Origin of the sequence: Rhizobium sp. M10 (assembly GCF_002531955.1) — a bacterium.
GTDB lineage: Bacteria > Pseudomonadota > Alphaproteobacteria > Rhizobiales > Rhizobiaceae > Rhizobium > Rhizobium etli_C.
This window is the reverse complement of sequence record NZ_NWTA01000012.1, coordinates 111849-168055: the sequence shown is the minus strand read 5'-3', so window position 1 is coordinate 168055 and position 56207 is coordinate 111849. Positions and strand designations below refer to the sequence as shown.

The window sequence follows — 56207 nt, the reverse complement described above, 5'->3', positions numbered from 1 at the left end:
CAAGGCCGAATTCGCTATCATTGGCCATCGCGATGACGTCGTCCTCGTCCTTGAACGAAATGATTGGCGCCAGCGGCGCAAAGGTTTCCTCCTTTGCCACCTTCATTGCCTGCGTCACGCCGGTGACGACCGTCGGCTCGAAGAACGTGCCCCCGAGCGCGCTGCGTTTGCCGCCGGAAAGCACGACCCCGCCTCTTGCGACCACATCGGCGACATGCTCTTCCATTTTCGCCACAGCCTTCTCATCGATCAGCGGCCCTTGGCTGACGCCGGCTTCGGTACCGCGACCGAGCGAAAGTCCCGAAACCTTGGCAAGAAGCTTTTCGGTGAAAGCCGCAGCGACGCTCTCCTGTACGTAGATGCGGTTGGCGCAGACGCAGGTCTGGCCGGCATTGCGGAACTTGGAGATCATCGCGCCTTCGACGGCGGCATCGAGGTCCGCGTCGTCGAATACGATGAAGGGCGCGTTGCCCCCCAGCTCCAGCGACAGGCGCTTGATGCCGTCGGCCGCCTCCTTCATCAGCCAGCGGCCGACTCCGGTCGAACCGGTAAAGGTGATTTTGGCAATTTTCGGATTGTGGCAGAACTCAAGACCGATTGGCTTGGCCTCCCCTGTCACGACCGAGAACACCCCCTTCGGCACGCCGGCGCGCTCGGCCAGAAGGGCAAGTGCCAGCGCCGATAGCGGCGTCTGCGAAGCGGGCTTCAGGATCATGCTGCAGCCGGCAGCAAGGGCCGGGCCTGCCTTGCGGGTGATCATGCCGTTCGGAAAATTCCACGGCGTGATCGCCGCGCAGACGCCGACCGGTTGCTTCAGGACCATGATGCGCTGACCGGCATTGGGACCGGGAATGATATCGCCGTCGATGCGCTTTGCCTCCTCCGCGAACCATTCGAGATAGGCGGCATTGGAGACGACCTCGCCCTTCGCCTCCGCCAGCGGCTTGCCCTGCTCGGTCGTCAGGATCAGCGCCAGATCGTCGGCATTTTCGATGATGAGATCGTACCAGCGCTTGAGCACCTGCGCCCGTTCCTTGGCCGTCCGCCTTGCCCAGAGCTTCTGGGCGGCGGCAGCGGCATCGATCGCTTCGGCGACAACCGCCTGGCCGAGATCCGGCACATTGGCAATCAGCGCCCCGTCGAAGGGGTCGGTGACCGCAATCGACCTGCCGTCGGGTGCGGCGATCCACGCGCCGTCGACAAAAGCCTTATCTATGAGAAGCGTGGGGTCCTTGAGGGCAAGCGTGCGATGCTCGGTCATGATGCATGATCTCCTATGATCTTCAAAAGAGCGGGAACGGCCAGCGACAGGCCGGACAAGAAAAGCAGGCCGAAGGCGATGTGGCGAATGGACAGGACGGACAGGGGCGGCGGCCACCTTTTCGCAACCGAGGTCATGATCATCACGGCCGGAATGCAGAGCAGCCCCCACCAGAAGCCGCTGTGCGGTATCTCGCTGGCAGCCGCGACCATGGACAGCCGAATGACGGCATTGACGGCAAAGACCGCTACCAGCGTTTCGCGGATGCTGACGGCCGGCAGCGGCTGCCGGTAGAGATGATAGACCAGCGGCGGGCCGGCGGTGGAAAACAGGCCGCCCATCAGGCCGGCAATCGCACCGAATAACGCGAAAGATACCGTCGATGACCGCGCCGCCAGCGGCTGGGGCTTCAGCGCAAGCTGCAGGCTGGAGGCAATGATGACGATACCGAGCACAAGTTTCAGCCAATCGATGGACCTCGAAACCATCAAGCCCAGCAGCCAGTATCCGGCGGCAAGGGCGGCAAGGCTGGAGATGACGACCGGCCAGAATTCCGCCCAGGCGATGTCGCGCCAGCCGCGTGCCAGGACCTGCGCCGCATTGACGAGCACCATGCAGCCGACGAGCACCGCGGCCTCCGGCAGCGGCATCAGCCCGGAAAGCCCGATGCCGCCCATCATGATCAGGCCGAGGGCAAAACCCGTCAGGGTCTGCATGTAGGCGGCAAGGCCCGCCAGTACCAGAAGCCCCGCAAGACCGGCAACACTCACGGTCACAGGCCTCGAAGACCGGAAAACAGCGCTTCATTGGCGCAACCGGCGCGATAGAAGACGGGCGGCTGGCCCAGCGGCGCGGCGATCTGCACCTTCTCGCCGCCGGCAAAGGTTTCACCGGTCCAGGCGTGAACCCACCGCTCGCCCTGCGGCAGATAGACGACACGATCTGCCTGCGCCGCCTCCCAGATCGGCGCGACCAGCATGTCAGGGCCGTAGAGGTAGCTGTCCTGGATCGCGTAGGTCTCGCGATCGTCCTGGTAATGCAGGAAGAGCGGCCGCTGCACCGGCAGCCCCCGCGCAACCGCCTCACCGGACAGGGATTTGAGATAGGGCGCAAGATGCCTGTAGATCCGCGTCATCCGGGCGAAATGCGACAGCACCTGCGGATCCTGATCGATCTGGACGTTTTCGCGCGGACGATTTCCCTCGTGGCTGCGCATGACGGGCGTGAATGCGGCCATTTCGGCCCAGCGCATCAAAAGCTCCGGCGTGCGGACATTGCCGAAGAGACTGGTGTAGCCGCCGATGTCGGAGTGGTGATAGGCATTGCCGAGCAGGCCGGAAGACAGTGCCGCACAGATAACCGTGACCAACCCGTCGTGACGGGAGAAATCGACCGACTGGTCGCCGCCCCACAGCAACGGGCAATGTTTCTGGACGCCGGTGAAGCCGGCGCGCATGAAGAACAGCGCCTCGCAGGTCTGGCTGCGGCTGGAAACCGCCTTGGCGTTGACCTCGGCCCAGAGCGTCGGCCACTGATTGTGCATCAGCTTGGCATCGATGCCGTTTGAGAGGTGGACATCGATCGGCAGATATTCGCCAAAATCGGCCATCCAGCCGGAGAGGCCGTAGTCGAGCATCTTCTTGCCGATGATGTCCTCGGCAAACCATTCCGCCGCGGCCGGATTGGTGAAATCCACGACGCCGCAATCGAACTCGCCGAAATCAACGAGCGCGGTCGTGCCGGCTGCATCCGTAGCAAAATAGCCGGCTTTTTCGGCGATCTCGAACAAGGGTCCATCGACACAGAGATAGGGGTTGACGTAGCCCAGGAACCGGATGCCGTCATCCTTGAGTTCGGCGATCCTCCGGCGCAGGCCCGGATAACGCTCCTCGTTGACTTGCCAGTCCCAGAAAAGACGCGCGCCGAAAGAGGTTTTACGCAGGCCGACCCAGTCCTCGCACCACAGAGCGGACACCTCGACACCCGCGTCGCGCATCGACTGCAGGCGCCGGAAAGAATTTTCCCCGTCCTTCAGACCGATGATCGCGCCGTTATACACCCATTCGGGAAGCGGCGGTTGGCGGCCGAAGCGGTCCGACAGCAGCTCGACCAGTTCGACGAATGTCGGAGCGGCAAAGAACTCGATCCGCTCCGGGATCGCCCAGACCTCGATCTCGTGAAAGGCCTTGCGGCGGAAATCGAAGACGGAATAGGCTGACGTCTCCACATGCATGGCGTAAAGCGCCGAGGAAACATAGGTCGGCTGCGGGTAGTTGGTGTTGAAATAGTCACCGCCTGCCCTGTCCTTGACGTTCGATTTGAACGTGATCTCGCTGGTCTGGTCACGGCCAACGCCGGGCTCGGACGTCCAGAGTGGAAAGCGGCGGCCGCGCATATCGAAATAGGACATCTGCTCGCCCCCGCCCCAGACATGTTCATCGTGATCGGCGGGAATTCGGATCCAGAGGCGATTGATGAGGGGATCGGACGCTTCAAATTCGATCGCTCCGTTCTCGATCGTCAACACCAGCCGTGGCTTCTGGCCCGACCGTTCCGATAGGGCGATCCGGTTTCCGTCAATCTCGGCATGCGCCAGTCGGCCGCGCTCAATGACATAGTCCTCGATCTCGAAGTTGCCGCGATACATATCCATGCGCTCCTCGCCGATGCCGGCAAAGATGCAAGGCGCACTCGTGCTGTGATCGAGGATCGTCCGGCCATTGATGGACACGGTAAATCCGGTTTCCGTCTTTTCGAGTTTCATCGCCATGTCTTTCAGATCTTGCATCGTCTTGGTCTGTTGTCGGTCAGTTCTGGGTCAGGCCGGCATCGACGACGAAATTGGCGCCCGTACAGCCGCCGCTTTCGTCGGAGCCGAGAAACAGCGCCATGCGCGCCACATGGCTTGCATCCAGCCTGAATTTCAGCGCCTGCAGTTCGATGAACTGCTGGTTCTGCTCCGGCGAGGTCCACAGCTTCAGCTGCCGCTCGGTGACAACAGCGCCGGGCACGATGCAATTGACGCGGATTCCGGAAGGGCCGAGTTCGCGGGCAAGCGTCTTTGTCATGCCGTTGATCGCGGCCTTCGCGGTCGTATAGCCGACCATGCCCGGACGCCCGCGCATCCAGGAAATCGAGCCGAGCATGATGATCGATCCCGCCCCCTTTTCCGCCATGCGCGAGCTGACCGCCTGGGTGGCGAAGAACTGGTGATCGAGATTGAGCGACAGCGCCCTGCGCCAGCTATCCGGCTCGACATCGCTCATCGCATGACGATCATCCTTGCCGGCATTGTTGACCAGGGTAGCGATGCCGCCACACGCCTGCTCGATCTCGGCGATGGCAACCCGCAGTGCCGCGATATCGGCGATATCGCATAGGGAAAAGGCAGCACCTGTTTCGGCGGCGAGCTTTGTCCCTTCGACCGCGTCGATATCGATGAAGGAGACATTTGCGCCCTGCGCCGCAAAAGCCCTGACCATTTCCGCGCCGATCCCCGACGCGCCGCCGGTGATCAGCACCGCGCGGCCTTCAAGAGATGCATAACGAACGCTGTCATAGGTGGATGGCATGGATCAGACTTCCGGATTGAAGAGAGGTTTTTGCAGCCCGGCGACATCGGCGCGCATGGCAAAGAGGCCGCCGGACAGCGGGAATGCTTCAAGCTCTGCCTCGGAGCGGCCGACGCTGGCGCTGGTGCAAAAGAGGGTGCGCATGTCCGCACCGCCGAAGCTGACCATTGTCGGGCATCTGACGGGAACAGGATATTCGGCCAGCAGCGCGCCGTCCGGGCTGTAGCGCTGCACCCGGCCGCCCTCGAACAGGGCCGTCCAGTAGCAGCCTTCGAGATCGACCGCGCCGCCATCCGGGCGGCCCTTGTCCGTTTCGCTGCCGAACCGGCTAAAGACCTGACGGTTGGATGCGGTGCCGGTTTCCGGGGCGTAATCATAGGCGTAGAGCGTGTAGCGCAGCGTATCGGCGTGATAGAGCCGGCGTCCGTCCGGTGAGAAAGCGACGCCGTTCGAGGTCAGGAGACCATCGGCCAGTCGCGCCAATCCGTTACGGTCGTACCGGTAAAGTCCGGCAATTCCCTTTTCGCGGCTTTCATCCACCGTTCCGGCAACGAACCGGCCCATCGGATCGACCGTGCCGTCATTGAAGCGGCTGATCGTCTGGTCCTCAGGATTGTCGGCGAGCCGGCGAACCGGCCTGCCGTCCGCATCCAGCAGCCAGATTCCCGACCGCAACCCCGCCACGAAACCGCCCCCTGCCGCGAGGCCGATGCAGCCGACTTCTTCCGAAAGCTCAAGCGTCGTCAGGCCGCCCGTCGGCGGGTCGAAGCGATGGATGCGGCAGCGCTTGATATCGACAAAATAGAGCACCTGCTCGGCAACCGACCACAGAGGGCATTCGCCGAGCGACGCTTTTGCATCGAGAACGAGGTCGAAGCCTGTGCGCACGAAACGATCCTCAATAGGCAGCGGCTGGTGCCGCGACAGGAGCCGCCTGCCCTTTCAGGCTGCCGAGCCAGTCATTGGCGCGGCCGGTCATCATCGCGATATCGGAAGCAATTGCCGCGAAGTCGTAGCCGTAGCCAAGGAAGCGCTTCACCATATCGGGATTGGGGCCGACGATGCCGACCGGTTTGCCGGCGGCATGGGCGTCCTTGGCCGCCTTCTCGATCAGCCTCTGGACCTCCGGATGGGCGATATTGCCGATATGGCCCATGGCGGCCGAAAGATCGCCCGGACCAACGAACAGCGCGTCGATACCATCGACGGCGGAGATCTGCGGCAGCCGCTCGATCGCCTCCGGGGTTTCGAGCTGTACGATGGTGCAGACTTCACCATTCGCCCGCTTCAGATAGTCCGGGATCGTGCCGAATTCCGAGCCACGATGAACGGCGGCGACGCCGCGAATGCCCTGTGGCGGATAGCGGGTGTAGGACGCCGCCGCGCGGGCCTCCTCGGCGGTCTGCACGAAGGGCAGCATGACCGTGCGCGCGCCAGCATCGAGCACGCGCTTGACCAGCACCTGATCGTTCCAGGCAAGGCGCACCACGGCCTCGGCCGGCGTGCAGCCGATGGCGCGTAAGATGCCCGCGACGTCCGAAACCTCGACCGGCACATGCTCCATATCGACGACGAGAAAATCGAAGCCGGCATAGCCGAGCGCCTCGGCCGTTGCCGGAGCCGCGGCCATCAGCCAGGTGCCGAGCGGTGCTGGCCGGTCCTTTTCGGCAAGCCATGCCTTGAAGCGATTGGTCAGGCTCATGGTCGTCTCCTCAATAGATCGCCGGATCGGGCACCACGGCCGTTCCGCTTAAGAAATCGAAATCACAGCCCTGGTCGGCCTGGCTGACATGCTGCTGGTAAAGGGCTGCGAAGGATCGCTGGTAGGTCGGCGGGGCCGGTCTCCATGCGGCGCGGCGGCGGACGATTTCCGCCTCATCGACCCGCATGTTGATGGTCCCGGCGGTAACGTCGAGTTCGACGACGTCGCCGGTCTTCAGGAGCGCCAGCGGTCCGCCGACGGCGGCCTCGGGAGAGACGTGCAGGATGCAGGTGCCGTAATGCGTACCGCTCATCCGGCCGTCGCAGATGCGCACCATGTCGCGCACACCCTGCTTCAGAAGCTTTTTGGGGATCGGCAGATTGCCCCATTCCGGCATGCCCGGTGCACCCACCGGGCCGGCATTGCGCAGCACGATCACCGTGTCTTCGGTGATATCGAGATCGGGATCGTCGAGCGTCGTGTTCATGACACCCGGATTGTCGAAGACGATGGCCGGGCCGACATGCTTCAGGAATTTCGGGCTGGCCGCGGAAGACTTCATGACGGCGCCGTTCGGAGCCAGATTGCCGCGCAGAACTTCCAACGTCTTGCCGCGCGACAGCGGCACCACCGGATTGTCCTCGCCACGAATGACGTCGTCGTTCCAACAGTCCGCCGCGGCGATATTGTCGCCAAGCGTTTGGCCGTTGACGGTCGGTCGCGTCAGATCGAGGTGACGCGAAAACTTGTTGAGAAGCGCCAGAAGACCGCCGGCGAAATAGAAGTCCTCCATCAAGTACTCGCCCGATGGAAAGACGTTGACCGCCACCGGCACCTGGCCGGCCATCGCCGCCATATCGTCGAGCGATAGATCGACACCGGCGCGGCGCGCCATGGCGACCAGATGGACGGCCGCATTGGTGGAGCCGCCGAGCGCCATATAGGCAACCAGGCCGTTGAGAAAGCTCGCCTTGTCCAGGATATCGGAGGGTTTCAGGTCTTCCCAGACCATCTCCACGATCCGGACACCACAGGCCGATGCCATGCGCGGATGACCGGAATCGGTGGCGGGGATGGAAGAGGCGCCCGGCAGCGTCAGTCCCATGGCGTCGACGATCGATGTCATCGTCGATGCGGTGCCGATGGTGTTGCAGGTGCCGGCCGATCGCGTCATGCGGCTTTCGAGGTCGATCCAGTCCGACTGGGTGATATTGCCGGCGCGCAGTTCGTCCCAATATTTCTTGGTATGCGTGCCGGCGCCCGTCTTCATGCCACGCCATTGCCCGTTCGACATCGGGCCTGCCGGGCAGTAGATCGCCGGAATATCCATCGAAATCGCGCCCATAAGCAGGGCCGGTGTAGACTTGTCGCAACCGCCGAGCAGCACGGCCCCATCGACCGGATGCGAGCGCAGCAGTTCCTCGCATTCCATGGCGAGAAAATTGCGGTAGAGCATGGTGGTCGGCTTCACCATGACCTCTCCGACCGAGAGCGCCGGCATTTCGACCGGATAGCCGCCCGCCTGCCAGACGCCGCGCTTCACCGCCTCGGCACGATCGCGCAAATGTGCATGGCAGGGGCTCATCTCGCTCCAGGTGTTGATGATGCCGATCACCGGCCGGCCCATGAACTCGTCGCGGCGCATGCCCATCTGCTGCGTGCGCTGCCGGTGGGCAAAACCGCGCATATCGTCCGAGGCGAACCAGCGCTGGCTGCGCAGTTCCGAAAGATCGCGTTTCTTCTTCACCTCGTTCATCCCTTGATGCCCCCCGCCGTCAGGCCGGAGACGACGCGCTCCTGGAAGATGACGATGAGGATGGCGACCGGCACGATGCCGGCGACCAGCGCTGCCGAGATCACCGGCCAGGGAAAGGCGAATTCGCCCTGATAGAGCTGGATGCCGACCGGCAGCGTGCGCAAGGACGGGTTGGAGTTGAACGACAGGGCGAGCAGGAATTCATCCCAGGCATTGACGAAGGCGAGGATGCCGGCGGTGAAGACACCAGGCGCACAGAGCGGCACCACGACCTTGAACAGTGCGCCCATGCGCGTGCAGCCGTCGATCATCGCGGCATTTTCCAGATCGCGGGGAATGCCTTCGAAGAAGGAGACCAGCATCAGGGTGCAGACCGGCAGGCTCAGCACCGTGTAGGGCAGGATCAGCGCCGTCCAGCTGTTGAGGAGATTGAGCGCCCGCATGATTTCGAATAACGGCACCAGCAGCGTCACCAGCGGGAATGTCGAGACGGCGATGATCAGCGACAGGATCAGCCCGCGATAGGTCAGATTGAGCCGGGCGAGCGCATAGGCCGCCAGCACCGCGACGAACAGCGTTAGCGCGGTCGACAGCAGCGCCACCATGAAGCTGTTGAACAGGAAGATGTGCAGCGGCTGGTCGGAGAAGGCCTGCACATAGTTCTGAACGGTCGGCGCATGCGGGATCCAGGTAATGGGCTTTGCCGTCAGCTCGGCTTCGGTCTTCAGCGATGTAAACAGGATCCAGAGCGCCGGGAACATGCCGTTTACCAGAAGGATGCCGGCAGCGATGACACGCAGAGGCTTGCCGGACAGGAAGGACGCCGAACCGGGGGCTGTCGTCGTGCTCATGAATGTTACTCCTTGGTCCGGATCATGCGGAGATAGACGGCCGTAACGCACATCGACAGCGCGAACATCACGACGGCGAGCGCCGACCCATAGCCGAGATCGAGGAAGGACACGGTGTTCTGGTGGATGTACATGGCGAGCGTCGCGGTGGATGTGCCCGGCCCGCCGCCCGTCATCATGTAGGGGATGTCGAAGGTCTGCAGCGCGGTGATGGTGCGGAAGATCAGCGCCACGACGATCGAAGGCTTCAGCAGCGGCAGGGTGATTTCGAAGAACTGGCGCAACCGTCCGGCGCCGTCCACGTCCGCCGCCTCGTAAAGCGAGCGCGGAATAGTCTGCAGACCGGCCAGGATGATCAGCGCCATGAAGGACGACGTCTTCCAGATGATCGTCAGGCAGATGGCGGCGAAGGCCCAGTCCGGCGAGTTGAACCAGATGATCCCCTCGAACCCGAGGCGGTTCAGCACGTCGTTGACGACGCCATATTCCGAGTGGAAAAACCACGCAAAGATCAAACCGGCAAAGGAAAGCGGCAACGCCCAGGGAATAAGCAGCGACAGCCGGACGGGCCACTGCGTCCGGAAGGGGAGGTTGGCGAGCAACGCAAGTGCAAGCCCCAGCAAAAGCGCGCCCGGCACGGTGATCAGTGTGATCAAGATCGTATTCCAGGTGGTTTCCCAGAATACCGGATCGTCGATCATCAGGCGGTAGTTTTCCAGCCCGGCGAATTCCGCCGGCAGGCCCGAGGTGAGCGATAGGTTGAGGAAGCTCGTATAGATGAGCCGACAGACCGGATAGACGATGATCAATGCCAGAAGAAGGCCGGCCGGCGCGAGGAGCAAAACGGCAAGGGCACGGTCGCTGAGATCGAGCCACCGAGTCCAGACCGCTGGCTGATGCTCACGCGTATCCGTCGCCTTGAGTGTGGTTGTCGTCGCCATGGTCTCGTTCCGAAACGTTGAGGGGTTTGAAGCGCAAGGCCGATGCCTCGTCCGTTGCAACCGGATGCTGCTCGTCCGCCTTGAGGAGGTTTCCCCTCCCCGGAGGAAAGGGAGGGGATTGCGCAAGGAGTTACGGGCTCCTCACCGCAGAATGCGTTTCAAGCGTGCGCCGATCTGATCGGCACCATCTTCCGGCGTGGTCACGCCGGCGAGAACGGCGTTGACCGTGGTGCGGATGACTTCACTCACTTCGTTGTAGCGCGGCGTCACCGGGCGCGGCTTGGCGGTCTCGACCACCTGCAGCGCATCGGCAAACCACGGCGCACTCTTCGTCACCTCGGCGTCCTGGTAGAGACCGGCATAGGTCGGCAGCAGCGAGCCGTTGATTGCCATGAACTTCGAAACTTCTTCAGATGACAGGTACTCGACCAGCTTCTTCGCTTCGTCCTGATGCTGCGAATAGGCGGAAACGCCCCATTCCCAGCCGCCGAGGCAGGTGGCCTGCTCGCCGCCGGTCATGGCCGGCAGACGGGCAACGCCGACCTTGCCGGCAACCGCGGAGTCCTTGCCCTGCGCCTGCGCCCAGGCATAGGACCAGTTGACGGCGAAGATGACGTTGCCAGCCTGGAATTCCTTCCGCGTGTCGTCGGTGCCGACTTCGGCAATGTTCTTCTTGGCAACGCCCTCGTCGGCAAAAGCCTTCCAGAGACTGAGCGATTTGATGGCCGCGTCGCGATCGAAGGTCAGGCGACCGTTATCGGTCAGCGTCTTGCCCTGACTCCAGTACGGCAGCAGGAAGGTGCAGACCGCGCCTTCGATCGCCTTGCCCTGGAAGGACAGACCCTGGAGATCGGCATTTCCTTCGCCTTCGGCGATCTTCTTGGCGGCGACTTTCAGCTCATCCCAGGTCTTGGGCGGCTCGATGCCGTATTTTTCTAGAAGGTCCTTGCGATAGTAGAGGAACTGCGAATCCGCGAAGGCCGGCAGCGCGATCACCTTGCCATCGACGGTGTTGGCGCCCGCATAGGCCGGCAGATAGGAGGACATGTCCTTGCCGGGGAAATCGCTGGTCCAGCCGGCAGCTGCAAATTGCGCCGGGCGGATGACGTCGAGGATCAGAACGTCGAGAGAGGTGTCCTTGGCCGACATCACGGTGTTCAGATACTGCGCCTGGGCTTCGGACGTGTTGCCGCCGGTCTCGATCTTGACCTTCACATCCGGATTGGCGGCTTCATACTTGTCGAGCGCCTTGCGCCAGACGTCCGGTTGGTGCTGGCTGGAGATGTAGATGTTCAGCGCCGTCTCGGCCGAAGCCGGCATCGCGACGGCCAGCATGGCACCGCAGAACAATGCACCGGTTAATTTCGAAAAAGTCATGATTTCCTCCCGTTTGATGTTTGGTCGCGCGATGTTGGCATCCTCCCCCGCGCAGGGTCGTCAATGGACGGCGCGTTCCGTCGCGGCGTCAAAAAGATGGATTTTCGCGGGATCGACGCCGATCTTCAGCGTTTCGCCGGCCTTGACCCGCGTCTCCGGCGGCATCCGGGCCGTCAGGGTTTCGTTGCCGACGGCGAAGTGGACGAGAGTGTCGGAGCCGAGCGGCTCGACGACCTGAACGTGACAGGTCAGGGCGACCTCCGACGCGTTTGCCGTGAAATGCTCCGGACGGATCCCGACGACGAATTCGCGGCCATCGACCGCGGGGACCTGGGTTGCCGACAGCGGCAGGCGGTCTCCGTTGGCAAAGACCAGATGGCCGCCATCGGCCCTTGCCTTGGCAAAATTCATCGCGGGCGATCCGACAAAGCCGCCGACAAAGACGCTGGCCGGGCGGTTGTAGACCTCGTCCGGCGTTCCGACCTGCTCGATCTCGCCGCCGCGCAGGATGACGATCCGGTCGGCCAGCGTCATCGCCTCGACCTGGTCATGGGTGACGTAGATGATTGTCGTGCCGATTGCCTGATGCAGCTTCTTGATTTCGGTGCGGACCTGTCCGCGCAATTTTGCATCCAGATTGGACAGCGGCTCATCGAAGAGAAAGACCTGCGGACGGCGGACGATGGCGCGGCCCATGGCGACGCGCTGGCGCTGGCCGCCGGACAACTGGCCAGGCCGGCGATCGAGCAGATGGGAAATGCCGAGCATGTTGGCGGCCTCATCCACCCGCACCGCAGCTTCTCCGGCGCTGATCCCGCGCACCTTCAGGCTGAAACCCATATTCTCCCGAATCGTCTTGTGCGGATAGAGCGCATAGTCCTGGAAGACCATGGCGATATCCCGTTCACGCGGCGCCAGCCGGTTGACCACACGGTCGCCGATCCTGACCTCGCCGCCGGTGATCGCCTCCAGCCCGGCAACCATGCGCAGGGTCGTGGATTTGCCGCAGCCCGACGGACCAACGAAGACCACGAACTCACCGTCGGCAATCTCAAGATCGATGCCCTTGACGATCCGAAGGGCACCATAACTCTTATCCAGCGCCCGCAGGCTCACTCCCGCCATTCAAACCTCCCGGAGACCGAACCGTGTCCCGTGCCCATCTTCATTTCCCGCAGCAATAATAGCGCTACGATTTTCTTTTGCAAGCCTCCCCGTTGAAAATTGCCGCGGGTGAATTCAGACAAGCCAGACCCGGCAGGGCAAATTTGCCGACTTATTGAGTTTTATCAGGCAAATGGGCGCAATTCCCGTCAATGGGAATTGTTCAACGCAAGCCTATGGGTTATTATGCAATGAAATAATAGCGCTACTATACCGACGGGATAAATGGTGGATACTCAACGCTCCGCGAAGCCGACCCGAAAACGCCGCAAGATGCAGCGGGTGACGATGATGGATGTCGCGGCTCGGGCCGAGGTCTCGCCGTCGACCGTCTCGCTCTATCTGCGCAAACCGGACGCCGTATCGGCGTCGGCCAGCGAGGCGATCGCAAAATCGATCGAGGCTCTCAACTATGTCCCGAACCTGATGGCCGGAGGGCTCGCCGCCGCCTCTTCGCGCGCCGTCAGCATCATCGTGCCATCGGTACGCAATGCCTTCTTTGCCGAAACAGTTGCAACCATGCAGGCCGAACTGGGCAAGGAGCGGCTGCAGGTGCTGCTCGGCCACACCGAATACAGCGAGCGCGAGGAGGAGAACCTCGTGCGAATGGCCTTGTCCTGGGCGCCGGCGGCGATCGTGCTGACGGGGCTTAGCCACAGCAATGCGACCAGGAGGCTCCTGCGCGAAAGCAGTGTGCCGGTGGTCGAAATCTGGGAACTCGGCTCAGAGCCTATCGAGATGGCCGTCGGTTTCCACCACCAACAGGTCGGCCACTCGATGGCCGCGCACCTTATTCAACGAAATCGCCGCAATCTCGTCTTTCTCGGCGCCCGACTGCAGGAAGACAAAAGAGCGGCGCACCGCGCCGAGGGATTTGTAGAGGAAGCCCGCAAAACCTCGGGTGCTACCGTCGAAATCATCCAGCATCCGGCACCGTCGAGCGCCGAAGTAGGCGCCATGCTGCTTGGCGAAACCATGCGGAAATTTCCACAGGTGGATGGCATTGCCTGCTCCAACGATCATATGGCGCTCGGCGTAATCTTCGAATGCCAGCGGCTCGGAATCAACATCCCCGGACAGCTTTCGGTGATCGGCTTCGGCGATCTCAGCTTCAGCGCCGCCTCAAATCCCTCGCTCACCACCATCCGTCCGCCGGGAGATCTGATCGGCACGGAGGCTGCGCGCCTGATCCTTGAGCGCATAGCCGATAGTGGCGAAAGAAAGCCTACGGTAATCGATACTCGTTTCACGCTGCTTCATCGGCAAAGCAGTTGACGAACACAATCTGCCGCACGCGCAACCCCGCTTCGAAAATTGATCTACGAAACAGGAAACGGATAAAGGCGCCGTTCCTTCCTTCGACAGGCAAGGGCTGCTACCAGAACACTGGCGCCAGAAACCGGGCCGATAGAGAACCGCCGCGCGAGATCGCGCCGACGAGACGGGAGACACCCACATATGACCACCGCCTGCGAAGTCAGCTGGTTTTCCGCTCTGTGCGACGACGACTACGAATTCCTCGGCTCTCCCGATCCACGGCTGCTATCGAGTTTCGAACACTGTCGCGATATCGTCCTGCAGGCCGAAAGCGGCGGCTTCGACAATATTCTGCTTCCGTCCGGCTATGCGCTCGGCATTGATACGACAGCCTTTGCTTCGGCCATGGCGACGCTCACGCGCCGGATCAAACTCCTGATGGCAGTTCGCATTGGCGAAAACTGGCCGGCGCAGCTGGCCCGCCAGATCGCCACCATCGACCGCATCGCCCATGGCCGCCTCTCGGTCAACATCATCTCCAGCGAGATGCCGGGAGAAACCCTTGCGAGCGGCCCGCGCTATGCCCGCACCATTGAGGCCATGTCGATCCTGCGCACGCTGCTTGACGGAAAGCCGCTCGATCACGACGGCACCTTCTGGAAGCTGAAGGTCGATCCGCCGCGGATCGCTCCGCTGTCGGGACGCTGCCCGCAATTCTATTTCGGCGGTCTATCCGAGGATGCTCGCGAAGCAGCGGCAGAAGGTGCCGACATCTATCTGATGTGGCCGGACCGGATGGAGGCCGTCCGTGAGACGATCGCCGATCTTCGCAGCCGGGCACAGGCGCGTGGCCGCGCGCTCCGCTTCGGCTACCGCGTGCATGTCGTCGTCCGCGAAACCGAATCTGAGGCACGACTTGCCGCCGACCGGCTGCTGTCGAAACTCGATGACGCCACGGGTGCAGCCATCCGGGCGAAATCGCTCGACAGCCAATCCGTCGGCGTCAGGCGCCAAACCGAACTGCGCGACCAGGCCGGCAGCGAGGGTTATGTCGAAGACAACCTCTGGACCGGTATCGGCCGCGCCCGCTCCGGCTGCGGTGCTGCGATCGTCGGCGATCCCGACCAGGTTCTGGCCAAACTGCAGGCGTATCGCGCGGAAGGAATCGAAGCTTTCATTCTCTCGGGCTACCCGCACACAACCGAGGCCGACCTTTTCGCGCGTCTTGTTTTGCCACGGCTGGATCATGGGCCGCTTTGACAGAAGCGCTGCTTGCTCGCCTTGGACGGGTCCGAACCCCAACCACGTGCTTGAAAGCCATGTGCCTGTTAATGCTTATCTTCTTTGTTCGCCTGCCGGGCCGGTTCCGTTCGAACATTATGCGATTTTCTTCGCCCAGAACGTGAGCACCAATCCGGAGAGGGGCATGGTGTCCTCCGCTCGAAAGCCGGCGCGCTTCAACGAATAACGGAATCTTGATCGGACGCAACAGTTTACCAACTGCCGCATCGGCCTATCTGACCGTAATCACACTGAAAACGCTGGCTCTCAGCCGGCGATTGGGAGGGTGGGATGCGCCAGATTCGCAAATCATTGGCAGCCGTAGCAGCCGTCATCGCGGTTGCCGTCTCGTTGCCTTCCTGCACGACGAGCTCAACCGACTCGGTGCAAACCGGCTCGGTTGGATTTAGCAGCGTCGACTATGGGCTCAGACCTGCCTGCCGCGACGGCTTTGGCAACGATCGTCCCTGCAGTTATTAGTAGCAAGCGCTGCTTGGTAGTGCATCGGGACCTATCGTGAAGATCCAGGAGCCATCCGGATTGAGTTGGCATTCACTCCAAAGCACTATCTGCCAAGCCCGGGTTGCCGGGGCTTTTTGTGCCTAATCCGTCGAAGCGATCTCGGCAAACCTTAGCCGACTGGCATTCGTAATGCCTCACTCGCCGTAGAGGCCAATTCCGATGACGGCGGTCATGACAAACACGCAGAATCCAACGGCAATGCCGGCGAAAACTCCAGCAGCCAATCCGGTCATCTTAGCAATGAAAACGGTAGCAGCCGGAGGCACCACCAGCAGAAGCAGCGCTTGCACAACACCGAAAGCGCTATGCTGGATACCTTCAGCAACCCATTGGAGCGCAATGACCCACAAAAATATGCCGCCGAAAACAATCGAGCCAGCGCAGACACCTAGAGTCCAGCCGTAGCGTCTGCCCACATTCGCCAGCTCCCAGAGAGCGGGAGGCAAGGCGAGCATCCACGTGATAAAATCGATCAACGTCCGCATCCGCGGACCTTCACGTAGAAATGTTTCGAGCCGGTAAAGCTGACCAGTCAAAGTCGAGACATCGAACACTACACGTAACGGCCTGCCATGCCGTGGGCCTCCAGGGCATCCATGACTCAGCGTTGGCTTCGAGCAATTGAACCCGCTGGTTACGCGGGTCGAGTAGAAAACTATTACGAACACCTGCAAGCGTGATACACAACCGGATAGTGCTCTAGGAAAGACGGTCATGCGGTATCTTCGGTCAGGGCCGCGTCGGCTTCACACCCAGGAGATGGGCGGTCCGCGCGCCAAAACGGTGGGTCTGAGGTCGGGCGAGATCGCCGACCGGAACATTCGCGTCATCCTGGAAGCGATCCGCCGGCATGGGCCGCTGACGCGCACCGAGCTCGGGCGGCATAGCGGGCTGACCGGGCCCGGCATCACCAATATTCTGCGGCGGCTGGCGGAGGAGAAGCTCGTCACCTCGAACCGGCGCAACGGGCTCGGCGGCGGTGCGACGGCGACGGAATTTGCGCTGCGGCCGGAAGGCGCTTTTTCGGTCGGGGTCAAGCTTCGCAAGAAGCGCGGCGAGATCGTGCTCGTCGATCTGAGCGGCCAGGTGCATGAGCGGGCCTATTTCGACGTGGAGCCGGCGGACAAGGTCCAGCTGGTGCATGCGGCCGCCCGCGATATGGTCGATCGGCATGCCGCTCTGCCGGTCATCGGGCTCGGCATCGCCGCCAACGACTGGACGGAGGATGAGAGCGACGCCATCGCCGCGCTGTCGACGATCGCGCGTCCCTATGTTGAGAACGAATGCACTGCGAGCCTGCTTGCCGAACGCACGATCGGCAGCACGCTGCCGGATGGCGGGCTTGCGATGATCATCATCGACGACGACGTGCAGGCGGGCTTCCTCATCCGCGGCGTTCCCTATTCCGGCGTGCATGGACGGGCGGGCAGCATTGGCGAAATGCTGACCGGGCCGGACAATGTCCAGCTCAATACCGTCGTCGGCTTCGGATCGCTGCGCGCGCGCATCGGCGAGGAGGATTTCGCCCGGCTTCTGAACGGCGAGGAATTCTCCTGTCCCTTGCTGTCGCAGTGGATCCGCGAGGCGGCGGGCCATCTGCTCGATCCGATCATCGCCATGGCCGGTTTCTTCGCCCCGAGCACCGTCATGATCGGCGGAGATCTGCCGCAGGGCGTGATCGAGGCGCTGATCCACCAGCTTTCCATCGAGCGGCGCGATACCTCCACACGCCCGATCATCACGCCATGGATTTCGCCGATGCGGCCGGCAAGCTTCAGCGGCGGCGGCGTGGCGCTCGGTGCGGCGCTGCTGCCCTTCCTCAACACGCTGCTGCTGCCGCCGGCTTCGGCCTAAAGCAATTCCAGGAAAAGTGCGAAGCGGTTTCCCAGGCAAAGCGCAAAGCGCTTTTGCCGGGAATCGCGCCAAAGCAAAAGGTTAGGACAGACCTGCTTTTCCGTGGAAAGCTGAACCGCCCTAGCCAAGCGCCTCGTCCTTGTGACTGAGATCGGAGGCCAGCGCCTTGTCGAGCACCTTCTGGATATTGGCGGCACGGCGGAAGGACGGTTCCTGGGTCTTGCCCGCCCGCACCGCCTGGACGAAACGCTGGTAGTTGGTTTCGACGGGATCGAAGGGCACGTCGCGCCAGGTCGCCGTGTGCACGTCTTCGCCGAGGCAAGCGCGCAGCGTCGAATTGCCGGTGTCGTAGATCATCTCGACCGAGCCGGTTTCGCCGTAGACCCTGAGGCGCAGTTGGTCCATCTGGCCGGCGGCGGTGCGTGTTGCCTGGATCGTGCCGATCGCGCCATTGGTGAAATCGACATTCATGGTGAAACTGTCATTGGCGTCGAGATCGTACTCGCCGATCTTATGGCCCGGCGCCTTGTCGAAGGTCTTCAGCCGGGCAAAGACATGGGCGACGTCGAGGCCGGAGCCGTAGGAAGCGAAATCGACGATGTGGATGCCGATATCGCCGAGCGCGCCGTTCGAGCCGTGCTTCTTGCTCAGCCGCCACAGCCATTTGCTTTCGCTTTTCCAATCGCCCCAGTGGCGGCCGACCAGCCAGCTTTGCAGATGCGACGCCTCGACATGGCGCACTGCGCCGATCTCGCCGGCGAGCACCATCTGCCGGCCTTTCTGCAGCGCCGGCGAGTTGCGGTAGGTGAAGTTGACCATGCCGACCTTGCCCGCCCGCTCGATCGCCTCGGTCATTTCCATGGCCTTGACCGCATCGGTGGCGAGCGGCTTCTCGCAAAAGACATGCTTGCCGGCGGCAATCGCCTGCAGCGTCGTCGGGTGGTGGATGCTGTCAGGCGTGACATTGGCGACCGCATCGAACTCGCCCCAGGCAAGCGCATCCTCGAGCGAAAGGAAATGATTGGCGATGCCGTGTTCGGTGCAGAAGGCCGCGAGCCTCTCCGGAACGACATCGACGCCGCCGACGACGCTGACGCCTTCGATCGCCTTGAAGCGTGCGGCGTGCTGATTGGCCATGCCGCCGGTGCCGAGAATGAGTAAACGCATCTTCTCCTCCACAGAGTTGGGTTTCCGGCTGCCGCCGGGCAAAAACCGCCGCTTGCGGTCACGGCCATGCGCGATCGCTCGGGCTCTTCCTCGGGAAAATTGCGGGGTGGATGCGCCGCGCGTCCAGGATAGACGCTTCGACGTGGCGGACCGGCGCATGACCTCGCGAAGTCGACTCGATTTTCGCCGGCGGCGCGCTAGCTGGTGTTGAATGTCGCCAGCATCTCGATCCTCCCAAAGCTCTGGCTTGACATCAAATCAAAGTAACTTAATCTAATTAATGCAGCACGGAAATGAGGAGAGGTCAACTGACCGCCAGGCTGTAATCGTTCAAAATGGGGAGGAGACCCATCATGAAGAGCGCGACCGTCAGCGCATTGGCGCTGAGCACTATCTTATTTTCAGCATCCGCCATTTTTGCCCAGGAACTAGCTAGCAAAGACCGGATCGGCCTCGCCGATGCCGCCAAAACCCTCGTCGTCCGCCTGACCAACGACAGCCCGAACAATTCCGACCCCGCCATTGCGGAGGGCTATCAGAAGCTGTTCGTCGAATTCATCAAGAAGCATCCCGAGTGGAAACTGCAGATGCAGTTCATGTCCTCCGACATCGGCACCGAACAGGCCAAGATGTTGGAGCAGGCCAAGGCCGGCAATGCGCCGGATTGCGCCGCCGTCGACTCCTTCGTGCTGTCGCAGTTCATGGTCAACAAAGTGCTGGCCGACTTCACGCCCTATTTCTCGAAGGAAGAGGTGGACGATCTCTTCCCCTTCATCCGGACCGGCATCACCGACAAGGACCAGACGGTGCGCGCCTGGTGGTGGGATACGGACCTTCGCGTGCTCTACCGCAACAAGTCGATTGTAGCAGATGCGCCTGAGACCTGGGACGACCTGAAAACGGCCGCCCTTGCCTCCACCAAGGAAGGCATGGAAGGCGTGCTCTTCAACGGCGGGCGCTGGGAAGGCACCACCTTCGACTGGCTCGCCAATTACTGGGCGCTCGGCGGCAAACTCGTCGACGACAGCGGCAAGCCGGTGTTCGGCGAAGGCGAGAACAAGGAAAAATTCCTGAAGGCGCTCAACTATTTCAAGGATCTCGTCGATTCCGGCGCGGCTCCCAAACGCGTCAGCACCATCGCCAACTACGACGACATGAACGCGGCGGCAGCAGCCGGCACGACCGCCCTCTTCATCGGCGGCAACTGGCAATATGCGCAGCTGAAGACGACGCTGGAGGAAGACGAGTTCGCCAACTGGACCTTCTCGCCCATCCCCGGCCCGACGGCCGATCAACGCTCGACCGGCACCGGCGGCTGGACCATCGCCTCCTTCAGCAAGGACAAGGACAAGGTCGAGATGTGCGCCAACCTCGCCCGCGAGGTCTATATGGGCCCGGCCAATGCGCTGCAGCAGCAGCTGCCGACGCGCAAATCGCTGTTCGACAAGTACGAGGTCTTCTCCACCGAAGCCAACAAGACCTTCGCCCAGGCTCTGGTCAACGGCCAGGCCCGCCCCGGCGTGCCGATCTATCCTGAAATATCCAATCAGATCCAGATCATGATGGGCGACGTGCTGTCTGGCACGAAGAAACCGGAAGAGGCTCTGGATGCCGCATTCAGCGCGGCGATGGAGGCCTACAAGCGGCTGTGATGCTGCGGCGTTCGTGGCCAGCCCCTCATCCGGCTGCCGCCACCTTCTCCCCGTTCTGACGGGGAGAAGGGACAAGCCGCAAGCTCTCCGTCCCTTACCAGCGCCTCGCGGGGCACGTCCCCTCTCCCCGTCAGAACGGGGAGAGGGTTAGGGTGAGGGGCAGCGGCGATCTCCAACGCTTCAGACAGCGGCGGCGCCTGCCCGCGGGCGTCGCCGGCTTTGCCAAACCCGGACAGAGAAGCCAATGAGCCCTATTGCCATCGAGGCCGACAGCCCGCCTCAAAGCAGAACGTTCATGCGCCGGTTCGCCGGTGCGCCCCTGCCCTGGATCATGCCCGTGATCATCGTCATCGGCATATTCTATCTCTACCCCGTCATCGATGTTTTCCGGCTTTCCTTCACCAATGCGACGCTGATCGGCGACAATCAGGACTACACGCTGGGCTCGATCACCAATGCGCTGAGCTCGCCGCAGCTGCCCGACATCTTATGGGCGACGCTGATCTTCGTCGGCGGCAGCGTGATCGGCCAGCAGATCCTCGGCCTTGCCGTCGCCGTCACCGTCATCCGCGGCGAAAAGCGCGGCCTGTTCGGCACGACGATCCTGAGAACGACGGCGCTCGTCGCCTGGGTCGTGCCCGGCATTGCCGGCGGCATCATCTGGCAGATGCTGTTTTCCGAAGCGCCCTACGGCGCGCTGAACAGCATTCTGAGGCTGATGCACATGCCGACCGTTGCCTGGCTTTCGGATCCCGCCATCGCGCCATGGTCGACGCTGATCTCCAATATCTGGCGCGGCACCGCCTTTTCCATGGTGGTCATGTATGCGGCGCTGAAGGCGATCGATCCCTCGCTTTATGAAGCCGCCGAAGTCGACGGCGCCACCGCCTCGCAACAGTTCTTCTTCGTCACGTTGCCGCAGCTGCGCGCCGCCATCCTCGTCAACATGATCCTCATCACCATCCAGACGGTGAACACCTTCGATGCGATCATCACGCTGACCGGCGGCGGTCCCGGACGCGCGACCGAGGTCATCTCGCTCTATGTCTTCAACATCGTCTTCCGGAACTACGATCTCTCCGGCGGCAGCGTGCTCTCCGTGTTGATGCTGATCATCAGCCTCGGGCTCGCATTCATCTACGCCTCGTTCCTGCCGAAGGAGGAAGAGCAATGAGCCAACGCACCGGAACACGGCTCGGCGATGCCGTGAGCTATCTCTTCATGCTGGCGATGTTCATCTTCTTCGCCGGCCCCCTCACCTATCTCCTGTCGATGGCGATGCGCGACAAGCGCGAGATCTATCGCGGCGCGGCGCGTTATATCCCCAACAATCCGACCGTCGACAATTTCATCACCGTTCTCAACAACAGCTATTTCCCGATCTATCTCTGGAACGGCCTCAAGCTCGCGGCGCTCAGCGGCTTCGGCGTGCTGATCGTGGCGCTGCCCGCGGCCTACGCCTTTTCCCGCTTCAATTTCCGCGGCAAGGGCCTGTCGATGATGGGGCTGCTGCTTTTCCAGATGATCTCGCCGCTCGTCATCATGGTGCCGCTCTACCGCTACATGAACCGGCTCGGAATGCTGGATACGCATTTTGCCGTCGTCATGGTCTATATCGCGCTCGGTGTTCCCCTTGCGACCTGGCTCTTGAAGAGCACGGTCGACGGCATTCCGCGCAGCCTCGATGAGGCGGCGATGATCGACGGCTGCAACCGGTTCTCGGTCTTCTGGCGGATCATTCTGCCGCTGTCGGCGCCGGGCATCGCCTCGGTCTTCATCATCACCGTCATTGCCGGCTGGTCGCAATTCCTGGTGCCTTTCCTGCTGCTCACCAAAAATGACCTGATGCCGATCGGTGTTGGAATCTTTAACTTCCGCGGCATGCAGACCGACTCGTCCATCCAGCTGCTTGCCGCCGCCTGCCTGATCTCGGTCGTTCCGGCGATCGTGGCCTTCCTGTCGCTGCAGAGGCTGATCCTCGGCGCGATGACCAGCGGCGCGGTGAAGGGATGAGACGGTCTGCTTCATTCTTGACGCGTGAGGAAGGATCGAACGCATGAACCAGACGCTCAGCGCCAGGCTCTCCCCGGATCTGACGGGGGCCAATGTCGAAGATGCGGGCGAGCACAACAGGGCCGTCGTCCTGCGCTGCATCCATCGCCAGGCGCCGATCTCGCGCGCCGAAATCGCCAGGCGGACCGGCTTCACCAAACCGGCCATCGCCCGCATCGTCGACCGGCTGCTCGACGAGGGCCTGATCATGGAAGCCCGCCGTCGCCACGGGCTGCGGGGCCAGCCGGCGATCGAGCTGGAGATCAATCCGGATGCCTCTTACGCCATCGGCATCAATATCGATCGCGACCATCTGACGATCCTCGCCGTCGATGCCGTCGGCAATGTCCGCGCCCGGGTCCATCACGAAAAGCGCTTCATCCTGCCTGGCGAATTCATGCAGCTCACATCGGATGCGATCTCGCATTTCCAGCGCAGCCGGCTGATCGACGATGCGCGCCTTTGCGGCATCGGGCTGGCGGTGCCGGATTGGCTTGGCGAAATTTCGCTGCTCGGCAAGCCGGATGCCTATCAGGAATGGACGGAATTCGATGTGCGCGCCGCCCTCGAGAACCTGACGCAGCACCCCGTCTTCATCGAGAACGAGGCCAATGCCGCAGCCCTTGCCGAACTTGATTACGGCCTCGGCGCCGAAAGCAGCAGCTTCTTCTATATCGCCGTCAATGCCTGCCCGGGCGGCGGCCTGGTGCTTGACGGCAACGGCCATCGCGGCGCCATGGGCCTCAGCGGCGAGATCGGCTGGCTGCCGATCGCCGACGGCCGCGACGGCAAAGGCCAGAAGGTCCAGCTTCTCGGCGAGATCTTCTCGCTGTTCTTCCTCTATGATTTCCTGGCCAAACACGGCATCGAAGTGAGCGTTCCCCAGGACCTGCTGACGCTCGACGCGCATGGAAGGCGGCTCGTTTCGCAGTGGCTCAAGGAAATGAGCGCCCATCTGGCGGTCGCCGTCAAACATATCGCCATGATCGTCGATCCCGACGCCGTGCTCGTCGGCGGCAGGCTGCCGATCCGCATCGTCGATGAATTGCTGCGTTATGTGCACGAGCATCTCGACGCCGAGGATACCAACCTGCCCTCGCTGCATCGCGCCTCGATCGGCGAGGACGCCTCGGCGATCGGCGCGGCGGCGATGCCGATGGCGGCTGCCCTGATGCTCGCATCGGCGGATGTGGCGCAACGCACGCGCTCGCCGCTCAAATTCATGGACCGGCTGAACAGTTGAAACGGCCGCAAGGCCCGGGAGGATATGGTGAAGATCGGCTTCTATACCTCGACATTCAATGACCGCCCGCTGGAGGAAGTGGCGGATTTCGCCGCCTCGGCCGGTTTCGACGCCATCGAGATCGATGTCGGCGGCCACATCAAGACGCCGAACCGGGTGGCGGACGCCGTCGCGCTTGCGAGGCACCGCGGCCTCTTCGTCTCATCGATCACCTATTTCGGCAACCAGCTCGATGCCGACCGCGACAAGCGCCGGGAACTCAGGGCGAGGACGGCGGAATTCGCCCAGGCGATCGGCGAGACCGGCGTGCCGATCTTCGTGATCTTCCCGGGCCGGGACGAGAGCGCGAGCGATGAGGCCAATTATGACGATTTCGCCGACTTCGCGAACGGTCTGATCGCCGAGACGCAATCCTCCGGCCTCACCTTCGCGATCGAAAACTGGCCGGGACCGAAAGACAATTTCATCGGCACCACGCCGAAGGGCTGGCAGGAGCTTTTCGCCAGAATCCCGGATCGCCGCTTCGGGCTCGAATTCGATCCCTCGCACCTCATCCGCATCGGCGTCGATCCCTATCACGCGATGGAGGCGGTGAAGGATCGCATCGCCATTTTGCATGCCAAGGATACCGCGATCGACAAGCAGGCGCTGCAGGCGATCGGCTATCACGGCAGGGGCTGGTGGCAATACAAGCTGCCGGGGCTCGGCCTTCTCGACTGGCCGCGTTTCCTCAGCCAGGCGCGCGGACATGGTTTCGATGGCACGCTCTCAATCGAGCATGAGGATGCCGCCTATGGCTGGCCGGGCAAGGATCTCTCTGCGCGCAAGGAGGGCGAACGCCTCGGCCTCGATTATCTCAAGAGTGTCTTGAACGCACTTTGACGGCGAATCCTGGAGGAGTTTCATGGCTCATGTTTCGGTCAACAATGCGCGCAAGGATTACGGCGCGTTCAAAGCCATCAAAGGCGTGTCGGTCGATATCGGCGACGGCGAGTTCGTCGTGCTGGTCGGCCCCTCCGGCTGCGGGAAATCGACCCTGCTCCGGATGATCGCCGGACTGGAAGGCATCACCTCGGGCCAGATCCAGATCGGCAAGCACATCGTCAACGAGCTGGCGCCGAAGGATCGCGACATCGCCATGGTGTTCCAGAACTACGCGCTCTATCCGCATATGACGGTCGCCAAGAACATGGGTTTCTCGCTGCGGCTGAAGCGCATGCCGAAATCGGAGATCGACCATCGGGTCGGCAATGCCGCCAAGATCCTCGGCCTCGAAAATCTCTTGGAGCGCTATCCGAAGCAGCTTTCGGGCGGCCAGCGGCAGCGCGTCGCCATGGGCCGTGCGATCGTGCGCGATCCCGCCGTCTTCCTCTTCGACGAGCCCTTGTCGAACCTCGACGCCAAGCTGCGCGTGCAGATGCGCTCGGAGATCAAGGAGCTGCATCAGCGGCTGCAGACGACCACCATCTACGTCACCCACGACCAGATCGAAGCCATGACCATGGCCGACAAGATCGTCGTCATGAAGGACGGGCTGATCGAGCAGTCCGGCTCGCCGCTCGAACTTTACGACCGGCCGAGCAATCTCTTCGTCGCCGGCTTCATCGGCTCGCCCGCGATGAATTTCATCGAGGGCAGCATGACGGAGAACGGCTTCCGCACTGAGGATGGCCTGCTGCTGCCGAGCGAGCGCCGCCCGGCAAACGCCGTCATCTACGGCATCCGTCCCGAACATATCAGGCTCGACCCCGACGGCATCGAGGTGACAACGATCGTCGTCGAACCGACGGGCTCGGAGACCCTTGTCCTCGTCCGGCTGGGAGCGCAGACGATCACCTGCGTCTTCCGTGAGCGGATCAGGGCCACCCCCGGCGATATACTGAAGATCGCGCCGATCCACGATGCCGTGCACCTCTTCGCCGCGGACGAACAACGGATCACTACAGGCGAAGCGCCGTTGAGTTAAGCCCGCCGAATGCCCCCTCCCCTTCGGCCGGGCGCCGCCGGGGGCGCGTTTTCCGCGCCCCCGGCCCCAAATGGCTCAGGCCCTTCAGACATCGATGCAGTACTGCCCAAGTGCTTGAACGCGCAATTAAAAGGTTAATATCCGTTAACCTTAAAATTCTTGGCCGGTATCGGAGAATCGCGGATAATAACGGTTAGAGGGGCTTTTGATCCCGAAAATCGTTATCCGAGAGATTGCCGCCGATGAACGCTAATTTGAATGCCTTGAAGGCAGCACCACTGCATTTCGAGGATCAGATTCTCGAACATGGCGACGTGATTTCGAAGAAGCTGCATCTGCTCAGCGTGCAGCGTTTTCCGCCCAATGCGAAGAAGACGCTGCGCAGCTTCTCGCTGGCGGAGGTCGCGAATTATGTCGGGGCGTCGCAAAGCACGCTGAAGAAACTGCACCTCGAAGGCAAAGGCCCCTGCCCCAGGACCTCGCCTTCCGGACGCCGCTCCTACAGCGCCGAGCAGATGCTGGAGCTCCGGCGCTATCTCGACGCGCATGGCCGCTCCGAGAGCCGCATGTATGTGCCCCATCGCCGCGACAATGAGAAGCTGCAGGTCATCGCCGTCGTCAACTTCAAGGGCGGCTCGGGCAAGACGACGACGGCCGCCCATCTCGCCCAGCATCTGGCGCTGACCGGCCATCGGGTGCTCGCCGTCGATCTCGATCCGCAGGCTTCGCTCTCTTCCCTGCACGGTTTCCAGCCGGAATTCGACCAGGCCTCCTCGCTTTATGAGGCGATCCGCTATGACGGCGAGAAGAAGAAGCTCTCGGAGATCATCCACAGCACCAATTTTCCCGGCCTCGATATCGTGCCGGCCAATCTGGATCTGCAGGAATACGAATACGACACGCCGCTCGCCATGGCCGACAAATCGAGCAATGACGGCAAGACCTTCTTCACGCGCATCTCGCGGGCGCTTGCCGAAGTCGACGACCGCTACGACGTCGTCGTCATCGATTGTCCGCCGCAGCTCGGCTATCTCACGCTGACGGCGCTGACGGCGGCGACCAGCGTCTTGATCACCATCCATCCGCAGATGCTCGACGTCATGTCGATGGGCCAGTTCCTGCTGATGCTCGGCGGCATCCTGAAGCCCATCCGCGCGGCCGGCGCCGAGGTGAACCTTTCCTGGTACCGCTATCTCATCACCCGCTACGAACCAACAGATGTGCCGCAGGCGCAGATGGTCGGCTTCATGTCGACCATGTTCCACGAATTCATGCTGAAGCACCAGATGGTCAAATCGACGGCGATCTCGGATGCCGGCATCACCAAGCAGACGCTTTACGAGGTCGAGCGATCCTCGATGAACCGGGGAACCTATGATCGCGCGATCGAGGCGATGGACGCCGTCAATGCCGAAATCGCCGGCCTCATTCACCAGGCATGGGGACGGTGAATTTGTCGGCTGACAAATTCACGGTTTCCTTCAACCGAATCAGTTGTTTGACCGCAATCGGAGAAAGTCATGGCACGAAAGAATCTCCTTGAGGGGCTGGCCGAAATGCCTGACGAGGGCGCCGGCGCGCCGAACTATCCGATGCGCGGGGCAGGCCGCTCGCTCGTGCGCTCGCTGGACGAACTGGCCAAGCAGGCGGAGAAATTCCTCGAGGGCGAGGCGGTGGTCGATCTCGACCCTGACACCATCGAGGCCTCATTCGTCAAGGACCGGCTGTCGGAAGACGACGAGGCGTTCCGCGCGCTGGTCGAGGCGATCCGCACGCGTGGACAGGACACGCCCATCCTGGTGCGCCCCCATGGCAAGATCGACGGGCGCTATCAGGTGGTCTTCGGCCACCGGCGCCTGCGCGCTGCCCGCGAACTCGGCCGCAATGTCCGCGCCGTCGTCAAGGCGATCGACGACCGCACCCATGTCATCGCCCAGGGCCAGGAAAATTCGGCCCGCGCCGACCTCACCTTCATCGAGCGGGCGCTCTTCGCCAAGCGCCTGGAAGAGCTCGGCCATGACAGGGAGGTAATCTCGACGGCGCTCGCCGCCAATGCGGCCTCGGTCTCGAAGATGATGTCGGTCATGGAGCGGCTGCCGCAGGAGGTCGTCCATGCAATCGGCCCGGCCCCCGGCATCGGGCGCGAACGCTGGGTGGAGCTGTCGCTGCTCGCCGGCAAATCGGCCAATGCGGCGGATGTCGCCAAGGTCCTCGAAGGCGACGACTTTCATCGGTTACCTTCCGACAAACGTTTCGAAGCGCTCTACGCGGCGCTCAACAAAAGCGCGCGGCCGGTGAGGAAGACCACCGCCGCCAGGAAGGTGACATGGCAGCCGCTGGACAAGGCGGTCCAGGCGGAAATGAAGAATGACGGCAAGGCGTTCTCGCTCTCGATGAAGGCGAAAAATGCCGGCCGCTTCGGGGAATTTCTCTCCGGCAGACTGGATGCGCTCTACGAGCAATTCCTCGCCGAGGAGGGCAAACAAGGAGACTGAAACCGCAAAAGAAAAAGGCCCCCAAACGAACGAGTCGTGGAAGCCCTTCTCACATCCTTAAGCAAGACAGAGAATCGCATTTTCACGAATCCCAGTCAAGAGTCCTGAAGCGCCCGCCCGCGTCTTTTCAGATGCGGCAATGACGCTGCAGTGCCCTCAACCCTCGCATCGTTTCGGTGAGCGGATTTCTTTTGCCTGAATAGAGGTGAAGGAAATGGAGAGTGAATCTGTGACGACGCCCTTCGGGCGGCGGCCGATGTCGCTTGCCTTGCTGCTGAAACAGCGGCGCGGCGAAGCGATGGCGGCCGGAACGACGCGCAACAAATGGAAATTGTTCAGATCGGTCTGCGAGGCCCGGGCAGGGCTCGGCGTGACCGACCGGGCGCTCACCGTGCTCGATGCGCTGCTGAGCTTTTATCCCGAGGACGAGCTCTCCAGCGAAAAAGGGCTGGTGGTCTTTCCCTCGAATACGCAGCTCTCGCTGAGAGCACGCGGCATGGCCGCCGCAACACTGCGCCGGCATCTCGCCGTGCTCGTCGAGGCGGGCCTGATCTCCCGCAAGGACAGCCCGAACGGCAAGCGCTACGTCCGCCGCGGCAGGGCAGGCGGCATCGACGAGGCCTATGGCTTCAGTCTCGCACCGCTTCTTGCCCGCGCCATCGAGATCGAAGCGATGGCAGCCAGCATCGCCGTCGACCGGCAGATGCTGCGGGCAATGAAAGAGCGGCTGACGATCTGCCGGCGCGACATCGCCAAGCTCATCGCCGCAGCCGCCGAGGAAGCCGTTCCCGGCGAGTGGGAGCGTGTCGCTTCGCTGTTTCATGCACTGCTGCAGCGCATCCCGAAGGCGGCAACACTCGAAAATCTCCCGCCGCTGCTCGAAGAGCTGGAAACGATCCGCCTCGGTATCATCAACACATTGGAATCACATGAGAAAACACAAATTGCGAGCAGCAATGAATCCCAGAGTGAGCGCCACATACAGAATTCGAATCCCGAATCCTTATCTGAATCTGAACCAGCCTTGGAAAGAACGCAGGAGGCCAGGCGAGATCAGCCGGCGGTCGGGCAGGAAAGTCACAAGCAGGGCAGGCGAGGGGATGGTCGGCAGGAAGTCCGAGCTGATGCCCGGTTAGATTCCGCGAGATTGAAATCCTTCTCTCTCGCCACGGTCCTGCGAGCCTGCCCTGATATCGCCGGCTACGGACCGGGCGGCACGGTCGCCAACGGGCGTGATCTGATGGCGGCGGCCATGGTCGTGCGCACAATGCTTGGCGTCAGCGCTTCGGCCTATGAGGAGGCGATGGCGATGATGGGACCAGAAAATACCGCCATTGTCATGGCGTGCATCCTGGAGAGGGCTGAGCAGATCAACTCCCCGGGTGGCTACCTGCGGGACCTGACGCGGCGGGCCAGAATGGGCGAATTCGCACTCGGGCCGATGTTAATGGCGCTGCTCCGCCTCAAAGGCCGGTCGTCCGGCGGGATCGACGCATGAGTGTGAAGCTCGCCTCGCACTCGGCTCAGGTTTGTCAGCGCGGCGCGGCCTATCTGCTTATGGACACCATCTCTATTTCTGCGATCGCGCGTTATCCCACTCGGGCCGAAGCGTTCTTCTTGCTGAGCAGGGCTGCGCGGATCTGTTCGTTCTTGCTCAGAAGCGGAGGCGGGACAGGGGCGGGCTGTTCAGGCGCCTCAGCCTTGGCGGTGCCCTGCTTGAGGCTCAGAAAACGCTTTTGCGCGACAAGCCGGTCTTCCGACGACAGTGGTTCCACCGGATCGCCGTCGAGGCCGTGGCGCATGGAATCGGGCTGGGCGCTGGCGAAGTAATAGCGCCGGCAGTGGACATAGGCGGCGGTCGCACGCCTCAGGGTCGTGACGCCGGCATCGGGTTTCAGGAGCGGGCGGAGTTCGTTGAAAAGACCGACGGCAAAGGGGAGGATCGGATCTCCCGCTTTGGCAGGAAGAACTCCCACCGGCCGGATCAACAGCATGTTGATCGCGTTTGCCTTCTCCACGTCGAGCTCGCTTGCCGCAATCGGTCCGCGGCTGACCTTCCAGGGCTTATCCATGTGTCCTCCATGCGACGTCCATAACGACCGACTGTGATGGTATCTTGACGACAGCGCGAGTAACGGAAGTCGCACGTCGTCGGTTCCGCTGCAAGCGTCTAAGAGGCGGGAGGCGAACCGCCCGGCGAAAACCCTTTCCGGGAGGGATATAGCCCGGTGTTATCGCCGGCGTGTGATCTAATCGTTTTTTTGAGAAATGTAGGATTGACCTGCCGCATCGATTACACTTCTTATCCGCGGCCAAGATCAAGCGACCGGCCGCAGGGAGGATATATGCGGGTTTTCTCGAGCATTGACGAGCTGCGCCACACGCTCGATGCGCTGAGGCGGCAGGGAAGGACCGTCGGTCTCGTTCCGACGATGGGTTACCTCCATGCCGGTCATATGCAGCTTGTCGCACGCGCTCGCGCCGAGAACGACATCGTCGTCGTCTCGATTTTTGTCAATCCGCTGCAGTTCGGCCCGGCAGAAGATCTCAGCCAATATCCGCGCGATCTGGAGCGCGACGCAGCCATGCTGAGACAGGCCGGGGTCAATTTCCTTTTTTCACCCGGCGTCGAAGACATGTATCCCCGCCCGATGCAGACCGTCGTCGACCTTCCCGATCTCGGCCGCGAGCTGGAAGGCGCGGTGCGGCCCGGGCATTTTGCCGGTGTTGCGACAGTCGTCTGCAAACTTTTCAACATCGTGCAGCCCCAAACCGCTTATTTCGGAGAGAAGGATTATCAGCAGGTCATCATCATCAAGCGCATGGTGGATGATCTGGCCGTGCCGGTGCGTGTCATTGCGGTGCCGACCGTCAGGGACAGCGACGGCTTGGCTTTGTCGTCGCGCAATGTCTATCTCAGCGAGGCGGAGCGGCATGCCGCGGTGATCATCCCTCAGACCCTCGACGAGGCGGAGCGTCTCGTCGCCGATGGTCTTGCGGATGCCGCGGAGCTCGAAGAAAAGCTGACGGCGTTTCTTGGACGCGAACCTCTGGCAAAGCCCGAGGTCGTTGCGGTCAGGGACGCCTCGACGCTACAGCCGGTCAATTCCATCACCGCGCCGGTCGTCGTCGCGCTCTTCGTGCGGATCGGTTCGACACGGCTTCTCGACAACAGGGTCATCGGGGGCAACAGGCCTATCGGCGAGCGGAGCTTGCCGGGAAAGGGAGTAAGCAGATGAGTGCGGTCGGATCCCACAAGCGTCTTACGCCAGCCCGCATCTCGGCCATGAAGGGCGGCAAACCGATCGTCTGCCTGACCGCCTATACCACGCCGATGGCGCGTCTGCTCGATGAGCATTGCGACCTGCTGCTGGTCGGGGATTCGCTCGGCATGGTGCTCTATGGCATGGAGACCACGATCGGCGTCACGCTCGATATGATGATCGCACATGGCAAAGCGGTCATGCGCGGCGTCGCCAAGGCCTGCGTCGTCGTTGACATGCCATTCGGCAGTTATCAGGAATCAAAGGAGACCGCCTTCCGCAACGCCGTCCGCATTCTACAGGAAACCGGCTGCGACGCCGTCAAGCTGGAAGGCGGCGAGGAGATGGCCGAGACCATCGCCTTCCTGACGAAGCGCGGAATTCCGGTCATGGGGCATATCGGCCTGATGCCGCAACAGGTCCAGACCGCCGGCGGCTATCGATCCGTCGGGCACTCCGAACACGAGACCTCGAAGATCCGGCGCGACGCGCATGCCATCGGCGGTTCGGGAGCCTTCGCCGTCGTCATCGAAGGCACGGTGGAACCGCTCGCTCGCGAGGTGACTTCAGCCATGCACATACCGACCATCGGCATCGGCGCCTCCGCCGCCTGCGACGGCCAGGTTCTGGTCTCTGACGACATTCTGGGGCTCTTCAACGATTTCACCCCACGTTTCGTCAAGCGTTACGACGAGCTCGGCAAAAGAGTTGCGGATGCCGCCGCCGCCTATGCTGGCGAGGTGCGCACGCGGAAATTCCCGGCAGCCGAACACACGTTCAAACGCCGCTCGTAAGGCGAGGGCGCCCGCCCTTCAAACGCGCGGGATATCCACAATCAGAGCCGGTTGTACGATTCGCGTCGGAAAATGTCCCCTGCCGCCCCCGCGCGACGGGGCGTTTCCATGTCGTTAAGGTTGCCGCCATAGCGCTGCTCGAAACCAAAGAGAGATCTGAATTTCGAGCCGATGCCTATGCCCCCTCGTTTGTCCTTCCTTTCCCGCCTGATCGATGATCGCGACGGGGCCGTCGCGATCATCGTCATCCTGGTCGCCGTACCCATGCTTCTCGCGGTCGGCGCATCCATCGACTACATCAGAGCCTATAATGGCCGGACGGAGCTGCAGGCGGCCGCGGATTCGGCCGTGCTCGCGGCCGCCGCCAAATACAAGTCCGGCATGCCGGAAGCGACGATAGCGAAGACGATCAACGCCTTCCTGTCGGCGAATGGCGAGTTCGAGACCGCCGTCGCCGGCAAGCCGGAGGTGGCGAGCGACGAGTCGGAACTGTGCCTCGACGTGGCGGACGCCGTGCCCACCACCTTCATGAAACTGGCCAATATCCAGTCCGTTCCGATCAGCATCCGGTCCTGTGCGGCTTTGCCGGGAGTAAAGCAGTTGGAGATCGCGCTGGTGCTCGACGTGTCGAGCTCGATGATCGAGGAGAACCGCTTCACGCCGATGCAGACCGCGGTCGCCGGCTTTCTCCAGGCCTTTTCCTCCAACACATCGCTCGTCGACAAAACCAAGATATCGATCGTGCCCTTTTCCAGCCGCGTCAATTTCGGCCTGGCAAACACGGCATGGCTCAAATCCTACAATGGAACGGCTGCGGTTCCCAAGCGCTGGACCGACCCCAAATCGGTCTACACCTCCTCCAGCTACAAGCTCTCTTACTGGATCGACGGCGTCACGCCTGTCATGTCCACCTCGAAGAATTACTACTGGATGGGCTGCATCGAGCCACGTGCCGACGTCGAGGTCAGGGATACCGGTGCGATCGGTGACGGCATGGGCGACGCGCCGCCCGGTACCGCCGCCTTCGTCGCCATGGACGCCAATCCCAAATCGGGAACGAGTTTTTGCCCGCCACCGGTCACGCCGCTGACCGGCGACTTCGCCTATCTTAAAAGCGTCGTGAAGAACCTGACATCCGAAGGCTCCACCCGGCTGGATGCAGGCGTGGTCGCGGGATGGTATACGCTCTCGCCGAAGTGGCAGGGCGTGTGGGGAGACCAATCCTCACCCGCACCCGTCTCCGATTCCGTGCATAAGGTCATGGTGTTCATGACCGATGGCGAAATGAACACCAAATACGACCCCAACGACAAGTTCGACTGGATCTGCTCGCAAACTCAATCGTCGGCGTGCAACGCATTCGCCACCGCCGCGATGCAGACCGCGTGCACGGCGATGAAGAAGAGCGGCATCGAAATCTATACGCTTTCCTACAGTGCCGATGCCGATGTGGTGAACATCCGCAACTGCGCCACCAACACCGCGCATTTCTTCACCGCATCACCGGCGACGATCAAGACCGTCTATGAAACGATCGCGGCGGCCATTCGCGGAGATACATTGCGGCTCACGCAGTAATCGCGAACGCTGCCGCCCCACCGGCATACTGCTCGCGCATCGTCTCCGCCGACCGGCGCACCGCCTCGGCGACCTCCTGCAGCTGCTTGGCCATCGGCGTGGAGTTGCGCCAGACCATGCCGATGGTTCGCGATGGCTGCGGTGACGGGAAGCGGGAGATCGAGACGTGGGCCGAGCGCGTTTCGACGGGAACGGCCATCTCCGGGATCAGGGTGACGCCGATGCCGGCGCCGACCATCTGGACGAGGGTAGAAAGCGAGCTGCCTTCCATGATTTCCCGCGGGCGGGCCGGCCCGACCTTGCAGAACGACAGGGCCTGGTCGCGGAAGCAGTGGCCCTCTTCGAGCAGCAGCAGCCGCATTTCGCGCAACACCTCGCGTTCGGGCACCGGCTTGCCGCCATCCTCGTGCCGCCTGACCAGAACGAATTCTTCCTTGAACAGCTCGAGCTCGGTCAGCGAGGGTTCCGACACCGGCAGCGCGACGATCGCCATATCCAGCTGGCCCTGCGCCAGCTCCTGAACCAGCTTGGCCGTCTGCGTCTCGCGCACCTCGATCTGAATCCCCGCGAAGCTTTTGTTGAGATCGTTTATAATCGCCGGCAGCAGATAGGGTGCGATCGTCGGGATGATGCCAATGCGCAGGCGCGTCAGGAAGCTGTCGCGGGAGGCGCGGGCAAACTCGCCGAGCTCGTCCACGGCGCGCAGGATATCGCGGACGCGCAGCGCAAAGGTCTGGCCGAAGGGGGTGAGCTTCACCTCACGGGCGCTGCGCTCGAAGAGTTCGCTGCCCAACTCCTGCTCAAGTTCTTTGATCTGCATGGAGAGCGCCGGCTGGGAGATGGCGCAGGCATCGGCGGCACGGCGAAAGCGGCCATCCCTTGCCAGGGCTTCAAAATAACGTAGCTGTTTCAGGGTAAGATTTTTCATAAGCTCAGCTTATCGCAGCAATCAGTAAATCCAACTTAAAATTATTGAACGCTTCCGATATGAAGACTGCAAGGGAGAGAGTGGGGCGCCAGCTCGGCTCATCTTTTTGAACCGCAGACAGATCAAGCAATGAAGGAGACGATCATGGACAACCCCACTGACACCGCAGGCAAATGTCCTGTGGCCCATGGCAATACGCCGCGCGGCCGAGCCAATCGTGACTGGTGGCCGAGCCAGCTGAACGTGCAGATTCTTCATCACAATTCCGGCCGCGCCGATCCGATGGGCAAGGATTTCGACTATGCCGAGGAGTTCAAGAAGCTCGATCTCGACGCGCTGAAGAAGGATCTTCACGCGCTGATGACCGATTCGCAGGATTGGTGGCCGGCCGACTTCGGCCATTACGGCGGCCTGTTCATCCGCATGGCCTGGCACAGCGCCGGCACCTATCGCATCACCGACGGCCGCGGCGGCGCCGGGCAGGGTCAGCAGCGTTTTGCGCCGCTGAACAGCTGGCCGGACAATGCCAACCTCGACAAGGCCCGCCGCCTGCTCTGGCCGATCAAGCAGAAATACGGCAACCGCATCTCCTGGGCCGACCTGCTGATCCTCACCGGCAACGTCGCGCTCGAATCCATGGGCTTCAAGACCTTCGGCTTCGCCGGCGGCCGCGCCGACGTCTGGGAACCGGAAGAGCTCTACTGGGGTCCTGAAGGCACCTGGCTCGGCGACGAGCGCTATAGCGGCGAACGCCAGCTGGCCGAACCGCTCGGCGCCGTGCAGATGGGCCTCATCTACGTCAATCCCGAAGGTCCGAACGGCAATCCTGACCCGGTCGCTGCAGCGCGCGACATTCGCGAAACCTTCGCCCGCATGGCGATGAACGACGAGGAAACCGTGGCACTGATCGCCGGCGGTCATACCTTCGGCAAGACGCATGGCGCCGGCGATCCGTCCTTCATCGGCGCCGAGCCGGAAGGCGGCGCGATCGAGGACCAGGGCCTCGGCTGGAAGAGCTCGTTCGGCACGGGCGTCGGCAAGGACGCCATTACCGCCGGCCTCGAGGTTACCTGGTCGCAGACGCCGACCAGGTGGAGCAACTACTTCTTCGAAAACCTCTTTGCTTACGAGTGGGAGCTGACGAAGAGCCCGGCCGGCGCGCATCAGTGGCGGGCGAAGAACGCCGAAGCTTCAATCCCGGATGCCTATGAGCCGGGGAAGAAGCATGTCCCGACGATGCTGACCACGGATCTTTCGCTCCGCTTCGATCCGATCTACGAAAAAATCTCGCGCCGCTTCCTGGAGAATCCGGATCAGTTCGCCGACGCTTTCGCCCGCGCCTGGTTCAAGCTGACCCACCGCGACATGGGCCCGAAGGTGCGTTACCTCGGCCCTGAGGTTCCGGCCGAAGACCTGATCTGGCAGGACGTGATCCCGGCCGTCGACCATCCCCTCGTCGACGACAAGGACATTGCCGAGCTGAAGGCGAAGGTTCTCGCCACCGGCCTTTCCGTGCAGGAGCTGGTTTCGACCGCCTGGGCCTCGGCCTCGACCTTCCGCGGCTCCGACAAGCGCGGCGGCGCCAATGGCGCGCGCATCCGCCTTGCTCCGCAGAAGGACTGGGACGCCAACCAGCCGGCCCAGCTCGCCAAGGTGCTCGGCGTCCTCGAAGGCCTCCAGAAGGACTTCAACGCCGCCCAGACCGGCGGCAAGAAGGTCTCGCTCGCCGACCTGATCGTGCTTGCCGGTGCTGCCGGCGTCGAAAAGGCTGCGGCAGCCGGCGGCACCGCCGTCAGCGTGCCCTTCACGCCGGGCCGCATGGATGCTTCCGAAGCCCAGACGGACGCGCATTCCTTCGCAGCGCTCGAGCCGCGCATCGACGGCTTCCGCAACTATGTGAACGGCCAGCGCCTGCAGTTCATGAAGCCGGAAGAAGCACTGGTCGACCGCGCCCAGCTGTTGACGCTGACCGGTCCCGAGATGACCGTCCTCGTCGGCGGCCTGCGCGTGCTGAAGGCAGGCAACCCCGAGCACGGCGTCTTCACCTCTCGTCCCGAGACGCTGACGAACGACTTCTTCGTCAACCTGCTCGACATGGCCACGCAGTGGGTTCCCGCCGGCAAGGAAGGCGTCTATGAAGGCCGCGACCGTCAGACGGGTGCCGCCAAGTGGACCGGCACCCGCGTCGACCTGATCTTCGGTTCGCACTCGCAGCTGCGCGCCTTCGCCGAAGTCTACGGCCAGGCCGACACCAAGGAGAAGTTCGTCAAGGACTTCGTCGCCGCCTGGACCAAGGTGATGAACGCCGACCGCTTCGATCTCGTCTGATCGGTTTAGCAAACTTTGCCCGGGCGCGGTTTCGGCTGCGCCCGGGCTTTTTTATGCGAGTGCCTTGGGTGGCCGCGACCGCCCGGCCTTTCAACTCTCCACGCGCGTGATGGTGGTGCGGTGCGGGCACTACTTTTCCTTTCCTCATCCCTGTGCTCGTCACAGGGATCCAACGCGCCCAAGTCCTTGGGCGCAGGAGACTCAATTGTTTTCAAAAGAGTCATTCACCGCGCCGACGCGCGGTGGCTGGATTCCTGTGACAGGCACAGGAATGACGGAGGAGAGGTGGTGCCTATGTCCACATGAACTGACTTGGTCAGGAGCATGGGTAGCCTCCAGCCATTCTCTCCGCAGCCGTCTCATTTCCACTCGACGTCATCCTCGGCCTTGTGCCGAGGATCTGCTGCCCTGTCGACCGGAGGCAGATACTCGGGACAAGCCCGAGTATGACGGAAGAGGGGTCAACCGAGCCATTCTTTCCCGGATCGTTTTCCGCACCCCCGAGCATCCGGTCCTTTACGCTCAGACCGCTCCCCCAGGCCGCGAACTTCTAGCCATGGCGGACCTCACATGCGATAGAAGATCGACATATTTGGAGGAGTGGACATGAACGGTTTGCAAGGTAAAGTCGCGGCCATCACCGGAGCTGCCTCGGGTATTGGATTGGCGTCGACCGAAGCGATCATCTCGGCCGGCGGTACGGTGGTAATGATCGATCGGGACGAGGCGGCGCTGAGTGCTGCCTGCGGCAGGCTGGGAGAGAAGGCGATCGCGCTGCCGCTCGACCTGCTCAATCCCGAGGATTGCGCCGGCCTGCTTGACGGCATTCTCTCGAAGGTCGGTCAGCTCGACATCTTCCATGCCAATGCCGGCACCTATATCGGCGGAGATCTGGTGGATGCAAATCTCGACGCGATCGACCGCATGCTCAATCTGAACGTGAACGTGGTCATCAAGAACGTCCGGACGGTTATGCCCCACATGATCGAGCGAGGGACGGGAGATATCATCGTCACCAGTTCGGTCGCGGGCCAAGCCGCGGTTCCATGGGAGCCGGTCTATTCGCCGTCGAAGTGGGCGATGCACTGCTTCGTCCAGACCATGCGGCGGCAGCTCCTGAAGAACGGAATCCGCGTCGGATCCGTCTCGCCGGGCCCTGTCAGCAGCGCTCTGCTGAAAGACTGGCCGGAGGAAAACCTGCGCAAGGCAAAAGAGGCGGGCGCGCTGATCGAACCTCGCGACGTCGCGGAAGCCGTGCTCTTCATGCTGACCCGGCCGCGCAACGTGACGATCCGCGACGTGGTGATCCTGCCGAGCTCCTTCGACATCTGACACGAGGCCGTATGTCCGGGGAGGGCACGCCTCCTCTCCGCACAGGCTGACTGCGCGGGAGGCGGAGCCGGCTTCCCAGCGCGATCGTCAGGCCGTCCAATCCTCGACATCAAGGCCATCCACGCGCCGGAACTCCCCGACATTGTTCGTGATGAGAACGAGATCCCGGGTCTTCGCCTGGGCGGCGATCAGCACCTCATAGGGACCGATCGGCGTTCCCTTTGCCGCCAATGCAGCGCGGATCTCTCCTGATGCCAGCGCATCCTCGCGCTCGAAACCGACGGCGGGGAAATCCGCCATGAACAGCCGCAGGGTTTCGAGATTGTAGGAGATTTTCGCGCTCTTATAGGCGCCATAATAGAGTTCATGCATGACGATTGTGGAAAGCCCGATCGATCCTTCGTCGCTGTCGACCACGCGCTTCAGCAGCGCCTCGGATTTCCTGCCGATCAGCGCGATCACCGCATTGGTGTCGATAAGATGCGTGATCACTCGAAGAGGTCCTGAAGACCCGGCCTCTCCTGATCCTCCGGCTGCTCCCGTCCTTGCGCCAGAAAATCGTCACTCAGGCCGCGTTCGAGAGCGCTCTTCAGCGACGCCCAGCGCATGCCGGGATCGGCGCGCGGCCGCAGAATGACCGCATCGCCTTCACGCGTTACCTCCACCTGGTCGACATCGAAGCGGAATTCCTTCGGCAGCCGGACGGCCTGCGAATTGCCGGATTGAAAGACGCGCGCATATTGCGGCATGGGAAGGCCTCCGCGATTTTGTATATACTTCTCAGTATATACGTGATCGACCGCATTCGCGCAAGAAATCTCTGCGGTTTGCGCTAGCGCGGCACGACACCGAAAGGCGATAGCGACAGCAGATCGGGATCTTTCGTCGCCGACGCCTTCGCCACCTCGGCATGGCCCATGCTGTAGCCGTAGGACAGGACGCGGACGCCGTCGATCATGAAGAACTGCGCCTGATCGAGGCCGGGCCGCAGGGTGCCCGTCACGGTGACGGTCTCATAGATTTTTTCAAGGTGCAGAGGCTCCTGCGGAACCACGCGAACCAGCTGGTTGGGCGGCGGCGTGGGCATGTGGCTGCAGGCCCCGGCCCAGGGTACCAGCAGGAATTCATAAACGAGATCGCCGTCCCGATCGATCGGCAGGACGAAGCCCGTCAGTTCGACCGGTTGGCCCTCGTCACGCCAGACGAGGGTTTCGCCCTGCGGGCCGCTGACCGCTTTCGGCGACAGCGGAACTGTCGCCCTGGCCTGATCGGCCGGCCGCAAGGCGCTCCAGAAAATCGGCTGCGCCGCAGCGAGGGCGCCGGACATCGGCCATGCCGAGCCAAATGCCAGCACCGTGAACATCAGGAATCTGTGCTTTTTCATCGCATCTCCCGGGCCGCTTTAACAGCATTGCCGCTTGCCCGAGGATGCTAGCCGATCCCGCCCGTCCGTCAAAGCTCTCGTGGGTGTCGCATCCAACTTACCCCACGTGATCCTCGGCCTTGTGCCGAGCAAATGCCCAATATCAAGAGATCCCGTGTGGGGTGGACACGGGATCTCCCTGCCGGATCGGTCGGACCTTTACTTCTCCGGCATCATCGAGGAGTGGTGCGAGGTGATCAGCCAGTTCCCGCCCTTGAACTCATAGGTATAGGTGTAGCGGGCCGGGACCTTGGAGCCGTCCTTCATGGTGAAGGTGTAGGTGCCGGTGTCGACGGCCCAGTTGCAGCCGGTCTTGATGGTGCGGCTGTCGATGTGGCCCTGGGGGCTTTTTTCCAGGAAGTGCTTGAAATAGTCGATCCGCTCTTCCTGGGTGAGGCGCGGCTTGTTTGCCAGCGTCGCGAGCAGCACGGAGTCCGCGCTGTAGTTCTTGGCTACCTCCTGGGGATTGAGCGTCGCCAGCGAGGCGTTCCAGCGGTCGAAGAGCTTGGCGACCTGTTCTTCGCTCACCGGCGCACAGGTCGCCGTTTCGGCCGCGTTGGCGGACTGGACCTGGACGAAACCGATGACAAGGGCGGCAGCAATGATCGTACGCATGTTTGAGTTCCTTTGTGGCGGTTCCGGGCGACATCGCATCGGTCAACCGCATGACCGATAGTTAAGCGCCGGAGCACCGCGACCCCATCTGCCGGGTGGCTTCGATCCGATCTGCCGAACGGCATAGATGACATTCCCGCCGGAATGACTATCGTGCCCGCGTCATTGATTTCAGGAGCAGTCCCCGCTGGATGGAGCACAATAGAGATACGGCGCATTCGCTTGATGTGGCGGAGATGAGGGCGCTTTACCGGGCGGCGGAAGCGCGAGCGGCGCGGCTGCGCTTCATCATCGAGACGCGCAGCCTACTCGATGCGCAAGCCTTCGAAACGGCAGCACCCGAGGTCCTGTCGCGGCTTGCCGATTTCGCAGGCGCAACGCTCGCGACACTTACCTTTCCCTCACCGCAAGGAAAGACGTCGACGCGGCTGGCGATCGGCAAGCCGACCGCCAATGACACCATGCTCTTTGCCTCCGAGGAGGGGGCCGCGCTTTCCCTGACGCTGAGCGGCCCGGCGAAGGCGCGCGCCATTGATGCCGACGACCGGCAGACGCTGGAGGTGGTGGCGGGGCAGCTCGCCGATGCCTGCCATCTCGAGCGGCAGGCGGCGGAAAAGCAGGCGTTGCTCGGCGATCTCGAACGGCAGCGCAGCGAACTCGCTGCCCTCGTCGCCCAGCTGATCCAGGCGCAGGAGCAGGAGCGGCAGCGGGTGGCGCTTGATCTTCACGACGGCGCAGCACAGCTTGCCGCCGGCCTCAGCTACCGGCTGCAGGATCTCGCCGCCCGCATCGGCGAGCCGCATGCGCTGAAACCGGAGATCGAACAGCTTGCGGCGTTGGCCCGCCGCTCGGTTGCCGATCTGCGCGCCGCCATCGCCGATCTTCGCCCGCCCGAGCTCGACGATCTCGGCGTCGCCGCAGCGCTCCGCACCCGCCTCGACGCGATCGACGGCATGGAGGTGATCGCCGATCTCGATGCCGGCGCCGATCGCTGGCCGGCGTCGACCGGCATCATCTTCTACCGCGTCGCCCAGGAGGCGATCACCAATGCGCTCAAGCACGCCGAGGCGAGCCGGCTGATCGTACGCCTTTTCGAGGACGGCGCGGGGCAGGCTCATCTTGAAGTGATCGACGACGGCAAGGGTATCGGCGAGGCGCGCTATCCTGGAATTCAGGGAAGGGGAGCCCGGCTCGGCATTGCCGGCATGCGCGAGCGGCTGGCACTGCTCGGCGGCCGTTTCGAGATCGGCGCCGGCGTTTCCGGCGGCACTCATGTCCGCGCCGCAGCGCCGCTCAAGCAGGAGACGGCGGGATGACCGCATCCATTCTCGTTGCCGACGATCATGATATCGCCCGCGCCGGCCTGATCGCCATGATCGGCGGCCAGGAAGATTTCCATGTCGCCTTCGATGTACGCGACGGCGCGGAAGCGGTGGAAGCCGCCGCCCTTCACAAACCGGATCTGGCGCTCCTCGACATCCGCATGCCTCGAATGGACGGCCTCGCGGCCACGCGGGAAATCCGGCGCGTCTCGCCAGGTACACGCGTCATGATCATCACCATGCATGACAGCCTCGATTATCTCGAAGCGGCGATCGAAGCCGGCGCCACCGGCTATCTGCTGAAGGATGCGAGCCGCGAGGATATTCTGCGCACGATCCGCAGCGTGCTCGAAGGCGACGCCTTCTTTGACGGCCCTCTGGTCGCAAGGCTGCTGAAGCGCGCCACCACCAAGCCGCAGACCAGCCCCAGCGCATTGGAGACGCTGACCGTACGCGAGCGCGAGGTGCTGACGAAGGTGGCCGAGGGCCTGACCAACAAGGAGATCGGCCGCGCCCTGAAGATTTCGCCCGGCACGGTCAAGATCCATGTCGAGCGCATCATCGCCAAGCTCGGCGCCGGCGATAGGACGCAGGCCGCCGTCATGGCGGTGCGCGGCGGGCTGGTGCAGACAGCAAAGGAAGAGCCATGATGCCGCGCTTCGCCGACCTGCCGCTTCGGGCAAAGGGCATCGTCATCATCATGGTGCCGCTGGCGCTGCTCTTGGCCGCTCTCGCCTCGGTCTTCATCGCCGACCGGCAGAGCCGTATTGCCGAGGACCAGGTGCGGGTGACGCTGGAGATCCAGTCCGGCATTCAGGAGCTGCATGCCCTGATTGCCGAAGCGGCGACCGCCATGCGCGGCTATCTCCTGACCGGCAGGAGCGATTTTCTCGATCCCTTCAACCGGGCAGAGGACAGGCTGCCCGTCGTGCTCGACGAGGTCGGCCGGCGCTTACGCGACGAGGAGCAGAAGGCCCGCCTCGAGCGCATCCGCGCCCTGGTGGATGCCAAAGTCGACCGTCTGCAACTCCTGAAACAGGCCGACATCCTGCGCGCCGGCGGGCGCGAGGATCTGGCCGCCAAGCTCATCGAGGGCAAGCAGGTGCTGGACATGCTGCGGCAGGAGATCGACGCGATGAACCGGCGCGAGGCCGATCTCCTCAACGCCAGAACGCAGGCCGCCGACCGGGTCCGCACCCTGTCGCGCAGCCTGATGATATCAGCCGGCTTTCTCGGCTTTGCCGGCGCGCTCGTCGCCGTCTTCCTGTTTTCGGCGAGCATCGTGCGCCGCGTGCACGCGCTGAAAGCCGAGGCGCACCGCCTCTCGCGAGGGGAAGTCGTGACATCGGCCGATCCCTTCCGCGATGAGCTCGGCAATCTCGGACAGGCGCTCGCGGATGCGAGCGTGCTTCTGAAAAAGCGCGAGGCCGATCTGACCGAGAGCGAGGAGCGCTTCCGCCAGCTGGTCGAGGGCGTCAGCGATTATGGCATCTTCGGGCTCGATCCCGATGGGCAGGTTGTGAGCTGGAATGCCGGCGCCGGGCGGATCACCGGCTACCAGGCCGAGGAGATCGTCGGCCAGCATTTCTCCCGCTTCTATCCCGCTGAGACCAGGGAGACATTTCCGGCGGAGGAGCTTTCGAAGGCAGCCCTGCACGGACGCACCGAAGCGGAGGGTTGGCGCCTGCGCAAAGACGGCTCGCGCTTCTGGTCGCATGTCGTCGTCACCGCTCTTCACGACGAGACGGGACGGCTGCGCGGCTTTTCCAAGATCACCCGCGACATTACCGAGCGCAAGCAATTCGAGGAGGCGCTGCTTGCCGCCCGCGAGGATGCGGTGCGCGCCAGCAATGCCAAGAGCGAATTCCTGTCGCGCATGAGCCATGAGCTGCGCACGCCGCTGAATTCCGTGCTCGGTTTCGCCCAGCTTCTGGAAATGGACCTTACCGATGCCGATTCACGCGAAAGCGTCGCGCAGATCCTGAGAGCCGGCCGGCATCTGCTGAGCCTGATCGACGAGGTTCTTGACATGGCGCGGATCGAGGCCGGGCGCATGGATCTTGCCGTCGAAGCCCAGCCTGTCGCCGAGGTGATCGAGGAAGCCGTGTCGCTCGCAAGGCCGCTCTGCGGCAAGCAGCAGATCCGCATCGAAGTCGCCGAGGCCGAGCCGGATCTGACGGCACTCGCCGACCGCCGGCGTCTCCTGCAGGTGTTGCTCAACCTGCTTTCCAATGCGGTGAAATACAATCGCCCGCGGGGCAGCGTGACCGTCAGCCATCGGGCGCTTGAGGACCGCATCCGCATCGAGGTCAGCGACACCGGCCCCGGCATCCCGGCCGAGCGCGTCGGCCGGCTGTTCACCCCCTTCGACCGGCTGGGCGCCGAGCGCATAAGCCAGGAGGGAACCGGCCTCGGGCTGGCGCTCTCCAGACATCTGATCGACGCCATGGGCGGCACGCTCGGCTTCAGCAACCGGGCGGGCGGCGCGACGTTCCACGTCGACCTGCCGCGCGCGCCTGCGGCGATGCGGGAGGCCGAGGCGCAAGACGTCGCGGTGCCGTAAGTCTCCTCCGTCATGCTCGGCCTTGTGCCGAGCATCTGACCACGGTAATTGATTGGCAGGAAAACATTTATTTCCAGAAACTTAATTGGGCCGGCGTAGATCCTCGGCACAAGGCCGAGGATGACGTCGCGGGTTTGCGTCCATGACAGATACCACCGATATCCTGCGCGCTTCGACGATCCTGATCGTCGATGATGAGCCCGCCAATGTTTCGCTGCTGGAGCGTATCCTCAAGCGCGAGGGCTTTACGGCGCTGATCAGCACCACCGAGCCGCGCGAGGCCCTGCGGCTCTTTCGCGAGCATCCCGTCGATCTCGTCCTGCTCGACCTGATGATGCCCGATCTCGACGGTTTCGCGCTGCTCGAGACTTTCGCAAGGCTCATCCCCGACGACAGCTACCTGCCGATCCTGGTGCTGACCGCCGATGCGACCCTGCCGACGCGCCGGCGCGCGCTTTCCCTCGGCGCGAAGGATTTCCTGACCAAGCCCTTCGATGCGATCGAGGCGGTCCTTCGCATCTTCAACCTGCTCGAAACCCGAATCCTGACGCTGGAACTCGCCAGGCACGGGCTGGCGACGCCGAAATCGGAACGCCCCAGGATCGATTGATCGCCCTCCGCTCGCGGGGCGATTTCAGGTCAGGGATTGACCCAGCGGCAAGAGGAGAGGGCGCCGGCTTCGTCATAGCCGAATAATGCTCTGCGATTGTCCTGTTGCCGCAGTTGGAACCAATCCAGCGTCCAGGCCCGGAAGATCACGACGCCAAAGCGCGTCTTTCCCTCGGCCTCATCCGCAGGCTCTGGCATATCGGTCGTCTCGAAGGCGCGCTCGTCCCCGGGCGGGCCGCCCGCATAGGTCATCCGCGTCCGCGCGGGCAGCCTGTCCCATGCGGCGTCAGCCCCTCCGCTTCCCGGCCCATGAAGCTCGACCTCCCCTTGAAGCCGAAGCTGCAGCCGGCTGTCGGCGCTGAAGCCGAGGACCGTGACGCGGGGATTGGCTGAAAGTTCCAGCCATTTGGAGCTGCGCGTATCCGTATGAAATTCGAGACGCCGCGCCGACCTGTCGGCGGCACGCAGCACGACCATGCGTGCCTGCGGCCTCGTCTCGATATCGACGGAGCAGAGGTTGAGATAACGGAAACCCGACTGCGGGTTCGCCGCAGCCGTTTCGAGTTCCGCCCATGCCGAGGCGTCGATGTCAGTGAGATCCACCGGCAGGCTCCGCTCAGACCGAACGGGCGATGCCGCCGTCGACGCGGATGTTCTGGCCGGTGATGTAACCGGCCCCCTCCGACAGGAGGAAGGCGATGGTGGCCGCGATTTCCTCGCTGGTGCCGTAGCGGCCCATCGGAACGCTGTCGCGCCGTTCCTCGGTGGCGGGCAGGCTGTCGATCCAGCCGGGCAGGACATTGTTCAAGCGGATGTTCTTGGCCGCGTAGCTATCCGCGAAGATCTTGGTGAAGCTTGCCAGCCCTGCCCGGAAGACGGCCGAGGTCGGGAACATCGGCGAGGGTTCGAAAGCCCATGCCGTCGAGATATTGACGATGGCGCCGCCGCCCTGGCTTTCCATGATCGGCGCGACCAGCCGGATCGGTCGCACCGCGCTCAGGAAATAGACCTCCATGCCCTTGTGCCAATCCTCGTCCGAGATGTCGAGGATCGGCGCGCGCGGGCCGTGGCCGGCGGAATTGACCAGCGCGTCGATGCGCCCCCATCGCCCCATCGAGAGATCGACGAGCCGCTTCACATCGTCGTTGGACTGGTTGGAGCCGGTGACGCCGACGCCGCCGAGTTCCCTTGCCAGCGCCTCGCCTTTGCCGGAGGAGGAGAGAATTGCGACACGGTAGCCGTCCGCAGCGAGTTTCCGCGCTGCTGCGGCGCCCATGCCGGATCCGCCGGCGGTGATGAGAGCGACTTTTTCTTCAGACATTGAAATCTCCGACTGCTGAGTTTGCGCAGCATTATGCCAGATATGCTCTCTGCTTTCGCGCGAGAAAGAAACATGCGAGACTGTAGCAAATCTACTGGATAAGCCTATGATCCGATCCCGCCGCGCGCTGCCGCCGTTGAATGCCTTGCGCGCCTTCGAGGCTTCGGGCCGCCGGCTGAATTTCCGCGCTGCCGCTGAGGAGCTCGGCGTCACGCAGGGTGCGATCGCCCAGCAGGTCCGCGCGCTGGAAGATCAGCTCAGCCTCATGCTGTTCCAGCGCCTGCCCCGCGGCCTTGCGCTGACGGCGCAGGGTGCGGCCTACCTCTCCGACGTCACCCGCGCCTTCGATATGCTCGGCGAAGCGACCGGACGGCTTCTGGCGCGGCCGGAAACCGTGACGATCAGCGTCACCCCGACCGTCGCCGCCAAGCTTTTGATCCCGCGTCTCGCCGAGCTCTACAGCGCCCTTCCCGACGTGGATCTGAGGACGGTCGCCACCGAGGCGCTGTCGGATTTCGACCGCGACCAGGTGGATATCGCCGTGCGCCTGACCAGCCAGGCTTTCCCGGCGGCGCTGGAGGCAAGGCTGCTGTTCCGCCAGGAACTGGTCGCGGTCGCGAGCCCGCATCTGGTCAAGGGCCTTACCCTGCCCTTGAGCGGCGAAGAACTTTGCAAGCTGCCGCTCCTGCATGACTCGCACGATCGCTGGGGCGTGTTCCTCGGAATCCGTGAGAAGCTGCCGGGCGCGGCCTTCAACCACACGACACTGGCGCTGGATGCCGCACTCGCCGGCCAGGGCGTGGTGCTCGCCTGCCGGGCTTTCGTGGCGGCCGATCTCGAGGCCGGGCGGCTGGTGCAGGTGACGGATGCCACAGCGACCATCGGCGCCGATTACTTTCTCGTCCGCAAACGCTCATCATCGCCGCGAAAGGCCGTCGACGCGGTGTGGGACTGGTGCGCGGCGCGTCTGTCGCTCGCCTGATCGCGGAATGATCGAGGCCGGCCGTCAGCCGGCCCCATCATTTTCAGAACATGGTGTTCTTGTTGGCGGCCTCTTTCGGAACCGCCTGGATCACGTCCCAGTGCTCGACGATCTTGCCGTCCTTGACGCGGAAAATATCGACGATCGCCTGGCCGCGGTCGTCAGTGCCGTTCGTCGCATGTACATGCAGCCAGACGAGATCGCCGTCGGCCGAGCTGCGGACGATCTTCGCCTTCGATTGAGGATTGTCCTTGAAGAAGCCGGTGAAGAAGGAAACGAGAGGCTTCTTGCCATCCGGAACCTCGGGATTGTGCTGCCGGTACTCGTCCACCACGACCGATGCGGCCTCGATATCATGGCTGTTGAAGAAGCGGTCGTAGAACTCCACCACCAGCTTCCGGTTGGCTTCCTCGACCTTCAAATCCCGAGAGGCGGCAAAGGCGCCGGAAGGCATGGCGATGCCCGCCAGAATGGCGAGTGCGCAAAGCGATTTCCCGAATGTCATGCATCAAACTCCTTGGTACGAATCCGCGATCTAGTCTAAGAAACAGACTATGAGGCTTGGTCTAGGACAGCGCGAAATGCCCGGCAAGAAGGCAGTTTTCAGTGCCGAAGTCAGCGCGCGATGACCGGGAAGGAGGAAGCGATGCCCGGGAAAACCGATCCGGCGGGAGAGCGGCCCGGGGCAGGATGCCCGATCAGGGGCGTGCTCGACCGCATCGGCGATCAATGGAGCCTGCTGACGCTCGAGGCGCTGGAAACCGAAAAGAAGCGCTTCAACGAGTTGCTGCGCGAGATCGGCGACATCTCCAAACAGATGCTCTCCAAGACGCTGCGGCATCTGGAGCAGGACGGCTATATCAGGCGCACCGTCTATCCCGAGGTGCCGCCGCGCGTGGAATATGAGTTGACGGAACTCGGCCGATCCTTCCTGATCCCGATGAAGGCCCTGATCGGATGGGCCGAGCAGAACCATCCCGAGATCATTCGATCGCGGCTACGGCATGACGCCGGGTAGGGATTGAATAGAGGCAAGAGGCAAGGTCGGAGCGCGTCCTTCGAGGCTTCGGCCTTCGGCCTGCGCACCTCAGGATGAGGGAGTTTGGTGGATGCCGCGCCGATAACAGCGGACGTTGATCGATGCCGCGACCTCTCTCCGACCTCATCCTGAGGTGCCTCGGCCGCCGGCTGCTAGTGGGCGCAAGAAGCAAGGTCGGAGCGTGTCCTTCGAGGCTTCGGCCTTTGGCCTGCGCACCTCAGATGAGGGAGGTTGGAGGATGCCGCGCCGATAATCACGGGCGTCGGAGGATCCGCCAACGCTCAAGAGAGCCTCATCCTGAGGTGCCCCGAAGGGGCCTCGAAGGACGAGGCGGGCGCCCCCTCAAGCCAGCAGCACCTTGCCGCCTGCCCGGAAGGGAAGGGCCGCTTGCAGCGCCTCGGCGATCCTTTCCAGCGGAAACACCTCCCGCACCTCGGTGGCGATCACCTTCGCGGCGATCTGCGCCGCCACCTCGGAATAGGCGCGCTGGACGTTGTCCATGGTTTCCGAATGGACCCATTCCCGGAGGTGGCAAAAGGAAAAGCTGATATCGGGATGGGAGGACCAGAAGGAATTCGGGATGCTCTGGCCGGAGAGCAGGCCGTAATGCACGAAATGGCCGCGGGGCTTGAGCGCATCGGCTAGAACCGAGGCACGCGGGCCGCCGACGCAGTCGAGCACGGCGTCGAGCCCATGCCGGCCGGCGAGGGCGGCTGCCAGATCGCTGTCCTCCCTGTCGATGATAACGGTCTCGAGCCGGCCACGCAGGCGCTGGCGGGATTCTTCGCTGCGAACGATCGCCACCGGCTCGACGCCAACGGCATTTGCGAGGCCGATCAGGATCGATCCGATCGAAGAGGCGGCGGCATTGACGGCGATGCGCATGCCCGGTCTCAGCCCGATCTTCCCATGCAGCATCAGCCAGGCGGTCATCGGGTTGACGTAGCTGGTCGCCACCTCGAAATCGGAGAGCGCGTCCGGCACGCGCAGGCACCAGCTGGGGTCGGTGTCCTTGAACTCCTGCCACCCGCCGGCGCTGCGCACCGGCAGCACACGCGTCCCCGGTGCCAGTCCATAGACCGCTTCGCCGCAGGCTTCGACCACGCCGAAGGCTTCGAAGCCTGGAATAAAGGGCAGGGTCGTGCGGCCGGCATAGGCGCCCGAAATGGTGATGATATCGGAAGGATTGATCGAGCGGGCGAGCAGCCGCACCCGGACCTGGTCGTGCCGCAGCGCCGGCAACGGCGTCCGCTCGATCCCGACGACCTCCGGAGCCGGGCCGAATTTTCGCACGACCGCCTGATATTGCATTTGCATCCCCCACATACTCGCGGTTAGAACAGCCCACCAATTTTGGGTGATCGAATGAGCGTTGACGACAGGCCTTTAGCATCGTTCCGGGTCTCGATGCGAGACATCGACATCTATGGCCATGTCCACAATTCGGTCTACCTCGACTATTGCGAGGATGCCGTCGTCGAGTTTCTGCGCCACCGCGAGATCCTCGGCCATTTCCGCCACATCACCTCGGGTGTCGCCTATCACGTCAAGAAGGCGGAGATTACCTTTCACAACCCGATCGACGTCGACGATGTCGTCGAGGCGAAGGTCGCCGTCGAGAAGATCGGGCGCACCAGCCTCGCCTTTACAATCGAACTCTTTCGCCGGCGCGACGGCGCCCATTGCGCAACGGCCGGCCTTGTCTGGGTCTGCGTCAGCCTTTCCGACAGCCGCCCGACGCCGATTCCGGAGGCGACCAGAGCCGCCTTGTCGCAGGGCTGATCCATGCCGATCCACGCAGAGCTTCGTCGACACGCAACGGAGAGACCGGACAAGCCGGCGGTGGTGATCGACGGCGACGCGCTCACCTATGGCGAACTTCATGCGCGCTCGCGGGCGATCTATCGCTTTTTCCAAGAGCTTCCCGACGCGAATCGCCGCACGATCGATCTGCCGGGCGTCGAGAAACTCGTTGCGCTCAGCCTCGGCAATCATCTCGGCTTCGCCGAATATTTCCTCGCCGCCACCGCCTTGCCGAATGCCTGCGCCGTCATCGACCCGATGATGCCGGCCGAAAGGATCGAGCGCATTCTGCAGCGCCTCGCGCCCGACGTGCTTGTCGTCGACGACGAGGCGAGCGCAAGTGCGGAGATCGGCCGCCGGCTCGGCATATCGGTCGTCATCGCCGGAGCCGAGCCTTTCGATCTCACCGCACCGGGAGAGGACCTGCCGGATGCCGAAGGCATCTTCCTGATCGGCTTCACCTCGGGCACCACCGCCGAGCCGAAAGCCTATTACCGCTCGCGCGAGCAGTGGCGCCGGAGCCTCGACCGGGGACGTCTGGTTTTCGAACTCCAGAACGCGCCCTCAACCCTCTGCCCCGGCGCCCTGGCGCATGGCCTGGCGCTTTACGCCCTGGTGGAAACGCTCGATGCCGGAGCGACCTTCCATTCGGTGCGAAAGTGGGATGCCGGCGCGGTCGCGCGCACGCTCTCCTCCGCACGCATAGAACGGCTGGTCGCGGTGCCGACCCATATAGCCGGGATTGCCCGCGCATGGGCAGGCGAGCCGGCGCTCAACTGCCTGCGCGACGTGCTGACGGCCGGCGCCAAGCTGAATCTCAACGAGCTCGAGTCCATGCGCCGCCTCTTTCCCAAGGCGCGCATCCGGGAATATTACGGCGCATCCGAGATCGGTTTCATGACGGTCTCGACGCTCGCCGGCGGCGAGACCGATTTTCCGATCGACCGGGTGGGGCAAGCCTATCCCGGCGTTGCGATCACCATCCGCGACCCTGAAGAAAACGATGTCGGCACCGACGTGCCGGGCACCATCTTCGTCAACAGCGACCTGATCGCCGACGGCTATCTCTGGGGCGACGACGGCCAGGCGTTCCGGGTTACCCCAGCGGGGGCGACGGTCGGCGATCTCGGCGAGATCGACGCCAACGGCATGCTGCGGGTGATCGGCCGGGCCGGCGGCATGATGATTTCGGGCGGCAACAACGTCTATCCCGCCGAAGTCGAGAGCGCGCTGAAAACCTGCCCCGGCGTCGAGGAAGCCGTCGTCTTCGGGCTGCCGGATGACTATTACGGCCAGAGGATCGTCGCCGTCGTCTCCGGCGAGGCGATCGACGCGAAAATCCTGGCCGACCATTGCGCGGGCAAGCTTGCAAGGTTCAAGATCCCCAGGCAATTCTACCGGATCGGCGCCTGGCCGATGACGAGCAGCGGCAAGATCGCCCGCGGCCAGGTGCAGGCATCGGTCATTTCGGGAGACGGCCTTGTCCTACGCCTATCAGCCTGACGAGGATTGGCAGCCGGTCGTGGTTGCCGCTTACCGCACGCCGATCGGCCGGGCCTTCGGCTCGCTTGCGGCGGTCGCCTCCGAAGACCTGCTCGCGCCGATCATCCGCCGCATCCTTGCCGAGACGGGCATAGCGCCCGAAGCCATAGACGACGTGCTGGTCGGCAATGCGGCCGGCGGCGGCGGCAATATCGCCCGGCTCGCGGCCCTTTCCGCCGGCCTGCCGATCGCCGTTCCCGGCGTCGCCATCGACCGGCAATGCGGCTCCGGTCTCGAAGCGATCATCATGGCCGCCCGGCTGATCCAGGCAAAGGCCGGTTCCTGTTTTCTGGCCGGCGGCGTCGAGAGCGTCAGCACCGCGCCATGGCGGGCCGAGAGGCCGAAAACCAATGGCGCCCTGCCGCGCTTCTACGGCCGCGCCCGCTTCTCCCCCGATGCGATCGGCGATCCTGATATGGGTGTCGCCGCCGAAAACGTCGCCCGCGCATACGGCATCACCCGCCAGCGGCAGGATGAATTCGCCCTGCGCAGCCACCGGCTCGCCGTCACGGCGGCCGAAGCCGGCCTCTTCCGGCCGGAAATCGTCGAGATTTCCACCGGGCACGGGCTGGTGGACCGGGATGAATGCCCGCGCCCCACGACATCGATGGAACGGCTGGCAAACCTCAAGCCCGTCTTCCTCGCCGACGGCTCGGTGACGGCGGGCAATGCCTGCCCGCTCAATGACGGCGCCTGCCTGGTGCTCGTCATCAGCCGCGGCATGGCCAAAAGCCTTGGCATCGAAAAGGGCCTCGCCTTCATCGATAGCGCAGCCGCCGGCGTCGACCCCAACCTGCTCGGCATCGGCCCGGTCGCCTCGACCCGAAAACTGCTTGAGCGCCAGCCGGGGTTTTCTTTGTCTGAGGTCGAGGCCATAGAATTCAACGAAGCCTTTGCGGCCCAGGTCCTGGCGTCGCTGGACCAACTGGATATCGCGACCGACAGGGTCAACAGGGATGGGGGCGCAATCGCGCTCGGTCATCCTTTCGGCGCCTCCGGCGCCGTCCTCGTCACCCGGCTGTACAGCCAGCTGGTCCGCGAGGATGGTTCGTCGTCTGGCGCAACAGCGCTCGCCATGATCGGCATCGGCGGGGGCATCGGGCTGACGGCGCTGTTCGAGGCTGTCCGGCTTTCCTGATGAAACCCCGCATCGTGCGCTGTGGGATCAATCCTCCGGTCGATCCGGCTGGGACGATGATGGGAATAAGGGCGGCTCCGGCGCGGCGAGCGCCTGCGCGATCTCATTTCGAAGCCATGCACTTCCCGGATCGCCGTCGAAGCGACGAAGCCAGTACATGGTCACGTCCATTTTCGGCGATTCCATCGGCGGCATGAACACATCGAGCTTCAGCCGTCCGATCAACGTGCGCGCGAAATGAACCGGAATGCTTCCGAGCATCTCACTTGATTCAACGGCAAGAGCGACCGCGTGGAAGTGCGGCACCGTGACCATGACACGCCGGGCAAGGCCCAAGCGCGCAAGGCCCGGATCGATCGTCCCGGTCCGGCTCCCATCGGCGGAGCGCAGAACGTGGGGAACGGCGCAGAATAGGTCTGCCGGTATGGCGTCTCCCGGGCGAAGACCGCGGCTCGCCAGAAGGGGATGTCCCTGCTTCGCAATGCAGACCAGCCATGACTGGAGCACCTTGCTGCTGGCGACCCACTCCGGCGGCTCGAGCGATCGGTCGATGACGATATCCGCTCTGCCATCGCGCAACATCTCGAAGACTTCCGACGAGGCATGGTCGACCATCTGCAAGGTGACGCAGGGTGCCGCTTCGGCCACACGGGCAGCCAGCGGCGGCATCAGCAATGTCGAGAAGTAATCCGATCCGATCAGCATGAAGGAACGGGTCGAGGTGGCGGGATCAAAAACGGCGCTCGTCGCCAATGCCTCTTCCATGCCGGCCAGCGCTTGTCTGATCGGCTGACGCAGTTCGAGGGCGCGCGCCGTCGGCATCATCTGATTGCCTTCCCTGACGAACAATTCGTCGTCCAACAAGGCGCGCAACCTGCCGAGCGCCGAACTCACGGCCGGCTGCGACAAGCCGACCCGCTCGCCTGCCCGCACCGTCGAAAGCTCTGACATCATGGCGTCGAAGACGCGCAACAGGTTCAGGTCGAGGGCGGAGAAATTCACGCGGTCAATATCCCCTATACGATCATTCGATTTCCGTGCGGTCGCTATCGGCGATAGTGATGGAGAACAGCCCGGAACTCTATTCCAAAATGACCTCGGAAGGAAATTGCCATGAGCGTCGCGGCGAGAACCGTACGAACGGTAACGTGGATGAACACGACCTACACCATCAATATCGGCAGGTTCGAAAGTGGCGGCATCCTCGGCGTGTTTGAAGGCAAGGTGCCTGCCGGCGGCGGACCACCAGTCCACATTCATCACAACGAGGACGAAGTGATCCATGTGATCGAGGGCGATTACGAATTCTGGCTGAATGGCGAGTTTGTCCCGGTCCGCCCAGGCAGCTCGATCTTCCTGCCGCGCGGCGTGCCGCATACGTTTCGGGTCACCGGCACGTCTCCCGGACGCAACCTCACCATCCTGACGCCGGGCGGCCTGGAGGAATTCTTCATCGAAGCGGCCGCGCAGGCGCCGCGGCTGCCGGATGACATGGATCGGCTCCTGCAGCTGGCGGAACGCTACGGCATCGAATTTCGCGGGCCGGCGACCTGGGAGGCAGACCGGATGCACTGATGTCGGCTGTCGGTCGATCCGGACCGCAGCCCGGCCACGAATCCACTCAGAAGACGACAATCTGCTCCAGGCGCTGTTTATCGCAATACCGATCAAATGGGCCAGGAGCGCCGCACGCCCGCCGGGGAGAAGTGTTGCCAATCCCGCCGCCCAAGGTTCGCCCGTTGCCCCGGGGCAGGTTCGGCTGACGCCGACTTAGACACGTTTCCTTCTTTTCAACCGATCGGATCTCTCGCTGGGCGAGCCGTCCTACTTCCTTCGCATAGGTCGACAGCGACGGTGGGAGAATGGTTCGCGACCGTGATCCGGCGCATTCTCCTGCCCGTCGGCTGTAGCCGGCCAAGCCTGACATCGCGCGCCTGCCTCATAGAGGAAGCGGTTTCGGCACCCGCCTCAAGTCAACAGAGGATACTCCTCGCAATGGAGAAGGAGACTACCCATGAAAATCGTCATCATCGGCGGCACCGGCCTCATCGGCACGAAGACCGTGGAAAGATTGCGCAAGAAGGGACATGACGTGCTGCCGGCCTCGCCGAATACGGGCGTCGACACGATCACCGGCAAGGGCGTGGCGGAAGCGCTTGCTGGCGCGCAGGTGGTGCTCGATCTCGCCAATTCGCCCTCCTTCGAGGACAAGGCTGTTCTGGAATTCTTCCAGACCTCGGGCCGCAACCTGCTCAAGGCGGCCGCTGCCGCCGGCGTGAAACATCACATCGCCCTGTCGATCGTCGGTATGGAGCGGCTGCAGGGCAGCGGCTATATGCGGGCCAAGATGGCCCAGGAAGAGCTGATCAAAGGCTCCGGCATACCCTACACCATCGTCCACTCCACGCAGTTCCATGAGTTCATGGCGGGCATTGCCCAGTCGGGCACGGTCGGCCAGATGGTGCATCTGTCGCCGGCCTATGTGCAGCCGATCGCCTCGGACGATGTCGCCGACGTCATGGCCGACGTGGCGCTCGCCGCCCCCGTCAACGGCACGATCGAAATCGGCGGTCCGGAGAAGATCCGCCTTACCGAGGTCGTGACGCAGCTTTTCAAGGCGACGAATGACCCGCGCCAGATCATGACCGATCCGCACGCCCGCTATTTCGGCGTCGAGCTCGAGGACAACTCGCTGGTGGCAGGGCCGAAGGCCCGACTTGGCCGCATTCGCTTCGATGATTGGCTGCGCCAGCATCCGCCACAGAAGATGAGCGCCTGACGGCCCATGCCGCCGTCGCGGCCGCGCCGACAACCGTTCCCATCAACGCAAGGAGACCAGTCATGTCAGGAAAAATGATCTCGGCAGCGGCATTCGCCGTTGCCCTTGTCGCCGGCACAGCAGCCTATGCCGCGGGCGACAAGGCAAAGGTAACCCTGGTCTACGACCAGAAGCTTCCCAATGTTCCCGGCAAGAGCATCAAGGCCGTGCTCGTCGAATATAAGCCTGGCGGCATGTCGCCGGGCCATACTCACCCGAAATCGGCCTTCATCTACGCCACCGTTCTGGAGGGCTCGATCAAAAGCCAGGTGAATGACGGCCCGGTGAAGACCTATAAGGCCGGCGAAAGCTTTCCCGAATTCCCCGGCGATCATCACAGCGTCAGCGCCAACGGCAGCAAGACCGAGCCGGCGAAGCTGCTCGCGATCTTCGTGGTGAACTCGGACGAGACAGAGCTGACGATCGACGACAAATAAACTCTCGATGCCCGGCGCCGCCGGGCATCGTTCTACGTGGCGCCGTCAAGCAGATTGCAGCGCCAGTTCCAGATCGGCGACCAGATCGTCGGGATGCTCGATGCCGATCGACAGGCGGATCGTCGATTCCAGCACGCCGATCCGCTCCCTTACATCGGCGGGCACGCCGGAATGCGTCATGGTCGCGGGATGGCTCGCCAGCGATTCCGTACCGCCCAGGCTGACGGCGAGTTTGAAGACCTGCAGCGCATTCAGGAAT

55 protein-coding genes (2 of these 55 cut by a window edge) are annotated in these 56207 nt (G+C 63.0%); 30 read left to right on the top strand and 25 right to left on the bottom strand.

Annotation, left to right across the window (positions count from 1 at the left end; translation table 11 throughout):
- The 11 genes from CO671_RS20450 to ugpC (CO671_RS20400) all read right to left on the bottom strand — a co-directional run.
- Positions 1–1261, bottom strand: partial view of an NAD-dependent succinate-semialdehyde dehydrogenase gene (locus CO671_RS20450; RefSeq protein WP_010031088.1) — the 5' portion only. The gene continues 209 nt to the left of window position 1, outside the view; 1261 of the gene's 1470 nt are visible here — the first part of the coding sequence; the start codon lies at positions 1259–1261; its stop codon lies off the left edge, out of view.
- Positions 1258–2031, bottom strand: coding sequence for a sulfite exporter TauE/SafE family protein (locus CO671_RS20445; protein WP_097607443.1), 774 nt, complete (start codon positions 2029–2031; stop codon positions 1258–1260). The genes CO671_RS20450 and CO671_RS20445 overlap by 4 nt, the downstream gene beginning before the upstream one ends.
- Positions 2032–2033: 2 nt before the next feature.
- The gene (locus CO671_RS20440) at positions 2034–4049 is read right to left on the bottom strand and encodes an alpha-glucosidase (RefSeq protein ID WP_280953343.1); all 2016 of its coding nucleotides are present in this window, start codon (positions 4047–4049) and stop codon (positions 2034–2036) included.
- Positions 4050–4068: 19 nt separating this feature from the next.
- Positions 4069–4833: an SDR family oxidoreductase gene (locus CO671_RS20435; protein ID WP_097607442.1), complete on the bottom strand. Its 765-nt coding sequence runs from the start codon at positions 4831–4833 to the stop codon at positions 4069–4071.
- Between the two features lie 3 nt (positions 4834–4836).
- The gene (locus CO671_RS20430; protein WP_097607441.1) at positions 4837–5721 is read right to left on the bottom strand and encodes an SMP-30/gluconolactonase/LRE family protein; all 885 of its coding nucleotides are present in this window, start codon (positions 5719–5721) and stop codon (positions 4837–4839) included.
- Between the two features lie 10 nt (positions 5722–5731).
- A complete protein-coding gene (locus CO671_RS20425; RefSeq protein ID WP_097607440.1) occupies positions 5732–6535 on the bottom strand; it encodes an aldolase/citrate lyase family protein in 804 nt (267 codons plus the stop codon).
- Between the two features lie 10 nt (positions 6536–6545).
- Complete coding sequence (gene araD / locus CO671_RS20420) at positions 6546–8291, bottom strand: L-arabinonate dehydratase (RefSeq protein WP_097607439.1); 1746 nt, start codon at positions 8289–8291, stop codon at positions 6546–6548.
- Entirely contained in the window at positions 8288–9142 is an 855-nt protein-coding gene (locus CO671_RS20415) for a carbohydrate ABC transporter permease (RefSeq protein WP_097607438.1), read from the bottom strand. The genes araD and CO671_RS20415 overlap by 4 nt, the downstream gene beginning before the upstream one ends.
- Before the next feature lie 5 nt (positions 9143–9147).
- The gene (locus tag CO671_RS20410; RefSeq protein ID WP_097607437.1) at positions 9148–10083 is read right to left on the bottom strand and encodes a sugar ABC transporter permease; all 936 of its coding nucleotides are present in this window, start codon (positions 10081–10083) and stop codon (positions 9148–9150) included.
- Between the two features lie 141 nt (positions 10084–10224).
- Positions 10225–11460 carry an ABC transporter substrate-binding protein gene (locus tag CO671_RS20405; RefSeq protein ID WP_097607436.1) on the bottom strand — a complete coding sequence of 412 codons (1236 nt, stop codon included), beginning with the start codon at positions 11458–11460 and terminating at the stop codon, positions 10225–10227.
- Positions 11461–11520: 60 nt separating this feature from the next.
- Entirely contained in the window at positions 11521–12585 is a 1065-nt protein-coding gene (gene ugpC / locus CO671_RS20400; protein WP_097607435.1) for a sn-glycerol-3-phosphate ABC transporter ATP-binding protein UgpC, read from the bottom strand.
- Between the two features lie 264 nt (positions 12586–12849).
- Between ugpC (CO671_RS20400) and CO671_RS20395 the strand changes: the two genes are divergently transcribed.
- The 3 genes from CO671_RS20395 (at position 12850) to CO671_RS34260 (ending at position 15642) form a co-directional block, all read left to right on the top strand.
- Entirely contained in the window at positions 12850–13899 is a 1050-nt protein-coding gene (locus tag CO671_RS20395; RefSeq protein WP_097607434.1) for a LacI family DNA-binding transcriptional regulator, read from the top strand.
- Positions 13900–14082: 183 nt separating this feature from the next.
- Positions 14083–15141, top strand: coding sequence for an LLM class flavin-dependent oxidoreductase (locus CO671_RS20390; RefSeq protein WP_097607433.1), 1059 nt, complete (start codon positions 14083–14085; stop codon positions 15139–15141).
- Positions 15142–15453: 312 nt separating this feature from the next.
- Positions 15454–15642 (top strand): hypothetical protein, encoded by a 189-nt coding sequence (locus CO671_RS34260; protein ID WP_097607432.1) that lies wholly within the window; start codon positions 15454–15456, stop codon positions 15640–15642.
- Positions 15643–15818: 176 nt separating this feature from the next.
- Here the strand turns inward: CO671_RS34260 and CO671_RS20380 are convergent, their stop codons facing one another.
- Positions 15819–16169 (bottom strand): hypothetical protein, encoded by a 351-nt coding sequence (locus CO671_RS20380; RefSeq protein ID WP_097607431.1) that lies wholly within the window; start codon positions 16167–16169, stop codon positions 15819–15821.
- Between the two features lie 229 nt (positions 16170–16398).
- On the opposite strand from CO671_RS20380, the gene CO671_RS20375 reads away from it, so the two are divergent.
- Complete coding sequence (locus CO671_RS20375) at positions 16399–17538, top strand: ROK family transcriptional regulator (RefSeq protein WP_097607430.1); 1140 nt, start codon at positions 16399–16401, stop codon at positions 17536–17538.
- Between the two features lie 120 nt (positions 17539–17658).
- Here CO671_RS20375 and CO671_RS20370 read toward each other — a convergent pair whose 3' ends face one another.
- Positions 17659–18705, bottom strand: coding sequence for a Gfo/Idh/MocA family oxidoreductase (locus CO671_RS20370; protein WP_097607429.1), 1047 nt, complete (start codon positions 18703–18705; stop codon positions 17659–17661).
- A gap of 353 nt (positions 18706–19058) precedes the next feature.
- Here CO671_RS20370 and CO671_RS20365 point away from each other — a divergent pair, with 353 nt between their 5' ends.
- The 9 genes from CO671_RS20365 (at position 19059) to repC (ending at position 29611) form a co-directional block, all read left to right on the top strand.
- Positions 19059–20357, top strand: a complete 1299-nt coding sequence (locus tag CO671_RS20365; RefSeq protein ID WP_097607428.1) for an extracellular solute-binding protein — start codon at positions 19059–19061, stop codon at positions 20355–20357.
- Between the two features lie 244 nt (positions 20358–20601).
- Entirely contained in the window at positions 20602–21531 is a 930-nt protein-coding gene (locus CO671_RS20360; protein WP_088686130.1) for a sugar ABC transporter permease, read from the top strand.
- Positions 21528–22370, top strand: a complete 843-nt coding sequence (locus CO671_RS20355) for a carbohydrate ABC transporter permease (protein WP_097607427.1) — start codon at positions 21528–21530, stop codon at positions 22368–22370. The genes CO671_RS20360 and CO671_RS20355 overlap by 4 nt, the downstream gene beginning before the upstream one ends.
- 43 nt (positions 22371–22413) lie before the next feature.
- The gene (locus tag CO671_RS20350) at positions 22414–23652 is read left to right on the top strand and encodes an ROK family transcriptional regulator (RefSeq protein WP_097607426.1); all 1239 of its coding nucleotides are present in this window, start codon (positions 22414–22416) and stop codon (positions 23650–23652) included.
- A gap of 27 nt (positions 23653–23679) precedes the next feature.
- Positions 23680–24534 (top strand): sugar phosphate isomerase/epimerase, encoded by an 855-nt coding sequence (locus CO671_RS20345; protein WP_097607493.1) that lies wholly within the window; start codon positions 23680–23682, stop codon positions 24532–24534.
- Between the two features lie 22 nt (positions 24535–24556).
- Entirely contained in the window at positions 24557–25618 is a 1062-nt protein-coding gene (ugpC, locus tag CO671_RS20340; RefSeq protein ID WP_097607425.1) for a sn-glycerol-3-phosphate ABC transporter ATP-binding protein UgpC, read from the top strand.
- Positions 25619–25860: 242 nt separating this feature from the next.
- Positions 25861–27069: a plasmid partitioning protein RepA gene (repA, locus tag CO671_RS20335; RefSeq protein ID WP_097607424.1), complete on the top strand. Its 1209-nt coding sequence runs from the start codon at positions 25861–25863 to the stop codon at positions 27067–27069.
- Positions 27070–27138: 69 nt separating this feature from the next.
- The gene (gene repB, locus CO671_RS20330; RefSeq protein WP_097607423.1) at positions 27139–28113 is read left to right on the top strand and encodes a plasmid partitioning protein RepB; all 975 of its coding nucleotides are present in this window, start codon (positions 27139–27141) and stop codon (positions 28111–28113) included.
- 214 nt (positions 28114–28327) lie between these two features.
- Entirely contained in the window at positions 28328–29611 is a 1284-nt protein-coding gene (repC, locus tag CO671_RS20325; RefSeq protein ID WP_097607422.1) for a plasmid replication protein RepC, read from the top strand.
- Between the two features lie 91 nt (positions 29612–29702).
- On the opposite strand, the gene CO671_RS20320 is transcribed toward repC, so the two are convergent.
- The gene (locus tag CO671_RS20320; RefSeq protein WP_097607421.1) at positions 29703–30185 is read right to left on the bottom strand and encodes a ProQ/FINO family protein; all 483 of its coding nucleotides are present in this window, start codon (positions 30183–30185) and stop codon (positions 29703–29705) included.
- 273 nt (positions 30186–30458) lie between these two features.
- Between CO671_RS20320 and panC the strand changes: the two genes are divergently transcribed.
- The 3 genes from panC to CO671_RS20305 all read left to right on the top strand — a co-directional run bounded on the left by panC (position 30459) and on the right by CO671_RS20305 (position 33748).
- Positions 30459–31352: a pantoate--beta-alanine ligase gene (gene panC, locus CO671_RS20315; protein WP_097607420.1), complete on the top strand. Its 894-nt coding sequence runs from the start codon at positions 30459–30461 to the stop codon at positions 31350–31352.
- Complete coding sequence (gene panB / locus CO671_RS20310) at positions 31349–32170, top strand: 3-methyl-2-oxobutanoate hydroxymethyltransferase (RefSeq protein WP_097607419.1); 822 nt, start codon at positions 31349–31351, stop codon at positions 32168–32170. The genes panC and panB overlap by 4 nt, the downstream gene beginning before the upstream one ends.
- A gap of 177 nt (positions 32171–32347) precedes the next feature.
- A complete protein-coding gene (locus CO671_RS20305) occupies positions 32348–33748 on the top strand; it encodes a VWA domain-containing protein (RefSeq protein ID WP_245425007.1) in 1401 nt (466 codons plus the stop codon).
- On the opposite strand, the gene CO671_RS20300 is transcribed toward CO671_RS20305, so the two are convergent.
- Positions 33738–34676: a hydrogen peroxide-inducible genes activator gene (locus tag CO671_RS20300; protein ID WP_097607417.1), complete on the bottom strand. Its 939-nt coding sequence runs from the start codon at positions 34674–34676 to the stop codon at positions 33738–33740. The genes CO671_RS20305 and CO671_RS20300 overlap by 11 nt on opposite strands.
- A gap of 144 nt (positions 34677–34820) precedes the next feature.
- On the opposite strand from CO671_RS20300, the gene katG reads away from it, so the two are divergent.
- Both katG and CO671_RS20290 read left to right on the top strand, forming a co-directional pair.
- Positions 34821–37004: a catalase/peroxidase HPI gene (katG, locus tag CO671_RS20295; RefSeq protein ID WP_097607492.1), complete on the top strand. Its 2184-nt coding sequence runs from the start codon at positions 34821–34823 to the stop codon at positions 37002–37004.
- A gap of 606 nt (positions 37005–37610) precedes the next feature.
- Complete coding sequence (locus CO671_RS20290) at positions 37611–38336, top strand: SDR family oxidoreductase (RefSeq protein ID WP_097607416.1); 726 nt, start codon at positions 37611–37613, stop codon at positions 38334–38336.
- A gap of 87 nt (positions 38337–38423) precedes the next feature.
- On the opposite strand, the gene CO671_RS20285 is transcribed toward CO671_RS20290, so the two are convergent.
- The 4 genes from CO671_RS20285 to CO671_RS20270 all read right to left on the bottom strand — a co-directional run bounded on the left by CO671_RS20285 (position 38424) and on the right by CO671_RS20270 (position 40374).
- Positions 38424–38828, bottom strand: a complete 405-nt coding sequence (locus CO671_RS20285; protein ID WP_097607415.1) for a type II toxin-antitoxin system VapC family toxin — start codon at positions 38826–38828, stop codon at positions 38424–38426.
- Positions 38825–39085: a type II toxin-antitoxin system VapB family antitoxin gene (gene vapB / locus CO671_RS20280; protein WP_010029704.1), complete on the bottom strand. Its 261-nt coding sequence runs from the start codon at positions 39083–39085 to the stop codon at positions 38825–38827. The genes CO671_RS20285 and vapB overlap by 4 nt, the downstream gene beginning before the upstream one ends.
- Positions 39086–39168: 83 nt before the next feature.
- Positions 39169–39720 (bottom strand): DUF3299 domain-containing protein, encoded by a 552-nt coding sequence (locus tag CO671_RS20275; protein ID WP_170965018.1) that lies wholly within the window; start codon positions 39718–39720, stop codon positions 39169–39171.
- Between the two features lie 198 nt (positions 39721–39918).
- Positions 39919–40374: an SgcJ/EcaC family oxidoreductase gene (locus CO671_RS20270; protein ID WP_097607414.1), complete on the bottom strand. Its 456-nt coding sequence runs from the start codon at positions 40372–40374 to the stop codon at positions 39919–39921.
- Between the two features lie 191 nt (positions 40375–40565).
- Between CO671_RS20270 and CO671_RS20265 the strand changes: the two genes are divergently transcribed.
- The 4 genes from CO671_RS20265 to CO671_RS20250 all read left to right on the top strand — a co-directional run bounded on the left by CO671_RS20265 (position 40566) and on the right by CO671_RS20250 (position 44869).
- Positions 40566–41690, top strand: a complete 1125-nt coding sequence (locus CO671_RS20265; protein WP_097607413.1) for a sensor histidine kinase — start codon at positions 40566–40568, stop codon at positions 41688–41690.
- Positions 41687–42346 carry a response regulator transcription factor gene (locus tag CO671_RS20260; RefSeq protein ID WP_097607412.1) on the top strand — a complete coding sequence of 220 codons (660 nt, stop codon included), beginning with the start codon at positions 41687–41689 and terminating at the stop codon, positions 42344–42346. Before CO671_RS20265 ends, CO671_RS20260 begins: the two co-directional genes overlap by 4 nt.
- Complete coding sequence (locus tag CO671_RS20255) at positions 42343–44259, top strand: ATP-binding protein (RefSeq protein WP_097607411.1); 1917 nt, start codon at positions 42343–42345, stop codon at positions 44257–44259. The genes CO671_RS20260 and CO671_RS20255 overlap by 4 nt, the downstream gene beginning before the upstream one ends.
- A gap of 142 nt (positions 44260–44401) precedes the next feature.
- Positions 44402–44869 carry a response regulator gene (locus CO671_RS20250; protein WP_097607410.1) on the top strand — a complete coding sequence of 156 codons (468 nt, stop codon included), beginning with the start codon at positions 44402–44404 and terminating at the stop codon, positions 44867–44869.
- Between the two features lie 29 nt (positions 44870–44898).
- Here the strand turns inward: CO671_RS20250 and CO671_RS20245 are convergent, their stop codons facing one another.
- Together CO671_RS20245 and CO671_RS20240 are read right to left on the bottom strand one after the other, a co-directional pair.
- Positions 44899–45471 carry a pyridoxamine 5'-phosphate oxidase family protein gene (locus tag CO671_RS20245; protein ID WP_097607409.1) on the bottom strand — a complete coding sequence of 191 codons (573 nt, stop codon included), beginning with the start codon at positions 45469–45471 and terminating at the stop codon, positions 44899–44901.
- A gap of 13 nt (positions 45472–45484) precedes the next feature.
- Positions 45485–46189, bottom strand: coding sequence for an SDR family oxidoreductase (locus CO671_RS20240; protein ID WP_097607408.1), 705 nt, complete (start codon positions 46187–46189; stop codon positions 45485–45487).
- A 106-nt stretch (positions 46190–46295) separates the two neighbouring features.
- Between CO671_RS20240 and CO671_RS20235 the strand changes: the two genes are divergently transcribed.
- On the top strand, positions 46296–47171 hold the full coding sequence (locus CO671_RS20235) for a LysR substrate-binding domain-containing protein (RefSeq protein WP_097607407.1): 876 nt from the start codon (positions 46296–46298) through the stop codon (positions 47169–47171).
- Between the two features lie 43 nt (positions 47172–47214).
- Here the strand turns inward: CO671_RS20235 and CO671_RS20230 are convergent, their stop codons facing one another.
- The gene (locus CO671_RS20230) at positions 47215–47676 is read right to left on the bottom strand and encodes an ester cyclase (protein ID WP_097607406.1); all 462 of its coding nucleotides are present in this window, start codon (positions 47674–47676) and stop codon (positions 47215–47217) included.
- 141 nt (positions 47677–47817) lie between these two features.
- Here CO671_RS20230 and CO671_RS20225 point away from each other — a divergent pair, with 141 nt between their 5' ends.
- Positions 47818–48189 carry a helix-turn-helix domain-containing protein gene (locus CO671_RS20225; protein ID WP_097607490.1) on the top strand — a complete coding sequence of 124 codons (372 nt, stop codon included), beginning with the start codon at positions 47818–47820 and terminating at the stop codon, positions 48187–48189.
- A 363-nt stretch (positions 48190–48552) separates the two neighbouring features.
- Here CO671_RS20225 and CO671_RS20220 read toward each other — a convergent pair whose 3' ends face one another.
- Entirely contained in the window at positions 48553–49521 is a 969-nt protein-coding gene (locus tag CO671_RS20220) for a zinc-dependent alcohol dehydrogenase family protein (RefSeq protein ID WP_097607489.1), read from the bottom strand.
- Positions 49522–49575: 54 nt separating this feature from the next.
- On the opposite strand from CO671_RS20220, the gene CO671_RS20215 reads away from it, so the two are divergent.
- From CO671_RS20215 to CO671_RS20205, 3 genes are read left to right on the top strand one after another with little or no spacing between them, the layout of a single operon-like run.
- Positions 49576–49992 (top strand): thioesterase family protein, encoded by a 417-nt coding sequence (locus CO671_RS20215; RefSeq protein ID WP_097607405.1) that lies wholly within the window; start codon positions 49576–49578, stop codon positions 49990–49992.
- A 3-nt stretch (positions 49993–49995) separates the two neighbouring features.
- Complete coding sequence (locus CO671_RS20210; protein WP_097607404.1) at positions 49996–51516, top strand: AMP-binding protein; 1521 nt, start codon at positions 49996–49998, stop codon at positions 51514–51516.
- Positions 51494–52693: a thiolase family protein gene (locus CO671_RS20205; protein ID WP_097607403.1), complete on the top strand. Its 1200-nt coding sequence runs from the start codon at positions 51494–51496 to the stop codon at positions 52691–52693. Before CO671_RS20210 ends, CO671_RS20205 begins: the two co-directional genes overlap by 23 nt.
- A 27-nt stretch (positions 52694–52720) precedes the next feature.
- On the opposite strand, the gene CO671_RS20200 is transcribed toward CO671_RS20205, so the two are convergent.
- Entirely contained in the window at positions 52721–53695 is a 975-nt protein-coding gene (locus CO671_RS20200; RefSeq protein WP_097607402.1) for a LysR family transcriptional regulator, read from the bottom strand.
- Between the two features lie 111 nt (positions 53696–53806).
- Between CO671_RS20200 and CO671_RS20195 the strand changes: the two genes are divergently transcribed.
- The 3 genes from CO671_RS20195 (at position 53807) to CO671_RS20185 (ending at position 55948) form a co-directional block, all read left to right on the top strand.
- On the top strand, positions 53807–54268 hold the full coding sequence (locus tag CO671_RS20195) for a cupin domain-containing protein (RefSeq protein WP_097607401.1): 462 nt from the start codon (positions 53807–53809) through the stop codon (positions 54266–54268).
- 439 nt (positions 54269–54707) lie between these two features.
- Positions 54708–55472, top strand: coding sequence for an SDR family oxidoreductase (locus CO671_RS20190; RefSeq protein WP_097607400.1), 765 nt, complete (start codon positions 54708–54710; stop codon positions 55470–55472).
- 62 nt (positions 55473–55534) lie between these two features.
- Positions 55535–55948, top strand: coding sequence for a cupin domain-containing protein (locus tag CO671_RS20185; protein WP_097607399.1), 414 nt, complete (start codon positions 55535–55537; stop codon positions 55946–55948).
- A gap of 45 nt (positions 55949–55993) precedes the next feature.
- Here the strand turns inward: CO671_RS20185 and CO671_RS20180 are convergent, their stop codons facing one another.
- Positions 55994–56207: the end of a cystathionine gamma-synthase family protein gene (locus CO671_RS20180; protein ID WP_097607398.1), read on the bottom strand. The gene runs 1070 nt beyond the window's last position; the window shows 214 of its 1284 coding nt (coding positions 1071–1284); the start codon falls outside the window, past its right edge — the gene reads right to left on this strand; it ends in the stop codon at positions 55994–55996.

Bases quoted from the DNA above. Each gene is read 5' to 3' on its own strand.
- CO671_RS20440 (WP_280953343.1), bottom strand. From the start codon at position 4,049: ATGCAAGATCTGAAAGACATGGCGATGAAACTCGAAAAGACGGAAACC.
- CO671_RS20435 (WP_097607442.1), bottom strand. From the start codon at position 4,833: ATGCCATCCACCTATGACAGCGTTCGTTATGCATCTCTTGAAGGCCGC.
- CO671_RS20425 (WP_097607440.1), bottom strand. From the start codon at position 6,535: ATGAGCCTGACCAATCGCTTCAAGGCATGGCTTGCCGAAAAGGACCGG.
- araD (WP_097607439.1), bottom strand. From the start codon at position 8,291: ATGAACGAGGTGAAGAAGAAACGCGATCTTTCGGAACTGCGCAGCCAG.
- CO671_RS20415 (WP_097607438.1), bottom strand. From the start codon at position 9,142: ATGAGCACGACGACAGCCCCCGGTTCGGCGTCCTTCCTGTCCGGCAAG.
- CO671_RS20410 (WP_097607437.1), bottom strand. From the start codon at position 10,083: ATGGCGACGACAACCACACTCAAGGCGACGGATACGCGTGAGCATCAG.
- CO671_RS20405 (WP_097607436.1), bottom strand. From the start codon at position 11,460: ATGACTTTTTCGAAATTAACCGGTGCATTGTTCTGCGGTGCCATGCTG.
- ugpC (WP_097607435.1), bottom strand. From the start codon at position 12,585: ATGGCGGGAGTGAGCCTGCGGGCGCTGGATAAGAGTTATGGTGCCCTT.
- CO671_RS20395 (WP_097607434.1), top strand. From the start codon at position 12,850: ATGGTGGATACTCAACGCTCCGCGAAGCCGACCCGAAAACGCCGCAAG.
- CO671_RS20390 (WP_097607433.1), top strand. From the start codon at position 14,083: ATGACCACCGCCTGCGAAGTCAGCTGGTTTTCCGCTCTGTGCGACGAC.
- CO671_RS34260 (WP_097607432.1), top strand. From the start codon at position 15,454: ATGCGCCAGATTCGCAAATCATTGGCAGCCGTAGCAGCCGTCATCGCG.
- CO671_RS20380 (WP_097607431.1), bottom strand. From the start codon at position 16,169: ATGCGGACGTTGATCGATTTTATCACGTGGATGCTCGCCTTGCCTCCC.
- CO671_RS20375 (WP_097607430.1), top strand. From the start codon at position 16,399: ATGCGGTATCTTCGGTCAGGGCCGCGTCGGCTTCACACCCAGGAGATG.
- CO671_RS20370 (WP_097607429.1), bottom strand. From the start codon at position 18,705: ATGCGTTTACTCATTCTCGGCACCGGCGGCATGGCCAATCAGCACGCC.
- CO671_RS20365 (WP_097607428.1), top strand. From the start codon at position 19,059: ATGAAGAGCGCGACCGTCAGCGCATTGGCGCTGAGCACTATCTTATTT.
- CO671_RS20360 (WP_088686130.1), top strand. From the start codon at position 20,602: ATGAGCCCTATTGCCATCGAGGCCGACAGCCCGCCTCAAAGCAGAACG.
- CO671_RS20355 (WP_097607427.1), top strand. From the start codon at position 21,528: ATGAGCCAACGCACCGGAACACGGCTCGGCGATGCCGTGAGCTATCTC.
- CO671_RS20350 (WP_097607426.1), top strand. From the start codon at position 22,414: ATGAACCAGACGCTCAGCGCCAGGCTCTCCCCGGATCTGACGGGGGCC.
- ugpC (WP_097607425.1), top strand. From the start codon at position 24,557: ATGGCTCATGTTTCGGTCAACAATGCGCGCAAGGATTACGGCGCGTTC.
- repA (WP_097607424.1), top strand. From the start codon at position 25,861: ATGAACGCTAATTTGAATGCCTTGAAGGCAGCACCACTGCATTTCGAG.
- repB (WP_097607423.1), top strand. From the start codon at position 27,139: ATGGCACGAAAGAATCTCCTTGAGGGGCTGGCCGAAATGCCTGACGAG.
- repC (WP_097607422.1), top strand. From the start codon at position 28,328: ATGGAGAGTGAATCTGTGACGACGCCCTTCGGGCGGCGGCCGATGTCG.
- CO671_RS20320 (WP_097607421.1), bottom strand. From the start codon at position 30,185: ATGGATAAGCCCTGGAAGGTCAGCCGCGGACCGATTGCGGCAAGCGAG.
- panC (WP_097607420.1), top strand. From the start codon at position 30,459: ATGCGGGTTTTCTCGAGCATTGACGAGCTGCGCCACACGCTCGATGCG.
- panB (WP_097607419.1), top strand. From the start codon at position 31,349: ATGAGTGCGGTCGGATCCCACAAGCGTCTTACGCCAGCCCGCATCTCG.
- CO671_RS20305 (WP_245425007.1), top strand. From the start codon at position 32,348: ATGCCCCCTCGTTTGTCCTTCCTTTCCCGCCTGATCGATGATCGCGAC.
- CO671_RS20300 (WP_097607417.1), bottom strand. From the start codon at position 34,676: ATGAAAAATCTTACCCTGAAACAGCTACGTTATTTTGAAGCCCTGGCA.
- katG (WP_097607492.1), top strand. From the start codon at position 34,821: ATGGACAACCCCACTGACACCGCAGGCAAATGTCCTGTGGCCCATGGC.
- CO671_RS20290 (WP_097607416.1), top strand. From the start codon at position 37,611: ATGAACGGTTTGCAAGGTAAAGTCGCGGCCATCACCGGAGCTGCCTCG.
- vapB (WP_010029704.1), bottom strand. From the start codon at position 39,085: ATGCCGCAATATGCGCGCGTCTTTCAATCCGGCAATTCGCAGGCCGTC.
- CO671_RS20275 (WP_170965018.1), bottom strand. From the start codon at position 39,720: ATGAAAAAGCACAGATTCCTGATGTTCACGGTGCTGGCATTTGGCTCG.
- CO671_RS20270 (WP_097607414.1), bottom strand. From the start codon at position 40,374: ATGCGTACGATCATTGCTGCCGCCCTTGTCATCGGTTTCGTCCAGGTC.
- CO671_RS20265 (WP_097607413.1), top strand. From the start codon at position 40,566: ATGGAGCACAATAGAGATACGGCGCATTCGCTTGATGTGGCGGAGATG.
- CO671_RS20260 (WP_097607412.1), top strand. From the start codon at position 41,687: ATGACCGCATCCATTCTCGTTGCCGACGATCATGATATCGCCCGCGCC.
- CO671_RS20255 (WP_097607411.1), top strand. From the start codon at position 42,343: ATGATGCCGCGCTTCGCCGACCTGCCGCTTCGGGCAAAGGGCATCGTC.
- CO671_RS20250 (WP_097607410.1), top strand. From the start codon at position 44,402: ATGACAGATACCACCGATATCCTGCGCGCTTCGACGATCCTGATCGTC.
- CO671_RS20240 (WP_097607408.1), bottom strand. From the start codon at position 46,189: ATGTCTGAAGAAAAAGTCGCTCTCATCACCGCCGGCGGATCCGGCATG.
- CO671_RS20235 (WP_097607407.1), top strand. From the start codon at position 46,296: ATGATCCGATCCCGCCGCGCGCTGCCGCCGTTGAATGCCTTGCGCGCC.
- CO671_RS20230 (WP_097607406.1), bottom strand. From the start codon at position 47,676: ATGACATTCGGGAAATCGCTTTGCGCACTCGCCATTCTGGCGGGCATC.
- CO671_RS20225 (WP_097607490.1), top strand. From the start codon at position 47,818: ATGCCCGGGAAAACCGATCCGGCGGGAGAGCGGCCCGGGGCAGGATGC.
- CO671_RS20220 (WP_097607489.1), bottom strand. From the start codon at position 49,521: ATGCAATATCAGGCGGTCGTGCGAAAATTCGGCCCGGCTCCGGAGGTC.
- CO671_RS20215 (WP_097607405.1), top strand. From the start codon at position 49,576: ATGAGCGTTGACGACAGGCCTTTAGCATCGTTCCGGGTCTCGATGCGA.
- CO671_RS20210 (WP_097607404.1), top strand. From the start codon at position 49,996: ATGCCGATCCACGCAGAGCTTCGTCGACACGCAACGGAGAGACCGGAC.
- CO671_RS20195 (WP_097607401.1), top strand. From the start codon at position 53,807: ATGAGCGTCGCGGCGAGAACCGTACGAACGGTAACGTGGATGAACACG.
- CO671_RS20190 (WP_097607400.1), top strand. From the start codon at position 54,708: ATGAAAATCGTCATCATCGGCGGCACCGGCCTCATCGGCACGAAGACC.
- CO671_RS20185 (WP_097607399.1), top strand. From the start codon at position 55,535: ATGTCAGGAAAAATGATCTCGGCAGCGGCATTCGCCGTTGCCCTTGTC.